Source organism: Marinicella pacifica (assembly GCF_014636635.1).
GTDB lineage: Bacteria > Pseudomonadota > Gammaproteobacteria > Xanthomonadales > Marinicellaceae > Marinicella > Marinicella pacifica.
The window spans coordinates 1-57,671 of the sequence record NZ_BMEO01000001.1 but is presented as its reverse complement, the minus strand read 5'-3'; the positions used below and the strand labels follow the sequence as shown (position 1 = coordinate 57,671).

Below are 57,671 nucleotides of genomic sequence, written 5' to 3'. Positions count from 1 at the left end.
CATACACAGAGCACCGTGGACAAACACTTCAAGTTCCATCTCCGGTACCTTAAAACGGATTTCTTCAATTTCATTAAGTGATAATTCGCGTGACAGAATCACCCGTTCAATGCCTTGTTGCTGCCAGAATTTAACCGTGGCCCAATTAACTGCATTGGCTTGCACTGATAAATGAATCGCCATATCGGGGAAATGTTCACGCACCAGCATGATTAAGCCCGGGTCAGACATAATGAGGGCATCGGGTTGCATGGCAATCACCGGTTCAATATCTCGCAGATAGGTTTTGAGTTTGCTGTTATGCGGTGCGATGTTACTGACCACATAAAACTGCTTATTCGCTGCATGGGCTTCATTGATGCCGATGCGCAGATTATCCAAATTAAATTCATTGTTGCGAACCCGCAAGCTGTAGCGCGGTTGTCCGGCGTAAACGGCATCAGCGCCGTAGGCAAAGGCATAGCGCATGTTCTTGAGGCTGCCGGCCGGTGACAATAATTCAGGCTGTGACATGACAAATACCCAATAAAATCGCACATTTTACAGATTTAAAGACATTCAGTGCTTGACACATATCAAGCCCTTTGTATTAAGGTGTGTTCTTGGGACTTACGCTTCCACTCCCAGCTCACGCAGCACACCTCCATCCATGGAGGCGTCATTCACTTTTGTTCCCGACAAAAGTGAAAGCGGCCACAGCGAACACTTCGTATAACTTCGCGCTCTTCGCCTCTGATTCGCTACGCTCACCAACCGGCTCGGCGGGTCGTGCTGCTCAGCAGCACTCCAAAGAAGATGATGGAATGGTGTTTCAGTTCAAGCCTCAAACATAAGTGAGATTTGTTATAATTATTAGGCTTATGAAAACACAAACCATTAATAATACATTAAATGCCTGGTTAGCATCGGCAGATGTGCAAATCGGTGGTGACCGGCCCTGGGATCTTCAGGTGCATGATAATCGATTTTATGCTCGGGTATTGGCGCAAGGTTCGTTGGGACTCGGGGAATCCTATATGGCGGGCTGGTGGGATTGTGCGCATCTGGATCAGTTTTTTAACCGTATTCTGCGGGTAAAATTGCACGAGAAGGTCAGTGGGCTCGGTGATATCTGGTCGGTGATTAAATCCAAAATAATTAACCTGCAAAAACCCTCACGGGCGTTTACCATTGGACGAAAGCATTATGACATCGGTAACACTTTGTTTCAAAAAATGCTGGATAAGCGCATGATATACAGCTGTGGGTATTGGCGATTTGCCGATAACATCAATCAGGCGCAGGAACATAAACTTGATCTGGTGTGCCGTAAACTGGGACTGGAACCGGGCATGCGGGTTCTGGATATCGGTTGTGGTTGGGGTGGGACGGCACGTTTTGCCGCTGAACGTTATGGTGTTGAGGTGGTCGGACTCACGGTTTCTAAAAAGCAAAAACAGCTGGCTGATGAATTCTGCCGGGATTGGCCGATTGATATTCGGCTTCAGGATTACCGGGATCTGAATGAAACCTTTGACCGAATATTTTCCATCGGCATGTTTGAGCATGTGGGTTATAAAAACTACGCTGACTATTTTCAGGTGGTAAAAAAAAATCTGCGTGACGATGGTTTGTTTTTATTGCATTGTATTGGTGGTAACCATTCTGTCACCCAAACCGATCCTTGGATAGCCAAATATATTTTCCCCAACTCAATGATTCCCTCTGTGCAACAGATTGCAGAAAACACGGAAGGGCTTCTGGTGCTGGAAGACTGGCATAATTTTGGTGTGGATTACGACACCACCTTGATGGCCTGGTATGAAAATTTCAATAATAGCTGGGATGAAATCAAACAGGATTATGATGACCTGTTCTACCGTCAATGGTGCTATTACTTGCTATCCTGTGCCGGTTCCTTTCGGGCCAGAAGTAATCAGCTGTGGCAGTGTGTATTTTCAAAAGATGGATTACCGGGCGGTTATCAATCCATTCGGTAACAACAGATATCACAGCCAGCCTTGTTGCCATTTGTCAGGGTTTTTAAGGTCATGCCAATCAATTAAAAATAAGCGCTTGCTGTGAATGGATTGCATTTGACAATGATTCACCCGACCATTTTTCTCAAATTCAATTTTAGTGATCAGGCAATGTTTTTCCTTATTGACAGGTTGAACAGCAGTCCATTTGCTGTTGAGTAATTTATTCGGTGAAATGGTCATCAGTGTGTATCAATTGGGTGTTGATGCTTTTTGTAAACAGCCCGACTTTTATTGCTTATGTTTATATATGCATTGCCCATTCACCCAGGTTTCCAACACTTGGGTTTTCCAGATATCTTTCGGATCGATGGTAAAAATATTTTGGTCGATAATAATAAAGTCGGCGTATTTCCCGGGTTCTAAGGAGCCGTTGTTGTGTTCATCATGGGCGGCGTAGGCAGCACCGATGGAAAAGGCTTTAAAAGCATCTTCAATGCTTAAGGCTTCTTCACTGTACCAGCCGCCTTGCGGTTGATTGTTACGGTCCTGACGGGTGACGGCCGCATGTAATCCATAAAAAGGATTGAACAGTTCCACCGGAAAATCAGAGCCAAAGGCTAAGTGAACATTGTTATCAAGCGCTGTTTGCCAGGCATAGGCACCGTCCATACGATCAGGGCCAATGCGGTCTTCAGCCATATTTTTATCACTGGTGGCGTGGGTGGGTTGCATTGAGGCAATGATGTCATTATTTGCCATTCGCGCAATATCACTCGGACGCATAATTTGCGCATGTTCAATGCGATGCCGTAATTGCCCAGAAAAGGCCATCGGCTGAGCCAATAAATTCAGTACTTCGGTGTTGCCGCGGTCGCCAATGGCGTGTATAGCGGCCTGAAAACCGGCGGCCACGGTGGGTTTAAGTTTGGTTTTTAACGTGTTTAAATTCTGGACATAGGCGCCATGGGTTTCCGGTTTATCACTGTAGGGTTCGTGCAACAGGGCGCCGTAACTGCCTAAAGCACCGTCCACCATCATTTTGATTGCACGTAATTGATAGCGGTTGGCGATATTAACCAGGCCTTTTTTCAAGGTGGCCTCAAAAGCCGGATCCTGAGAGGCCAGCATGGCATAAATACGAATCGGCATTTGGCCGGTTTCAGCTAATTTTTTATACATGGCATGATTGTCCGCACTGATACCGGCATCATGAACATAGGTTAAGCCAACTGCGGCTAAATCCTGAAAAGCTTTATGGAGTGCTTCTCGCTGACTGTCTGGACCGGTGGCAGGAATGTGTCTGGTGATTAATTCCATGGCATTGTCAATTAATACGCCAGTGGGTTCACCGTTAGCATCCTTGAGGATTAAATCATTGTTTTGAGCCACTTCCCGGTTTATGCCGGCGGCTTTTAAAGCCGCGGAGTTACCCCAGCCGGCATGACCGTCGATGCGCGTTAACCATATGGGTGGTTGATTGATGGACAGTTCATCCAGGTCCTGTTTGCTGGGAAAATCTTTTTCCGGCCACAGTGCCTGATTCCAGCCGCGTCCCAGTAACCAATCATCTCCCCGGTGCGTTTTCAACCCCTGTTGAATGGTCTCAAGTACCTGCTCAAAATCATCTAAACCCTGTAACTGAACCTGAACCTGAGACAAACCATAATTCAGCACATGGCCATGGGCATCGTGTAAACCTGAAATAAGAATTTGATTGTTGCCGTCGATAACGCGATCAACTTTTTGTACCTTGGTGGCATCTAAAATTCGGCCGCTGTTGCTGTCAAAAGTCAGTGACTTAAAATTTATCAATTGTTTACCGTTATGAGTGTAGCCTTGGACGTTATCAATGCGTGTGATTTCACTGAAGCTCAGGCCAGGAATGACAGTCAAAAATACAGCGGCTAAAAAAGAGGTCGAAGATTGAATGCTTTTCATGGCGGTCTTGAGAATAAAAAAGTTGAGTATAACAGTTTAAGACATAAATTTGGCTTGATTATTTTTAAATGGTACCAATTTAGTCCTATATGAGATAAAATGCCCCCATGATTAAATTGGCGCGCTTAACAGAATACGGTTTTATGCTGATTATGGCGTTGAAAAAAACGTCAGAGCCGGTATCCGCCGATTATTTGGCACAAACCGTCGGACTGGAATTACCGACGGTCAGTAAAATCCTCAAGCAATTGCGCCAGGCCGGTTTATTGGATTCAAAACGGGGTGCCAGAGGCGGTTATTTCTTAATCAAGCGCAAGCGAGACATCAGCTTGCATGAGGTCATCGAAGCCATGGAAGGGCGTTTGGCCTTAACTGAATGTGCCGATGATCAGGGGCACTGTGACTTCATCAGTCATTGTTATATGAGTGCCGGTATGCGGCGGGTGAACCAAGTGATTTCACAAGCGCTGCAGAACGTCACAGTCAGTGAAATTATGGACAACAAACAAAAAATTAATTTACAGATAAAATCATGAGTGAACGCAACGAAGCTGTTATTGACAACAAATTGGTGCGACAACGGGCCAGTGAACGGTATAAAGAAGGTTTTTACACCAACATTGAGTCAATCACCATTCCGCCGGGCTTGGACGAAGACACCATTCGTTTAATCTCAGCCAAGAAAAAAGAACCCGAGTGGTTGCTTGAATACCGGTTAAACGCTTTTCGGGAGTGGCTAAAAATGCCGACCCCTGATTGGGCTAAACTGAATGTACCGGAGATTGATTTTCAGGCCATCAGTTATTATTCATCGCCCAAGACCAAGGCCGAGAATGCCCCCAAATCGCTGGATGAGGTGGATCCGAAAATTCTTGAGACATACGAGAAACTCGGTGTCCCGTTACATGAGCGCGAACGTCTGGCCGGCGTGGCCGTGGATGCGGTGTTTGATTCTGTCTCAGTTGGAACCACGTTCCGTAAAGAACTGGCCGAAGCCGGTGTGATATTTTGTTCGTTCTCTGAAGCCGTTCAGGACCATCCTGAATTGGTACGCGAGTATTTGGGTACTGTGGTACCACCGCGGGATAATTATTTTGCGGCCCTTAATGCCGCGGTTTTCAGTGACGGCTCCTTTGTGTATATTCCCAAAGACACCCGCTGCCCGATGGAATTATCCACCTACTTCAGAATTAATGCCAACCACACGGGTCAGTTTGAACGCACATTGATTATTGCGGAAGATAATTCTTATGTCAGTTATTTAGAAGGTTGTACCGCACCGATGCGTGATGAGAACCAACTCCATGCGGCGGTGGTCGAACTGATTGCCAAAGATGAGGCCAACATCAAATATTCAACTGTTCAAAACTGGTACCCCGGTGATGAAGACGGCAAGGGCGGCATCTATAACTTTGTCACCAAACGTGGACTTTGCGCCGGTATCAAATCAAAGATATCCTGGACACAGGTGGAAACCGGTTCCGCCATCACCTGGAAGTACCCCAGTTGTATTTTGCGCGGTGACCATTCCAGCGGTGAATTCTATTCTGTGGCTTTAACCAATAATTACCAACAGGCCGACACCGGCACCAAAATGATTCATCTGGGCAAAAACACCAAAAGCACCGTGATTTCAAAAGGTATATCCGTGGGTAAAAGTCAAAACAGTTACCGCGGACTGGTGCGGGTCGCAAAGCGCGCCGATTATGCCCGAAATTTCACCCAGTGCGATTCGTTGCTGATCGGTAAAGAATGTGGTGCCCATACCTTTCCCTACACCGAGTCGGGCAACATGACTGCTAAACTGGAGCATGAAGCCACCACCTCAAAAATTTCCGAAGACCAGCTGAATTATTGTCTGCAGCGCGGCATTCCCGAAGAAGAGGCCATTTCATTAATCGTGGACGGCTTTTGCAAACAGGTCTTTAAAGAATTACCCATGGAATTTGCCGTAGAGGCTAAAGCACTGTTAGATGTATCATTAGAAGGAGCCATAGGCTAATGTTAGAAATCAAAAATATACACGCCAAAGCGGGCGACAAGAACATTTTAAAGAACCTCAACTTGTCCGTAAAACCCGGTGAGGTGCATGCCATTATGGGTCCCAACGGATCCGGTAAAAGTACTTTAGGTAATTTGCTGGCGGGGATGCCGCATGTAGAAGCCACGGAAGGATCGGTGCATTTCAAGGGCAAGAATTTACTGGAACTGGAACCTGAAGAGCGGGCCGGTGAAGGGGTTTTTCTGGCTTTTCAGTATCCGGTGGAAATTCCCGGTGTTAACAATATGTACTTTTTACGCACCGCTTATAACGCCCAACGCAAATACAGGGGTGAAGAGGGTATAGATTCGGCCGGGTTTTTGCGTATGGTCAAAGACAAAATTAACAAGTTACACATGAAAGATGATTTGCTCAAACGGCCGGTTAACGTGGGCTTTTCCGGCGGTGAGAAAAAGCGCAATGAAGTGTTTCAGATGGCGGTTTTAGAGCCCAGTTTGGCGATTTTGGATGAAACTGATTCAGGTTTGGATATTGATGCTTTAAAAATTGTTGCCGATGGGGTGAATCAATTGCGTGACAGCAACCGCTCATTTATTATCATCACCCACTACCAGCGCTTACTGGACTATATTGAACCTGATTATGTGCATGTTTTGGCGGATGGTCAAATCGTTAAATCGGGCAGCAAAAAACTGGCACTTGAACTTGAGGAGCAAGGTTATGGCTGGCTTGATGCTTGATTGGTTGGCTGCGTCAAACCCGCAGCCGCAAAAAAATCTCACCTGGCCTGAAGACTTGTCAAAAAAGCAACAGCATGCCGCTGATGTTCTAAAAACTTGGCCGGCACCAGGCCGTAAGTTGGAATTCTGGCGATACAGTGACGCCAGTCGTCTGAAAAAAGACCCGCTCAAGCCACAAACTTCTCCTGTTGATGCCGCCCATACGGCTGACCATCAAGTGGTTGTTGTTGTCAGCGATGAAGGTGTGTCTGTGCCCGATAATTTGCCTGATTGGCTGACTGTTGAACCCATTCAGGCGTCGGAACAACCCCGATGGTCGCCCCTGGATCAAACCCCGGAATTGGTTGTTCAGGCCGCCAACCAGGCGTTATTTAGTCAGGGTGTGGCCATCAAAGTATCCGCCCAGGCTCCTGCTGAAGCCCGGATTCTGTTGCGCTATGCAGTCAAAGAACCCAGCCGCTGGACCTATGTGCGAAACCTTGTGCAGCTGGCAGCCGGTGCTGAGGTGGTGGTTGATGAACTGCTTGTCAGTGGGCGGATCAATGTCAATAATTTTTATCAAATTGGCGAAAAGGCCCATCTTAAACGTCACCAGCAAGTTATTCTGGACGATCAACAGCAGCATATCTCATTGCAACATTTTACCCTTGCCGGTGAAGCCCGGGTGACCACCCAGCATCGTCATCAAGGCGGCGATTTGCAACACCATGTGCATTGGGTCGATTTTAGCGGTGAACAGGCCGAATACCAGTCCGGTTCCATCAATAAAGCCGCCGGTCAAAGCCACATCAGTGACATTGTGGTGGTTAACCATGCACGCAAAAACAACCGTTCTGAAGTCACGCATCGGAGCTTGGCCGATGACTCGGCCAGCGTGTTTAATAATGCCAAAGCCATCGTGGCAAAAGGGGCAGACGGCAGTGAAATAGAGCAAGATTTGAAAAATATCTTGTTGTCCAATGATGCTAAAATTGCCAGTAAACCTGAACTTGAGGTGTATGCCGATGAGGTGGTGGCGGCCCATGGCTCCACCATTGGTACATTGGATGAAGAGGCGGTCTTCTACCTGCAGTCACGGGGGATTCCGCTTGATCTGGCGCGTGAAATGATGATGGTTTCTTTCGAACAAGAGGCGCTGGTATGTTAAGAGAGGCGTTTCCCTGTTTGCATCAACAGGTGAACGGCAAAGACCTGGTGTATTTTGACAATGCCGCCACCGCCATGCGACCGCAGGTGGTGATTGATGCGGTGAACGATTATTACTGCCGGCACAATGCCAACATTCACCGTGGCGTGCATTGTCTCAGCGGTCGTGCCACCGATTTGTATGAACAGGCGCGGGCCTCTTTGGCCCGCTTAATCCATGCCCCTTCACCGGATAATCTGATTTTTGTGCGCGGTTGTACCGAAGCGGTAAATCTGGTGGCACAAACTTTTGTGCGTGAACGATTAAAACCGGGTGATGAAATTCTTATTTCGCATCTGGAACACCATTCTAATATCGTACCCTGGCAGATTCTGTGTCAACAAACCGGTGCCAAACTCAAAGTTATTCCCATGAATGACCGCGGTGAACTGGTTTTAGATGAGTTAGATACACTCATGAATGAGCGGACAAAGTTTATGTCGGTGATTCATGTATCTAATGCTTTGGGCACCATTAATCCGGTCAAAGAACTAATAGCCAAGGCCCATGCTAAAGATATTCCGGTGTTGGTGGACGGTGCCCAGTCAACGCCGCATTTAAAAGTGGATGTGCAAGATTTGGATTGTGATTTTTACACCGTTTCAGGTCATAAAATGTATGGCCCCACCGGTTCTGGTGTGCTTTATGGCAAAGCAACGCATCTTGAGGCCATGCCGCCTTATCACGGGGGCGGTGAAATGATCAGCAAGGTAACCTTTGAAGAGACTGTTTATAACAAGGTGCCGGCTAAATTTGAGGCGGGTACACCCAACATAGCCGGCGGCATCGGTTTGGGTGCAGCGGCTGAATTTATGCTGGACGTGGGGCTTGAGGCGATTGCTCAACGAGAGGATCATTTAAAACAATACACCGAACAAGCCTTAAAAACGATACCGGGTTTGCGTATTCTCGGTGAAGCCAGTCAAAAATCACCGGTTTTTTCGTTTTTAATCGATGGTATTCACCCCCATGACATCGGCACCATCATTGATCATCACGGGGTCGCCATTCGCACCGGTCACCACTGCACCATGCCGATTTTTCAATTTTTTGACGTACCGGGCAGTTGTCGCGCGTCGTTGGCTTTTTATAATACTGAACATGAGGTGGATATTCTGGTAGAATCGCTGAACCAAGCCAAAGCGATGTTTTCATAACTTTAAATGAGCGACCTGAATACACTCTATAAACAACAAGTCCTGGCCCATAACAAAAACCCGCAGAACTACGGAGAGCCGGCGCACTGGACCCATCATGCCGAGGGTTTAAATGCCATTTGTGGCGATCAGGTGCATGTTTATTTAACCATTGAAGAAGATGTCATTAAAGCCGCCCATTTTGCCGGTGACAGTTGTGCCATTTCAATGGCATCAGCCTCTATGATGACAGAATTGGTGACCGGTCAAAGTATTTTTGAAGCCTTACATTTATTTGCCGCCTTTAAACAAATGATGAGTGATGAAGGCCTGGCTGAGGCGAAAGAGGTATTGGGTCCGGTGGCTTGTCTTGTTTCAGTGAAAAAATTTCCGGCACGGATTAAATCCGCTTTGTTATGCTGGTATACCCTGAATGCCGCCATCAACGGCCAACCCACCGCCACCACCGAATAATGTCCATGACTTCATACCAACAACCCCAACCCAAACAACCTATCAGCTGGTCTACAGGTAAACAATGGCTTAATCAAGGTATTAAACTGTTCCAGCAGATGCAAAAACATTGGTATGCCACTTTACTGATTTTGGGTTTGGCCGTGATGTTATTGTCCATGTTGTCGGTGCAGGTGGCTTTAATGGTTTTAATGTTGGTGATGCCGGTGATGACTGCCTGGTACTATCTGTTGTGTCGCCAGGTGCAAACCAATCCCCAACAGGCACAGGTGCCCGGCCAATTGTGGTCACATTGTCGAAGCCTGTTATTGAGCCGTTTAAATGCCCTGTTAATACTCGGGGTGTTGGCGGTAGCGCTAAACTATGCCATGCATGCCGTGCAGTTAATGCTGTTAGAAACCATGCAACTACCGGTGTTAACCCCGGAAACAGCCGCTGAAATTACATTTTCTGAAGCGTTGACTCGTTTGCTGGTAAGTGTTTTAACCGGTTTGCCGGTGGCATTATTAATGGCTTTTTCACCGGCTTTGGTGGTATTTAATGAGGATTCGCCGATTCAAGCCATGATCCGCAGCGTGAAAACCGTGTTTTTCGCCTGGCAAGCCATTCTCAGTTTAACCTTATGGTTAATGATGTTATCCATGGCCGCAGCGTTTATCTTGAGTTTGGTGGTGGGTTTATTGGCCGGTGCTTTTGGTATGGGCATTGCCAATGTCTTGATACTGCTGTTTATGGGGGTAATGATGGGGGTGGTGTTTTCAGCCAACTATGTGACTTATGATGCCTTGTATCCGCCTAAAAATGGCCATCAGGACGGTATGGATTCAATGCAATCTCAGGAATCAATTTACAAAGAAATATAATAAAAAACATTATGAGCAATTCTTACCAATCTGAAGACATTGAAGTCCTGTCCGGCTTAGAACCGGTCAAACGGCGACCGGGCATGTACACCGACACCGACCGGCCCAATCATTTGATTCAGGAAGTGGTGGATAATTCAGTGGATGAAGCACTGGCCGGTTTTGCCAAAAAAATAACTGTGCGCTTATTTAAAGACGGCCTTATTGAAGTCACCGATGATGGCCGCGGAATGCCGATTGATGTGCACAAGGAACATGGGGTCAGTGGTGTCGAATTGATTTTGGCCAAACTTCATGCCGGCGGTAAATTTTCCAATAAAAATTACACCTTCTCGGGTGGTTTACATGGCGTGGGTGTGTCAGTGGTTAACGCCTTATCCTCACGGTTGGATGTGTGGATTAAGCGTGAGGGTCAGGAACACCACATTGCTTTTGAGCACGGTGAAAAAGTCAGCGAACTCAAAGCGGTGGGTGAAGTGGGTCGGCGCAACACCGGCACCCGCATTCAATTTACCCCGGCTGAACAGTATTTTGACACCTTAAAAATTGACGTCAAACGTCTGCACCGGTTGCTCAAGGCCAAGGCGGTTTTATCACCCGGATTGACGGTGGTGTTTCAGGATGATGTTCAGGGCACAGAAGACATGTGGTGTTATGAAAATGGTTTGAGTGAGTATTTTAATGATGCCACCCAGGCCTCTGAAACCCTTCCGATGACAGGTTTTGACGGATCCCATCAGGACGATGAATTTACCGTGGACTGGATTTTGGCCTGGGTGCCGGAAGGAGAACTGATCACCGAAAGTTATGTCAATCTAATTCCGACACCCTTAGGTGGTACCCATGTGAACGGTTTGCGCAGCGGTTTAACCGAAGCCTTGCGAGATTTTGCCGACAGCCACCAGTTATTGCCCCGGGGTGTGAAACTGGCGCCGGATGATGTGTGGGATCGGGTCAGTTATGTGTTGAGCTGTAAAATGAAAGAACCGCAGTTTTCCGGTCAAACCAAAGAACGTTTGTCATCCAGGGCCATCGCCCCTTATGTGACCGGCACGATTAAGGATGCTTTGACATTGTGGTTAAATCAGCATGTGGAAGAAGCTGAAGCAATTGCCACACTGGTTATACAGGCAGCCCAAAACCGCTTGCGCAAAGCCAAAAAAGTGGTGCGCAAAAAAATTACCCAGGGACCTGCGCTGCCGGGTAAACTGGCCGATTGTTCCAGTGACGATCCCAATGTCAGTGAATTGTTTCTGGTGGAAGGGGATTCCGCCGGCGGATCCGCTAAGCAGGCCAGAGATCGGGAATTTCAGGCCATTATGCCGCTGCGCGGAAAAATTCTTAATTCATGGGAGGTGGACCCGAATCAGGTGATGGCTTCACAGGAAGTCCATGATCTGGCAGTGGCCATAGGAGTTGATCCCGGCACCACTGATTTGGCGGGTTTGCGTTACGGCAAAGTGATTATTCTGGCCGATGCAGATTCAGATGGTCTGCACATCGCCACTTTATTGTGTGCCTTGTTTTTACGTCATTTTGAACCCGTGGTGCGTGCCGGACATGTGTTTGTGGCGATGCCGCCTTTGTATCGGATTGACGTGGGCAAGGAAAAACACTACGCGGTGGATGACAGTGAGAAGCAACACATCCTGGAAACCTTGGAAAAAAACAATAACAAGAGAAAGGTCAGTGTCACCCGCTTTAAAGGGCTGGGTGAAATGAATCCCTTGCAATTACGGGAAAGCACCATTTCACCGGACACCCGCCGTTTGGTACAGTTAAAGGTTCAGGCCGGTGACAAAACCCACGAAATATTGGATATGTTGTTGGCCAAAAAACGCGCCGCCGACCGCAAAACCTGGTTGCAGGAAAAAGGTGATCTGGCGGTTATTTAAATATTTTTGAGCCGATATTGGGATGTCATTGTGTTTTAATACATAATCGTGCTAATCTGAGAATTAAAAAAATGAGACAATGGGAGTTGCCAAAATAAAAAAAATTGTTGATAAATCGTATTACATTGCCTGGGGTGTGGCGATTGTATTGGCTTTGGCGGTCACTTTGATTGCGCATCAAATAAGTCAATCACAAAACAATACGCTGAATCAGATTCTCACAGGTCAAAAAGACCGTACCCGTTCACTTATTATCACCAATGCCCAGGAGCTGACCAGTGACTTGGCTTCAATGGTCAACAGATGGGTGGTCAATAACGGCACAAAAGAGCAAAACTGGCGTTCAGATGCCAGAAACTTTATTGAGCGCACATCCGGGGTCAATGAAATCTGGTGGATAAATGACAAACAAAAGGTACAGTGGAGTGAATCATTAGAACCGCTGCACCATATAAATATTGAAGATATTCTTGGGATGCCGGGGATGTCAGAAAAACTGGATGTTGCGCGCCGTGATAATTTGCCTGAATACAGCCGGGTGGTGTCTACAGAAGATGGTCACAACATCATATTTATTTTGATGCCGATTAATTTTGCAAACCATTTTGACGGTTTTTTTGCAATTGAAATTTATATCGAACAATTTATTGATCGCATCATTGATGATCCCTTAAACACCGGTTTTTACACCAAAGCGTATGCCGCTGACAAAGTGGTCTATGCCAACGGCCCGGAATTAACCCAAGGCAGTTATTTAGCGTATTTTGAATTAAATCTGGATGCTGATACCGATGGATGGGTGTTTAAGGTGTATCCCACAGAAACGTTAATCAACAGCATTTTATCGCCATTGCCCTATGTGGTTTTTGCCGGCGGCATCCTTATCGTGATGATGTTACTGATTACTTTATTGTCACGCGTTAAAGCCAAAGAACAATCCCGGCAGTTAGAATTGGAGATTAAACGACGAGAAAAAATCCAGGAAAAGCTCAGTTATCTGGCCAATCACGATGCCTTAACCCATTTACCCAATCGTCATTTCATCACCCAATACATCGAAGATTACGTGTCGAACCCAAGAAAAGCGGCAGTGCCCTTTAGCTTATTGTTTATTGATCTGGATCACTTTAAAGACGTTAACGACACTTTGGGCCATGCCATGGGCGATCGTTTATTGATGAAGCTGCCGGAGCTGTTCGCCAGAATATTCCGAAAAAAAGACATCATTGCGCGCATGGGCGGTGACGAGTTTATTGTTCTGCTGCCGGGAAAAATGGAAGAGAAAAATATCATATCATTGGTGAGCCGTTTTTTAAGTCAACTTAAATACCCGATTGATATTGACGGCCACCAGATTCGTTTAACCGGTAGTGTCGGTGTTGCAAAATATCCGCGAGACGGTTCCACAGTTAATGAACTGCTGTCCAATGCGGATGCTGCGTTGTATCGTGCCAAAGACAAAGGCCGCAACACCTATGCCATATACGACTCGGTGATAGAACATAAAGCGCAGGCGCGTCTGAAACTGGTGAATCAATTACACGAAGCCCAGGAACAAGGTCGCTTTGAGATGTTTTATCAGCCGCGTTACGATGCCCAGGGCCATATGGTGGGTGCCGAAGCCCTCATGCGCTGGCAGCAACAGGACGGTGATTACTTAAAGCCCAAAACCTTTATTGAATTATTAGAGGATACGGGTTTGATTGTTTCGGTTTCCTGGCAGTTGTTTAGACACGCCTGTGAACAGTTTAAGTCGTTAATGGAGCGGCACAAAAATATCAGTTTGAGTTTTAACGTATCCGCAAGATTACTGGAGCATCCAGAATTTCTAAGTCGTTTGAAATATATTTTGGACGAATATAAATTTCCCTACGATCGATTGGAACTGGAATTAACGGAACAAACCCTGATACAAGATGTGACCAACAGTCAGTTTATCCTGAATCAACTGACGGCTTGGGGCATTAATGTGTCCATTGACGATTTTGGTACCGGCTATTCTTCTTTGTCCTACCTGAAAAATTTTCCGGTGCATGCCTTAAAAATTGACAAATCCTTTATTCGAGACATGAATGAGGATAAAGATGATTTGGAATTGATTAAAACCATGATTCTGATGGGTCAAAACCTGAATATCACCACCGTGGCAGAAGGTGTTGAAAATCCGGCTCAGTTACAGCAGCTGGTGGCCATGGGCTGTGATCAGTTTCAGGGTTATTTATTCAGTCACCCAATTTCTTTCACTCAATTAGAAACACAAATTGAATCTTTGTTCGACATTGATTTTTCAAAATTTAAAAGCGATCAATAGCCTCAATAAGTGATCGGGTGTCTGATGCCCGGGTTGCAAAAGAAAATACCAGACGAATCACACCCTTTTCACCCGGCCAGCGATGAAATTTAAAATCACGCTGTTCCAGATCGTTAATCAAATCCACTGGTAAGCGGCAAAAAACTTCATTGGCCTCGACCGGATGAAGTAACTGCACGTGCCGATTATTGCGCATCGATTCGGCAAAAAATCGGGCTTGTTGGTTGGCATGCCGGGCCAGATTTAGCCACAAATCATTATCCAGATAAGCCAACAATTGGGCATGCACAAAGCGCATCTTACTGATCAGATGACCGGCGCGTTTACGCAGGCGTTTAATTTGTTTATTATAGGCAGGGTTAAAAACGATGAGGGCTTCTGCCATCATCGCACCGTTTTTAGTCGCACCGAAAGACAATAAATCTACGCCTGACTGCCAGGTGGCTTCTGCGGCATCCACACCCAGAGTGACCAGTGCATTGGCAAAACGGGCACCGTCCATATGTACAGCCAAACCGTATTGTTTGGCTGTTTTTTTAAAAGCTTTTAGTTCTTCAAGAGAATACACCGTGCCGGATTCGGTGCATTGGGTGAGGCTGATGGTTGATGGTAAAGATTCATGCTCACCATGGTGGCCGCTGTTTTCTAAATGACGGTTGAGGACGTCACACTCTATTTTACCCTGCTCACCGGGTACGCTAATCAGTTTCGCGCCACCGCTGAAAAACTCGGGTGCGCCGCATTCATCCACATTAATGTGACTGTTTGGATGGCAATAAACGGCGCCGTAAGCAGGGGTGCTTAAAGCAATGGCGATACCATTGGCCGCGGTACCGGTGGTCAGTGGCAAAACCTCACACCAACAACCGAATAGTTGTTGAAAGCGTTCATTAAGTTGCCGGCTCAAGTGGTCATAACCATAGGATTCATCGAAACCGTGGTTGATATCAACCATGGCCTGCATAATATCGGGATGAACCGGCGCTTCGTTATCACTTCTGAAATTTTTCATGATTCGGAATCAAAAAATCGGTATAAATGGTGGTCTAATTGTTTAAGTTGAGTGTATGAACAGCAATAAATGCCCAAATCCTCCGCCCGCGACAAATTATATTTGGTTAAAGGTTGGTAACTGATCAGCATGGCTTTACCGGAGATGCCGCCTGAAAATGTTTTTAGGGTGTCTAACCGATAAATGGCGCTGTTGGCGGCCGCATTGTCATCATTGCTTTTGGAAAATTTTTGGGTTTTACATTCGATGATATGTAATCGGTTGTGGCTCATGGCGGCCACATCAATTTCATTTTTAACCACCCCCTGATTTCTGACCACCTGCAAACCTTTGGCCACATCGGTGATGTGGGAACGGCTTTTTCGCATGCCATAAATTAAACCAAACACATGGTTCTCCAGCCAGCCGCCATTGCAATAAAAACGGCTTTCTGAATCATTGAATTTTAACTTTCGACCGCGTAAAGTCAATAGACCGGCGGCTTCAAAATGCCCGAGGACAGTTAATAAACCGGTATCTTTAGCCTGACGGTTATCCAATGTGTAACGGTTGTCCCGGCTAGCCATCATGGCCATATAGTTGAGCTGACCAATGGGTTTGTCGTGGTGCTCAATGTGTGCAATAAGCCAGGCCGTCAGCTCACGAGAAGCCAGTGGTTCGGGTGTTTTGCTGCCCTCATTCAAAACATGGGTGTTAAAAGTTTTCAGGTATTCATTGATTTTAATTTGATGGCTGAGGTGGTGGTCTTCGGTGGGCCGATCTGCTTTATTTTGCAACCAGTACAACTCATCGGTGAATTTATCTACCAGGAAAATAGGGTAGCCATAAGCATTAAACTGTTCAAAACCGATTAATACAATTTTTTTGTAACCACTGGAGGCATTGAAGTAAAAATCGTCGGACTGGTGTTGCTCCAGTAAACGGGCAAACTGATCTCTGAGGTGATGGGTCTCAAAATTAACCACAATCGACTGGCATTTTATACCGCGGCTGTTGAGCACTGATTTTAAGCCTTCAATGGTGTCTTGTGAACGGTGTAATAAAATAATTTTATCCGCGCCCAGGTCAAGCGCCGCACTTAAAATGCCGGCGCGGCGCGGGTGATAGATAGCCAGGTGAATTTGCATGGATGTATTATAGCCAAACAAGAATGAAAATATCGCTGAGTGTGTGGTGTTTAGGGTCATTTTAAGTTAAAATCCGCTTTCAATTCGAACCCCGTAAATGGTCGGTCCAATACCGGCTTTTTTTACGCCATGAGACCGGTGGCGGTCTCACCAAACAGAGTTGAGCCCATGTCTAATCTAAAACAATTGTTATTTCCTGAACACCTGCCGCCAGCATTGTTGGCCCTTGCTGACGGTCGTGTTTTTCATGGTTTTTCTTTTGCCGCCGGTGGTCACCGGGTGGGAGAAGTGGTTTTTAACACCGCCATGACAGGCTATCAGGAAATTCTTTCAGACCCGTCCTATGCCGGTCAGCTGGTAACCCTGACCTATCCACACATCGGTAACACCGGTGTAAATGACGTTGACAACGAATCGCCCCGAGTTCAGGCAGCCGGCCTCATCGTGCGTGAATACCATGATAAACCCAGCAGTTGGCGCAATCAAAAAATATTAAGCCAATTCCTCAAGGACAATAACGTGGTGGCCATTACCGGTGTGGATACCCGTGCCCTGACCAATCACTTGCGAGAGCATGGCGCCATGAAAGCCTGCATAATGACCGCAGAATCTGGTCAGACCCCTGATCAACAAGCGGCGATTGCTAAAGCCCGGGCATTTGTCGGTTTGGCCGGCATGGATTTGGCCAAAGAAGTGACCCTGACCAGTCAACAGGAGTGGTCGGAAGGGCGCTATGACCTCTCACAGCAAGCTTTCAGAAAATCAGCATCAACACCGCATCATGTGGTGTGCTACGATTTTGGTATTAAACAGCAAATTATGCGTATTTTGCATGATATGGGTTGTCGGGTGACGCTGGTGCCGGCGCAAACCCCGGCTGCTGAAGTGATGGCAATGCAACCCGACGGTGTGTTTATGTCGAACGGTCCCGGTGATCCGGCAGCTTGTCATTATGCCATCGAGGCCTGTCGGGAATTTTTACAGGCCGATATGCCTTTTTTTGGCATTTGTCTTGGCCACCAAATATTGGCTTTGGCGCTGGGTGGTCGCACTGAAAAAATGAAATACGGTCACCATGGTGCCAATCACCCGGTGATGGACGAAGCCGGCCAACAGGTTATGATAACCAGTCAGAATCACAGTTTTTGTGTGGCTGAAGAAGGCCTGCCCGGTGAGTTAGAAGTCACCCACCGTTCCTTGTTTGACCAATCCATACAAGGGTTTAAACACCGTCAAAAACCGGCCTATGCATTTCAGGGACACCCCGAGGCCAGTCCCGGCCCCCATGATGCCGTATCTGTGTTTAATGGTTTTATAGACGCCATGCGACAACGTAAGCAACAGGAGAAAGCCCATGCCTAAGCGCACGGATATTCAACGAATTTTAGTCTTGGGCGCCGGTCCCATCGTCATTGGCCAAGCCTGTGAATTTGATTATTCGGGTACGCAGGCCTGTAAAGCGCTCAAAGACGAGGGCTTTCATGTGATTCTGGTGAATTCCAACCCGGCCACCATCATGACTGATCCCGACACCGCAGATCAGATTTACATTCAGCCGATTACCTGGCAAACAGTGGCTAAAATCATTGAACGAGAAAAACCCGATGCCATTTTACCCACCATGGGAGGACAAACCGCGCTGAACTGTTCGTTGGATCTTGTCAGTCAGGGCGTACTGGAAAAATATGGCGTTGAAATGATTGGTGCATCGCGCGAAGCCATCGATATGGCCGAGGACCGTGAGCAATTTCGGGTGGCGATGCAGGATATCGGACTGGATGTGGCCCATTCAGCCATTGTGCATGATATGGAAGAGGCCAGAGAAGTGCAAAAAACCATCGGTTATCCGGTGATTATCAGGCCGTCTTTCACCCTCGGTGGTACCGGCGGCGGAATTGCCTATAACCTGGAGGAATTTGAAAACATCACCCGTGAAGGGTTGCGTTTATCACCCACCACCGAAGTACTACTGGAAGAATCTTTGTTGGGCTGGAAAGAGTTTGAAATGGAGGTGGTCAGAGATAAAGCCGATAACTGCATCATTATTTGCGCCATTGAAAATATCGACCCGATGGGTGTTCACACCGGTGATTCAATTACGGTGGCACCGGCACAAACGCTGACCGATAAAGAATATCAGGTGATGCGTGATGCTTCGCTTGCGGTGTTGCGCAAAATCGGCGTTGAAACCGGTGGTTCAAATGTTCAATTTGCGATTAATCCGGACAATGGTCGAATGATAGTGATTGAAATGAATCCACGGGTGTCACGATCATCGGCACTGGCTTCCAAAGCCACCGGTTTTCCGATTGCCAAAGTGGCGGCCAAATTGGCTGTCGGCTACACGTTGGATGAACTCAATAATGAAATTACCGGTGACACCATTCCGGCTTCTTTTGAGCCGACCATTGATTACGTGGTCACCAAGATCCCACGCTTTGCCTTTGAAAAATTTGCCGGCAGTGTCGATCGCTTAAGCACCCAAATGAAATCCGTGGGTGAGGTGATGGCCATTGGTAGAACCTTCAGCGAATCGCTGCAAAAAGCGTTACGCGGGATGGAAATGGGCTATTGTGGTTTGCAGCCTCAAGTAAGCGTTGAACAAATGGAACAAGGGTTCGACTTAAATAAAGAAATCAGAGAAGGTTCATCTAAACGACTGTTCTATGTGGCCGATGGTTTTCGTTATGGTTATGATTTGGCTGAAATTCAGCGTTTATCTAAAATTGATCCCTGGTTTTTACAGGCGATTGAACATCTGGTTAAGGTTGAACAAGCCCTCAGCAAAACTCAGCATGAGACACTGGAAGCGGCTGATTGGTTGGCGATTAAACAACTGGGTTTTTCCGACGAACGACTCAGCCAGCTGTTTGGCTGTACAGAGAAGGCAGTGCGCGAAAGTCGTTTGGCACGGCAAGTGAAGCCGGTGTACAAACGGGTGGACTCCTGTGCCGCTGAATTTGCCGCACCCACTGCATATTTTTACGGGAGTTATGAGCAAGAATGCGAAGCCAGGCCCACCGATCGGCGGAAAATTATGATTCTCGGCGGTGGACCTAACCGCATCGGGCAGGGTATTGAGTTTGATTATTGTTGCGTGCATGCTTCCATTGCTTTAAAGAATGCGGGTTTTGAAACCATCATGGTGAACTGTAACCCGGAAACGGTTTCCACTGATTACGACACTTCAGACCGACTGTATTTTGAATCGCTGACTTTAGAAGATGTGTTAGCCATTGTTGCCGTTGAGCAACCTGAGGGTGTGATTGTGCAATATGGCGGTCAAACCCCGTTGAATCTGGCTGAAGATCTGGCCGCTGCCGGGGTGCCGATTATCGGTTCATCGCCTGAATGTATTGCCCGGGCGGAAGACCGCGAGCAGTTTAAGGCCATGCTTGAAAAGCTCAATTTAAAACAGCCGCCCAATGACACCGTCAGCTCGATTAATGAAGCGCTGGAACGGGCTGATGCCATCGGTTTTCCATTGGTGGTCAGGCCCTCCTTTGTACTCGGTGGTCGGGCCATGGAAGTGGTGCATTCGGTGACTGAACTCAGCCGCTATATGCAGGAAGCGGTGTTGGTGTCGAATGATTCGCCGGTGCTGTTAGACCGATTCCTCGACCATGCCATTGAGGTGGATGTGGATATTGTCTGTGATGGTGAAGAGGTACTGGTGGGCGGTATCATGCAACATATTGAACAGGCCGGTGTACATTCGGGTGACTCCGCGTGTTGTATTCCGCCGTTCAGTTTAAGTCAGGAGGTGCAGCAAGAACTGATACGACAATGTACCTTAATGGCCAAAGAACTGAATGTGGTGGGTTTAATGAACACCCAATTTGCCATTCAAGGGGATGATATTTATATTATTGAAGTCAATCCACGTGCCTCCCGCACGGTCCCGTTTGTGTCCAAAGCCACCGGATTGCCGTTGGCGCAAATCGGCGCGTTGTGTATGGCAGGTATCAGTCTGAAACAACAAAATGTCCGGGCGCGTTTGGACTTAAACCATTATTCCATCAAAGAGCCGGTGTTTCCGTTCACCAAATTTCCCGGCGTTGACCCGATTTTGGGCCCCGAAATGCGCTCCACCGGTGAAGTTATGGGGACCGGTAAGACTTTTGGTGCCGCAGTGGCTGCCGCCCGACTGGGTGCGCATGTTAAAATGCCTCAAGTAGGTAAAGCATTCGTCAGTGTTCGCGACGCCGATAAAGACAAATTGGTGCCTTTGGCCAAACAACTCAGTGCATTGAATTTCGAACTGGTGGCCACACATGGTACCTGTCAGTTATTAAGACAAGCCGGCGTATTTTGTGAAAGTGTGAATAAGGTGATAGAAGGTCGCCCGCACATTGTCGATCGCATTAAAAGCCGTGAAATTGATTTTATTATAAACACCACTGAAGGCGCACAGGCCATCGCTGATTCGGCATCCATCCGAACTGAAGCCTTAAAACAAGGGGTGCATTACAGCACCACGTTAGCCGGTGCGGCGGCCACCATTGCCGCTTTTGAATATGTCAAAAACCCTGAAATTTATGCCCTCAGTGAACTGCATGAAGCATAAGGAGATAAAATGAGAAAACCGATTACGAAAAAAGGTGTCGAACAGCTCAAGGCTGAACTGAAGCGCCTGAAAAACGTTGAACGACCGAAAATTATTGAAGCGGTTGCCGAAGCCCGTGAACACGGAGATCTGAAAGAAAACGCGGAATACCATGCGGCCCGCGAACAACAGTCCTTTAATGAAGGCCGTATTGCTGAACTTGAGGGCATTATCGCTCACAGTGAAGTTATTGACGTGGTGAACCTGAATGTCGGTGATAAAGTGGTGTTTGGTGCCACCGTTGTGCTTGAGGAAGAGGCCAGTGGTGACAATGTCACCTACCAAATTGTCGGCGATGCAGAAGCCAATATCGATGAAGGCAAAATCTCAATCAGTTCCCCCATTGCCCGTGCTTTGGTGGGTAAACGGGTTGATGATGAGGTTCACGTACAGGCTCCGGGCGGTGAGAAAACTTATTTCATCGAAGACATCAAGTATATTTAAACGGTCATTACGCCATGGTTCGGATTATTCGTCGCGATGTCAACAACGAACCATTGGCGGGCGGCGAGCATTTGCCGCCCCTGATTCAGCGCATTTATCAAGCCCGTGGTGTACGGCATGCCGATGACGTTGATTACAGTCTTAAAAAGCTGCGTCACGCCGACGACATACCGGGTATCGATGAAGCGGCCAAATTAATCATTACAGCGGCCGCTGACCAAAGAAAAATCTTTATTGTGGGTGATTTTGACGCCGATGGTGCCACCGCCACCGCATTAATGGTGCGGGTTTTACGCCAAATCGGTGCCGCTGAAGTTGATTATATTGTGCCCAATCGCTTTGATTACGGCTATGGATTAACTGAGCCGCTGGTGGCGGAGTTGGCTGATTTGGCCTGTGAATTAATTATCACCGTGGACAACGGCATCAGTTCAGTCGCCGGCGTGCGTAAGGCGCGGGCACTGGGTATGCAGGTGGTGATTACTGATCATCATTTACCGCCAGATCGCTTGCCGGATGCGAACGCCATTGTGAACCCTAATCTTAGAAACAGCCGCTTTGGCAGTTCATCGCTGGCCGGTGTGGGTGTGGCTTTTTATTTATTAACCCGGGTCATCACGCAGCTTAAAAAAAGTCAAAACCCTGCCCATTTATCCGCACACACGGTGCAACTCAGTCATTATCTGGATCTGGTGGCTTTGGGCACCGTGGCTGATGTGGTGACGCTGGATTACAACAACCGGATATTGGTTGAAGCCGGTTTAAAACGTTTGCGTGGCGGGGCGGTTAAGCCCGGCTTGTTGGCTTTGTGTGAGGTAGCCGGTTGTGACCCACACAGGGCAGATGCACAAATGCTGGCATTTATGCTGGCGCCACGGCTTAATGCAGCCGGTCGGTTGCAAGACATGGGTGTGGGGATTGATTTATTGCTATCAGATGACATCAACAATGCCCGCCAATTGTCTGAACAACTGAACAACATCAATAAAGAGCGCAAAGTTATCCAGTCCAACATGCAAAGCATGGCTGACTCGGTGATTAAATCGCTGCAAAAAGCCGATAAGCTCAGTTCTGCCATATGTCTGTATCATCGGCGCTGGCACCAGGGTGTGGTGGGTTTACTGGCCTCAAAAGTCAAAGAGTACACCCAACGGCCGGTGGTGGCTTTTGCCGATGAAGGCGAAGATTCTGAGTGGGTCAAAGGCTCTGCTCGGAGCATTGAGGGCTTTCATATCCGGGATGCGCTGGTGGCCGTGGATCGTGATTGTCCTGATCTGATTAAAAAATTTGGTGGCCACGCCATGGCGGCCGGTTTAACCCTGAAAAAAGACCACATGGGCGAATTTAAAAAACAGCTATGCCGGGTGGTGGATACCTGGATGGATGATTTGCCCGATGGTCAGCAGGTTCTCAGTGACGGTGCGGTTGCGGTGGAAGACTTATCGCTTTATATGGCACAACAACTGGCCGCAGCCGGACCCTGGGGTGCGGGTTTTGAAGCCCCTTTATTTGATGATTATTTTATTGTTAAAGAAAAAAAAGCGGTTGCTGAAATTCACACCCGACTCCGTTTACAAACCTTGGATTTAAGTAAGCAAATTGAGGCCATTGCCTTTAATCACATTCCCCAGCAATTTCCAGATACTGAAAAAAAAGTCCACGTCTGCTATCAGATGCAGGTGAATGAATTTCGGAACCGCGAACGTTTACAACTGATCATTCGTCACATCGTCTGATGAGCCACGCTATTTTTTTTGGCCGCCTTTCATTATAATGATTGCTGTTTTTATCAGATTCTTCATTCATGCTGCAATATTTAGACGGTAAGAAAGATCCCATGCGAAAAGTCGATACCGCCTGGCTGCGCATGGAGACACCCCATAATCTGATGATGATTACCGGTCTGATGTTTCTGGATGAATGCCCGGATATTGATGTTTTTAAAACTGTTCTGATCAAAAAATTCCTCACATTTCGCCGTTTTCGCCAGTGTGCCAATCAAAATAAGACCGGTTGTTTTTGGCAGGAAGATAAATACTTTGATATGGCGGCACATGTCAGGCGGGTGGCATTACCGGGTAAAGCGGATTACCGCGAATTACAGGATTATGTCAGCAACTTAGCCTCGTCACCCCTGGATAAGAACAAACCGTTGTGGTCTTTTCACATTGTAGAAAATTATTTGAAGGGGCCGGTTGTTGTGGTGCGGATTCACCACAGTTACGCCGATGGCATTGCCCTGATTCAGGTGCTGTTATCCATGACCAGCACCGGCCGTGAAAAAAGTCTGCAACTGGATGCCGAAGAATCCAAGCAAGAACAGCATGAAAAACTGGATTTATTACACCAGGTGATTAACCCGGCGAAAAAACAATTCAATCAGTCACTTAAATTACTCAATGAAATTGCCGGTTTGGGTAAAGAAGTATTGCACAATCCGGGCTTGCTGGAAAAAGGTGTGGGCGAATCCATTAATCTGATGGAAGAACTGGTGTCTGCATTGGCGTTAAGTAATGATCCTGAAAGTGTGTTCAAATCCGAACTTTGTACCCGTAAACGGGTGGCCTGGTCACAATCTTTACCACTGGATGAAGTCAAAGCCGTGGCCAAAGCCACCGGCACCACGGTCAACGATGTATTGATTGCGAATCTGGCCGGTGCTTTGCGGGCATACATGCTGGATAAAGGTGATGATCCCGATGAAAAAATCATCCGTGCCACGGTACCGGTGAATTTACGGCCCCTCAAACATGCCAAAGAACTGGGGAATCATTTTGGTCTGGTGTTTTTAAACTTACCGGTGTTTGAAGCCAACCCATTGGCTCGTCTGGCTTATGTGCATGAGGAAATGAACGCGCTGAAAAAATCCAAACAAGCGTTGGTGACCTTAAGTTTATTAAGTCTGGTGGGCCTGGCACCCACCGCCATTCAGAATTTACTGTTGCATCAGTTTTCCAAAAAAGCCACGGCTGTTCTGACAAACGTACCCGGTCCGCAAGTGCCGTTATACATTGCCGGCTGTGAAATCACCAAATTGATGTTTTGGGTACCACAAAACGGTACCATTGGTATGGGTATCAGTATTTTGTCGTACAATGGTTCGGTTGAGTTTGGTTTGATTGCGGATAAAAACCTGGTGCCGCAACCGCATGAAGTGATTGCCAATTTTCCACGCCAGTTTGCCCAATTCAGTGAATTGATGATGTTACATCCCTGGGATGGCGACATCCATGCCGAGTTGTTCGAATTTATTTAAGCGCTGAGTAAAGCCGCTGTTTTTTCATTCAAATTTAGCCCCACTGCGGTTATAATCAATGGGTTATTTAAGCGGAGAGTTCATGCGAACCATGAGTGTATTGATTATATTAGGTTTGGTGGTGGCGGCCGTTGTCGTCTGGGCAGTGGGTTTATACAACCAATTGGTGAAAAAGAAAAACCATGTGGAAGACGGCTGGAGTGGTATTGATGTGCAGTTGAAGCGGCGCTATGACCTGATTCCCAATCTGGTGAAAGTGGTACAGCAATATGCCCAACATGAAGAACAGACGCTGAAAAAAGTCATCCAGTTACGCAACCAGGCCAAACAGGCGGACAACCCAAGTCAACAAATCCAGCAAGAACAAAAACTCTCCCAGGCTCTGTCCGGACTGATGGTACAGGTGGAAGCCTATCCTGATTTAAAAGCCAACACCAACTTTCTCGATTTGCAGCAACAATTGCAACAAATCGAAACTGACATCCAATACGCCCGACGTTATTACAATGGCGCGGTGCGTGAATACAACACCCTGGTGCAATCTTTCCCGTCAAATATCATTGCCCAAAAATATGATTTCAGAGAAGCTGAATACTTTGAGATAGAAGATCCGGTTCATGCCGAAAACCCTGATATCGCCTTTGACTAATATGTTTTATCGCCTGTTTTTTGTTGTCGCCATTTTATTATCGGCGGCGGCACCGGCTGCAGAAAAAATTGTCTCGTTTCACAGTGACATCACCCTACACGTAGATGGAAAGGTTGAAGTGGTGGAGACCATTCAAGTCAATGTTGAGCACAATAAAATCAGACGCGGTATTTTCAGAGATTTTCCGACCATTTATAAAACAGCCTGGCTGACCAAATCCACCGTCGGTTTTGAAGTCAAAAGAGTATTACGCAACGGACAGCCTGAACCTTACCACACCGACCCCTTGGCCGGTGGGATGCGGGTTTATATTGGTGATAAAAACCGATTGGTACCCCGTGGGCTGCAAACCTATACCATTGCTTACCGTACCAATCGGCAAATGGCCTTTTTAGACACGCATGATCGATTTGCCTGGAATGTCACCGGCAACGGCTGGAACTTTGTCATTGAACAAGCCACCGCGGTTATTCACTTACCTGATGAAGTACCCACCGCAGCGATTATGGATCAGGAGGCCTGGACCGGCTTTGCCGGGGAAACCGGCGCTGATTACCGCACTGAAATTAAGCCACAAACAATTTTAATCACCAGTACACAGGCGTTGCGTCCTTATCAGGGATTGACTGTTCGAATTGAGTTTGTCAAAGGGTTTTTCGTTAACACGCGTTCGGCTTTCATGGATTTTTTGGCAGACAATTTATTTTGGCTGTTAATGGTTATTACCTTTTTTAGTTTAATGGTATTTTACTGGATGGCCTGGGATCGGGTCGGCCGCGATCCGGAACCGGGTGTTATTATGCCACGCTTTTACCCGCCGAATGGGATGTCGCCGGCGGCCATGCGTTATGTATTGGATGAGAAAGCCGATGGTAAGAGTTTTACTGCCGCCATTATTAACTTAGCGGTGAAAGGTTATATAAAACTGGCTAAAAAGTCCTCTGGTTATCAAATTACACGTCTGGACAGTGAACCCAAAGAAGCAGCCTCTAAAGGTGAGCAGTTGGTGCTGCAAAAATTACTTCGCAACCAACAATCCATGGTAATTGACAAAAAATACAACAGCAAAGTCAAAACGGCACAAGCGGGCTTGACGGCCAAAATCAAACAGGAATACAAAGAAAAATGTTTTAAAAACAACTGGGTGTATGCCTTTATCGGCATGGGTATCAGTGTTTTGGTGATGTTGGCCATGTTACTGCATCATAACCCCGGAAATCGCAGTGCCTTTGGTGTCATGGGGCAAATTGTTTTTTTTGCGCTGGTGATGTTCTTTATTTTCAAATCTAAACCTCTGGGCTGGATACCGGCGATTGGTGTGTTTATTGTCATGTCGAACCTGAACTTATCGGTGGAACTGTTTGTTATGCTGGGTTTTTTGATTGTGGTTAATGGGGTGTTTATTTATTTACTGAAAGCCCCCACGCCCTTTGGACGTGAATTAATGGACAAGATTGAAGGTTTTAAATTGTATTTGTCCACCGCAGAACAAAATCGCTTAGAGATTATGCACCCACCGCAAATGACCCCTGAATTGTTTGAAAAATATTTACCTTTTGCGCTGGCGCTCGGTGTTGAAAACCAATGGTCTGAACAGTTTGCCGACTATTTAAAACAAGCTGCCCTGGATCCGCAGGAATACCAGCCCACCTGGTACAGCGGACACCGCTTCGATTTAACCGGATCAGGCAGTCGCAGCTTCGGCGCCATTTCAAGCGGTATGGCCAGTACCTTATCAGCGGCATCAACCCCGCCTTCCTCTTCTTCCGGAGGCGGTGGATTTTCCGGCGGCGGCGGTGGTGGCGGCGGCGGTGGCGGCTGGTAAATATAATTCACTTTTCATACTATTTTAATGCCGGGCATGTTACATTAATTCTTTTAAAATCTATTGTTTAGCATGAGAAAGTTGTTTAAATGGTTGATTGGTTTAATCGTCATTGTGGCCTTACTGTTGGTGCTGGCGGTGTTATTATTGCCGGTATTTTTTGATCCCAACGACCACAAGCCGGAGATTCAGCAAGCGGTACAAAATCAAATCGGCCGAGAAGTCAGTTTAAACGGTCCCATCGGCTGGTCGGTGTTTCCCTGGGTTGCCATAGAACTGAACGATGTGACTGTGGTCAACGAGCAAGGCTTTTCCGGTAACAGTTTAGCGGATATCGGTACGTTATCGGCGCGGGTTAAATTACTGCCTCTGCTAAAAAAGGATATTCAGGTGGATACTGTTGAACTGAAACAACCCAATATTCATTTACAGGTGGCCAAATCCGGTCGAACGAACTGGCAGTCGATACTGGATCATCTGGCTGGTGGTGAAGATAAATCAGAATCTGATAAACTATCCAATATTAACATTAACATTGAAGGCATTATGGTTTCAGACGGTTCACTGAATTACCGGGATTCCGCCGCCGGATCGACACTTCAACTGTCTGATTTAAATTTTTCCAGCACCGCCATTACCGCCAATAAACCCGCTGATATGTCCTTAACAGCACAATTAGAGATGGTGGAAAGTAAACTATCTGCAGATTTATCCACTGATTTTGTGGTGAATCACCTGTTATCAGATCAGGCGATGGTGGTGGACATTGAATCGCTGGCCTTAGCGGGTGAAATGGATGGTATACCGCTTAAAGTCAGAACCCAAAAAGGTGGCCAGTTAGATTTAGGTCAGGACAGATTAAATATCCCTGAAATCAATATCGAGTATGCCAATATAAGCTTAAAGACACCGCTTACAGGGACAAATATAAGCAGTCAGAGAGCACTTTATTCCGGTCAAGTCACCATCAGTTCATTTAATGTCGATGAATTTTTACAACAATTAGGCGGTGGCTTGGATAACAAAGCCGGCAATCAACTCAGCGCTTCAACAGACTGGTCAATGCAAGGACAGGCGTTGACCTTGAATAACATCAAAGCCCAACTGGATGACAGTGCATTGACGGGTCAGGTGAGTATCTCTGATTTAGAACGTCTGACCGGTGATTTTAATTTACACCTTAATCACATTAATCTGGACGATTATTTGCCGCAAACGGAATCTGAGTCAACAGCGCAAGACAGCAACACGGCGGTAGACTTTGGTCATTTGAACGGAGAAATCACCATTGATCGCTTAACAGCCATGGGGACCAGTTTAGATACTATTAAATTACATATGACCACCCGTGGCAGTGAATTATCGTTGCGGCCGCTGACCGCTGTTTTCTATCAAGGTCTGCTCAAAACTGAGTTAACGTTGGCACCGGACAAAGCCACGGATAAACTGGTGATTAAACACCGTATGCAGGACGTTCAGGCCGGCCCCTTAATCACGGATATAATCGGTGAAGAATTTCTCAGTGGTTTGGGTCAATTACAGGCCGATATCCGGATTGACCAACCCTTTGCCGCCGAACCGCTGCGCACCGCTAATGGCCATGTATCCTATCACCTCAGTGATGGTGAAATTCAGGGCATTGATGTGGTGCAAATGGTGCAAAAGGCGCTGAGCTTATTGAATAAAACCGAAGCCGCCGAAGCCAACCAAGCCTTAGAAACTGAATTTGGTTCCATGGCGCTGGAAGCTGATGTGGTGAATGGTGTGCTCAAAACCAGTCAGTTGTCGCTGCAGTCGCCGTATTTTAATCTAATCGGAGATGTAGAAATTAATCTGGTCGAGCAGTCCATTAAAGGCACCATTCAGCCGATGCTAACCAACATTCCTGAAGGTGTTTTAGACAGTCGCTTTGAGCGCTTACTTAATCACCGCATTCCGGTGAGCTTATCTGGCTCAATGCTGTCGCCAAAAATTGGTATCGATGTCAAACAGCTGTTAATCAACACCCAAAAAGAAAAAATCGACGCCAAGAAAGAAGAATTGAAACAGGATTTGTTTGATTCGTTGTTGGGTAATGATAAAAAATCTGAAGAAAAGCCGACTCAATCAGACGAACCGGCAGCGGAAGATGATCGTGATCAAAAAGCTGAAGACTCAGCTGAAAAAGAAACACAAGAGGCGCCCAAAGAAGACAGTAAAGACCGCTTGAAACGGGAATTGCTCGAAGGTTTGTTTAAAAAGTCCAAAAAAGAGCCTGATCCTGAGCCGGACCCGGAACCAGAACCTCAACCGGAACCCACGCCTGATTTGGGTGTAATCTGAATTTGTTAAAACCTGAACGTATTAAAACACGGCTGCTTTAATACGTTCTATCTCATCCCGCATATCCGCGGCTTTTTCAAACTCCAGATCGGCGGCATATTGTTTCATTTGTTTCTCAAGTTTTTGCAGTAACTGACTGACATCCTTGGCTTTGTCGGGATTATAGTGTGGTTTGTTTTCAGCGACTTTTAACAGGTCTTGGGGGTGACTTTGTTCATACACCGCCTGTAAATCATGAATCTTACGTTTCACTGATTGGGGTGTTATGTTGTGTTTTTCGTTGAAGGTAACTTGAATCTCACGCCGTCGCTCGGTTTCATCGATGGCCTGTTGCATGGCTGCAGTCACAGTATCACCGTATAAAATGGCCTTGCCGTTAACATTGCGGCTGGCACGCCCGATGGTTTGGATCAGTGAGCTGGCTGAACGCAGAAAGCCCTGTTTATCGGCGTCTAAAATAGCCACCAAAGACACTTCCGGCATATCCAGCCCTTCGCGTAACAGGTTAATACCCACCAGCACATCAAACACACCCTGACGCAAATCCCGAATAATCTCGACCCGTTCCACGGTGGCAATTTCACTGTGTAAATAACGCACCTTGATACCTTGTTCGGCCAGATACTCAGTCAGATCTTCACTCATGCGCTTGGTAAGTGTTGTGACCAGTACCCGCTCATTGATTTTGACCCGTTGATTGATTTCAGACAACAAGTCATCCACCTGGGTGGCCACCGGTCTGACCTCAATTTGCGGGTCGACCAGTCCGGTGGGTCGTACAATTTGCTCCACAATCTGCGCCTGGTGTTCGGCTTCATATTTGCTTGGAGTGGCAGAGACAAACACCATTCGCGGTGTCCTTTCTTCCCATTCTTTAAATTTTAACGGCCGGTTATCCAGGGCACTGGGTAAGCGAAAGCCAAAATTAACCAGGCTTTCCTTGCGCGAGCGATCGCCTTTGTACATGGCACCAATTTGCGGGATGGTGACGTGAGACTCATCAATCACCAACAAGGCATCGGCCGGTAAGTAATCAAACAGGCAGGGTGGAGGATGACCCGGCGGTAAGCCGGTTAAATGCCGTGAATAATTCTCAATCCCCGAGCAATACCCCAATTCCTGCATCATCTCCAGATCATACAAAGTGCGTTGTTCTAACCGTTGGGCTTCCACCAGTTTATTCTGGTCATACAACACCTTAAGGCGTTCTTTTAATTCAATTTTGATGTTTTCAATCGCATTCAGCACCCGTTCTCGCGGGGTGGCATAGTGAGAGGTCGGGAAAATATTAATCTGTTCTTCACGGCTGATGCTGTGCCCGGTGAGCGGGTCAAAATAATGCAATGAATCGATCTCATCGTCAAATAATTCAATCCGCACCGCTTCACGCTCGGAATCTGCCGGAAACACATCAATCACTTCGCCCCGTACCCGGAACGTGCCGCGTTCTAAGATCAGGTCATTTCGGGTGTATTGCATCTCCGCCAGACGCCGCAATAAGGTGCGCTGATCGATGCGTTCACCCACGGTTAACGACACCAGCATTTGCAGGTAAGACTGCGGATCGCCCAAACCATATATGGCGGACACGGTGGCCACAATAATCACGTCCTTGCGTTCCATTAACGCTTTGGTGGCTGATAAACGCATTTGCTCGATGTATTCATTGATTGAAGCGTCTTTTTCAATGTATAAATCCGAGGCCGGAATATAGGCTTCCGGCTGGTAATAATCGTAGTACGAGACAAAATATTCCACCGCATTATCGGGAAAGAATTCTTTAAATTCCGTGTATAACTGCGCTGCCAGGGTTTTATTGTGCGCCATAATCATGGTGGTTTTCTGCACCTTTTGAATCATATGCGCCACAGTAAAGGTTTTACCTGATCCGGTGACACCCAAAAGTGTCTGGCCTTTTAAACCATCTTCAAAACCTTCGGCCAGTTTTTCAATGGCTTGCGGCTGATCACCTGCCGGTTCGAAGGGGCTGTTAATTTTAAACGGCTTGGCTGATTTTTTGATTTGTAAGTTGACGATGTCCATGGGACTTATGATAGCGGATAATTGATATTGATTGTAGTTTCTATGTATGGGGGTGATGGGTAAAAAAATCACTGCAAACTGAATTTATTTGGGTTAAATTAAAATGGTTTAAAATAATAATGCTTATCCCATGAAAAAATCAGTTTTAATCCTGTGTTTATTTGTCTTTGTTTCCTTACACGCTGAAAAGAATGATGACCAGAATTTTGGCCGCAGCATCGATGTTGAATCCAAAGTTGTTACCGAAAATAAGGTTCGCATTAAAGGCCAGACCGTGCCCTATACCGCCACCACCGGGACCCAGCCTGTGTGGAATGAAGACGGTGAGGTGACCGCCACCTTGTTTTACACCTATTATCAACGCAGTGATATTAAAGACAATGCCAATCGGCCGATTATTGTGTCCTTTAACGGCGGTCCGGGTTCGGCGTCCGTGTGGATGCACATTGCCTATACCGGTCCCCGGGTGCTGAACATCGATGAAGAAGGTTATCCGATACAACCCTATGGCGTCAAAGACAACCCGTATTCGATTTTGGATGTGGCGGACATTGTCTATGTGAATCCGGTAAACACGGGTTATTCCCGCATGGTGAAGAACGAAGAAGGCAAATACCCCGATAAAAAAGATTTTTTTGGGGTGAATGCCGATATTGCTTATTTATCGGATTGGATCACCACCTTTATGTCGCGCCATAATCGTTGGCGCTCACCGAAATACATTATCGGTGAAAGTTATGGCGGTACCCGGGTGATGGGTCTGGCTGCAGCCTTACAAGATAAACAATGGATGTACCTCAACGGTGTGATTATGGTATCTCCGGCTGATTATCAGGCCATGGGCTCTGATTCGGCCATTTCCAGGGCGATTGATTTCCCTTACATGGCGGCCACCGCCTGGCACCATAAAATGCTGTCAGAAGAATTGCAAAGCCGGGATTTGACCGAGATTTTGCCTGAAGTCGAGGCTTTTGCCATCGATGAACTGATGCCGGCGCTGGCCAAAGGTGGTTTTATCAGCGATGCAGAAAGACAACAAGTGGCCGCTAAAATGGCGCGTTATTCCGGTTTAACTCAGGAAGCCATTCTGCAACGCCATTTGGTGGTCACACCACGTTTTTTCTGGAAAGAATTACTGCGTGATAAAACCGGCCAAACCATCGGTCGACTGGATTCCCGTTATTTGGGCATGGATAAATTTATCACCGGCGACAGTCCCGATTACAGCGCTGAATTGACCTCATGGTTACATTCATTCACGCCGGCGATAAATTATTACATCCGTGAAGTGCTGAACTATAAAACTGATGTACCCTACAATATGTTCGGCAATGTCCATCCCTGGGATCGAACCAATAACACCGTGCGTGAACAATTGCGTCAGGCCATGGCGCAAAATCCCTACCTGAATATTCTGGTGCAATCCGGTTACTATGACGGTGCCACCACCTATTCAGCGGCCAAATACACCATGAACCAGATTGACCCCAGTGGTGAGATGCAAGACCGCATGACCTTCAGAGGCTACCGCAGCGGCCACATGATGTACCTGCGCAAAGACGATTTAAAAAAAGCCAATGATGATATCCGTGAATTTATCGAAAAAACCAGCACCAATGGTAAATCGGCAAAGTATGAATAAATCAACAGAATGATATTTTTCCTACACAAACTTATCTCTAACCACATTATTTTTAATGTATTGATAATTGTTTGTGTTAATGGATTAGTTAATGCCCAATCCTTGCCCAATGGCTGGCAGCTTGAATATGTGCATGGACCTTCGCAGGTCGGTATTGTGGAGACCATTGCGGTGGATTTGAACCGGGATGGTTTGTTGGATGTGGTGTCGGCTTCGATTGATGATGGTCAAGTGCGGACCTATATCAATCTAAGTGATTTGCAATTTGAGCAGACCATAATCAGTGAGGACGTTTTGGGGGCTTACCGATTAACGGCAACGGATTTAAATGCCGACGGGCAAACGGACTTTTTGCTGCCTTCGATTGAAAGCCATGAAGTCATCGCATTGATTGCCGATGACCAGGCCCAGCCACACGGGTACCGAAAGCAGATTGTTGCCAGCAATGTTCAGTTGCCCACAGACGCCCAGGCAGGAGATTTTAATGGAGATGGTTTGATGGATGTGGTGAGTATATCCTTTCAAAGCGGTAGGCTAATGTTACATCAACAAAACAGCACAGGTAACTTTACATCAACTGTTTTGTCCTCTTCGCCGCAAAGCCCCAGAAAAATTGTTATTGCTGATTTTAATAATGATCAATTGGCAGATATTTTGGTGGCTTCATCCGGTGATGACAGTGTTCGTTTATTCACTAATAACGGCCATTCGGTATTCAGCGAAATATTGATCAGCGATCAACTAACCGGTGTTCGGTATATTGACGTCTGTCGGACGCCTGGCAGTCTGCTTCCCGGTTTTGTGGCCGGTGTTACCGATGCCAATCAGGTTATGCTGTTTACCAATCATGGAAATAACACCTTCAGCGGCTCCGTGATTGATGCAGATTTACCCGGTGCCGATGTGGTTCACTGTGTCAACATCGATCAGGACCCGGAGTCAGAGCTTATCAGTGTTTCTCGGTTATATGACAGCATTTACATTCAAGAACTCAGCGGCCCGCAAAATAAACGGCTTATTGCTAATCAACGTGATGGTTACATCACGGCCACGGTGGCTGATTTAAAAAATAATGGCAGACCGGTTGTTTTAACACAAGCCTATTTTGAAAATCGGAATCTAATATACACACTGGACACCAACCCGAGGGAGTATGTTATTTGGGCGCAATTTCCCGATGGTGCGGATTATTTAGAAGCCGGTGATATCGATGGTGATGGTGATACAGATCTGGTTTATTCTGCTTTTCGTGATGACAAAGTCTATTGGGCAGAAAAAAAGCACAATGGCTATCAAATCCACACCATTTATGACGCAGTGGACGGTCCCCAAAGTGTTAAATTGGTCGATATTGATGAAGATGGAGACTTAGATGTATTCACTGCCGGCGCCTGGGATGATCGTTTTTATTTTCATCAAAACCAAGGTGGTGGCGAGTTTAAAACTTTTGTGGTGACTGACAGTGCCAACAATCCGGCACGCGTGGCCGTGATGGACGTCAATGGCGACTTAAAACCGGATGTATTAACCACGTCGAGTTTAGATGACAGTCTGCGTTGGTATGATGTCAATGGCGTGCAATTTATCGAACATTTGATCGATGATCAATTGGATGGCGCCCTGGCTTTGCGTGCAGATGACATTAATGGTGATGGATTAAGTGATATTTTAGTGGGCAGTTATTTTGGTGATACCATCAGTGCTTTTTATAACCAAGGGAATGGTCAATTTTCTCGTCAGGAATTGGCAACAAATAAAGTAAAACCCAGAACGGTTATGAGTGAAGATGTGGATAATGATGGTGATACGGACATTGTTTTTAATGCCTCCTATGACAGAAAGATATGGTTGTTGGAAAACAGCAATGGCACTTATCAAGAGCACATGATTCATGAACGCAGCGAGAGTGCCAGTGACTTAACCTTGGTTGATATCAATTCAGACGGATTATTGGATGTGGTTGGAGTCAGCGACCAAAACGGTTTGATTTATATAAGTCAACAGCGATCAGATTCGGGCTTTAATTCTGACGTGTTAACGGAAGTTCCTTTTGGTGTGAGAGCGATTATTTCACTGCCTAAAACCCATACAAACTCACCCCAATTTGCGCTGGCATCCAATAAAAACAACAGCATTATGGTCATGTCACAAAGTGATTTAATATTTAAATCAGGCTTTGAGTGATATTTATAAATAAAACCAGGCCTGACTCATGCCAATATACAAAAAGAGTGAGCATATCACCATCCAGAGCAGCTGGATTTGCTCAATTTTAAAAGACCCCATCGTTCTTGAAAGCTGCCAAAAAGCCATGCCGACAATGTAATATCGCTGTTCAATCAATGGCATGGCAATCACCGATAGCGGTAAAAACACATACAGCCAGTTCCAGATAAGGGATTTGAGCTTAAGGGTGCTCATAGCCAGCACGGTATAGACGGATAAAATGTAAGCAGTGAACTGCAGCCACAGCGAATCGTTGATATGATTAAGCAGCCAATTTCTCAAAAAAATATTGAGCGCTGGGCTGTTAAAGAAGTTAGTCACTGAATAGGTTGCCATATAGACAGGCAATCCGATGACAACCAATAAAATTATCCATTTGTTTTGTCGCAACACAGACAGCACTTGTTGATACCGGCTTAATAATAAGGGCCAAAAAACCAGCCAAAAAACCACCACCATAAAATAAACATTGGTGACATTGATGGACACCTGATGAAACTCTTCAGCACCTTGAGAAATGCCGCCAGCGAGGAAAAAATACAACAAAAAACCAATAATTCCGGCCACATATAGCCATGATTTTTTGATGGCATGAAAAAATTGATGGATACTTATTTTTTTTAGGCTTTTAATCGGTAAGTGTTCAAAAAAACACACACATAAAAATAATCCCAGCCATACCAAACTGGGTTGTCGGATTAAAACAGCCAAACCGGCCAATAAAACGGTCAAACCATGATGTTTTAAACTAAATTGATGGTAGGCGCAGTAGAGTAAAGTCAGCGCTAAAATATCGGTATAAATTAATGGATAATAAGGCAGGGCGATGGGTAAAAAAAACAACTGGCATGCCAACAACCAATTAAACGCACCATTTTCATCTCTACTGACCCCGACTAATACCAAAACCATGAGTCCGGTTATGGCAAAGCTAATTAGACGAAAGTCTAAAATACTGGTTAAGTTAAACACCTGGCCCACTGAGGCATATATCTTATGAAAAGCAAGAAAAGTGGTGATATTCGGTGAACGTTCATTATCACCATTCATCAACGATAATATCTGCCCATGATGAAGACTCTCATCAACCACAAAAGTTGACGCTTGAAACATATACAAAACAATCAGGGTCATTAAACCAAGCGTTAGAAATTTGACGTGGTCTCTGGTCATGCAGGGCCAAGAATTTAATTAACTCAGAATTATAGCGTGAAGATCAGGCTAGTTTAAAGTATTCTCATTCGCACAATACAGAACTGACATCGTGTATATTGATAATTTCACGCAAAACGCAGCTGGCGTAGGCGCCTGGTTGTAATTTAAGATTCAGGTGAAGGGCATCGCCATACCATTGATGGTGAAATGCCATGGGTCGGATGCGCATTGCACGCCGGTCTTGTTTGACCCGGTGATGACCGAAACCGGGCCGGTATTCGGGTAAAGAGTTAGCAATTTGGTTTTCAAGCGCTGCGCACTGTTCGCTGCTTTGTACCTCATCTTCGCCCCAAAGCGCTGCGGTTATGTGAATATCAAAAGCCGCAATGCGTTCATTAAGCTCGGCTTGTGTGGCATCGCCGGCAGGGAACCAGGAATGGCTGCCGTCCAGTTGCACAATATCACCGGGTATCACCTGATCCCAAATTCGCCGGCGAATACGTTCAGCGACAATCAGATTGAAAATATGACTGCGGGCAGTGGAAATTAAAATGCCGCGAAGTTTCTTATTGTTGACCCGGATTTGACCGGCAAACCAATCCTTGACTTGTTGGATATTGTTTAGGCCATGACCAAAGCGCTGTGGGCCAAAGTAATTAGGTACACCGTGTTGTTTAACCAAGCGTATATTATTTTCAATCGCTGTTCGGTCACCGGTGATGTTTCTGACAACCAAATTGAATTCATTAAACTTTAATTGACCGGTTTTGATTTTAGACTGGTGCCAATGGTGTTCGAGAATTGTTACCTGATCGGGTAGTTTAGCTCTAATGAGATTAATATCCGATATCTTCGGTAATTGCACACTGAACCATTGTTGGGTGATGGCATGGCGGTCTTTCATCCCGGCAAAGCCCACTTGGCGCGCAGGCACCTGACAGGCACTGGCCAGTTGCGTGGCAACCCAAGCAGTGTTGCTATCGGTTTTCTCGATGTTAAACCACAAGTGTTCGCCACTTTCGGTGAAGTTCACTTCATGGTGCTCAATAACCTTAAAGTCTGCGGCTGATGCTCTGATATCACCTGCAGCGGTGATACTGTTAAGGGTTGGAAATAGGGTGTCGAAATGTGTTGTCATACTTGCGTGGGCTATAAAATAAAACAAGTGGCTCATTATAAGTCTTTTATAAAGGTCTCATCTTAACAACTTGTCAAAATAAATTTGCCCTTCATTATTCAACTGACGATGAAAATTATCATTATTTTGGTTAGTCGGTTAGCTTGTCCGGTGATCGGGTTTTGATTGGGGCAGTTAGAGATGATGATAATGGCATTGATTCAGGTTCAGCTTATATTTTTAACCAAAATGAATCTGGGGTTAATCTTATTTTTTGTCATGGTTTTGATGTTGTTCCAACAGATCTGATTTTCCGTGATGGATTTGAAGACCGTAATTGTTAAAGAAGTCTGAGATAGAATTGACCAAGTGTTAACGCATTTCATGGGTTATCGGTTATAAATCAAATATCTTTACTGTGTGCCATACGGCAGGCATATTTTTCATTTAATCTTCACGCTATTTATCAGGTTCAATGACGACTCGTTCCACAAAAAACTTTCTAAAATCAGCTTGATTTTTCTTGCATAAAGTATCTATTTTTACGTTGATTCAAACATTGCTCACAGGTACTGCAAATTTCTACGATCTGTATTAATCTAAGATATCTTAATAAAAATGTGTAAAATAGATTAACGATGGTTTTATTACATTTTTTGCTAAGTGGAATTTATGGGTGCTCAAACAACGCTTGAATATCAGTTCTTAAATTTTCATCTATCTCCGCATCAGCAGGCTTTATATTACAAAGGAAAAAAACAAGCCATCAACACCAAAGCCTATCATTTATTATTGGAATTTGTTGAAAACCAGGGTGAAATCTTATCGAAAGACCACTTAATCAATACGGTTTGGCAGGGTCAGGTGGTCACCGATGCCGCCTTAGCCAAGCAAGTCCTGCGATTAAGAAAAATAATAAATGACAATGATTTAGAAAATCCCATTATTGAAACACACAGAGGTGTTGGTTATCGGTTTACAGCCCAGGTAACCAGGACAAACAAACAGCCAAACCATCGACGCTTAAAAACCGGCATGTTGGTATTTACCGGCATATTGGTATTGGCTGTTATCCTATTTTGGCCAAAACATCCAGTCAATAGCATTGAACAGGCTGCGGCATCGGATGATGTTAATGTGGTGTTGATATCAAACAGTGAAAGTCCTTCACCCATAAATATCGGAACATTGAGCTACCTGGTGTCACAACTTGAACATGACACCACAATCAATGCCTTTTTCCCGCAAATTACCTGGCCGACTAAAAATAATCCACAAGAATTGGCGATTGATTTAACCGCTAAAAGCCAGCTTGATTATGCTGTTTTGGTTAACTTTTACGAACGGGGTGATCGCTTTGAAGCAGAGCTCACTTTACGTAATCAAGATTCAGTGTTATCAAAAACCACCCTGGAATCAAATCAACTGTTGAGTTTGACTCAGGATATAAGCCAGTGGATTAACCAAACACTGTCCACGGTAGAAAATGTACTGCCATCAGCAGCCAACATCCACTTGACGAATGATGATTACGCACTGCAAAGTTACATTCAGGGCATCACTGAACAACAGTTAAATCAGGATTTTTATAAAGCGAGAGAATATTTTGAGGCCGCGGTACAGAAAGACCCTCAATTTAAAACAGCCTGGGTGCAACTGGCTTATGTGAAATTAAAACTTAATCAGTTTACCGAAGCCATCAGTATTGCAGATACTTTTTTACCGCAAGCGATTGCTGATAAAGACAAGGGCTTGCAGTTTGATTTGTATTACATCAAAGCAATGGCCTATAACCACTTACAAAAACAACAAAAGGCCAAACAAAATATTGAACGTTCTATCCGGTCCATCGAAAAGAATCCAAACCCCATTCAGAAAATCCATGGGTTAAAGTCCATGGTTTTGTTGGCCTATCTGATCAATGACTGGAACATGGCTTTAACATACCTTGATGAACAATTAATACTCAGTGAAAGTTATTACCCTTTAGACCATCAGCTGGCCTCCATTTATCACAAAAAAGCGGAAGTGTATATTTTCCAAAAGCAATACGCTCAAGCTAAACAAGCCATCAATAAAGCCATTGATTATTATTCCAAAGATTTCAGCCCGGATAATATGCTGACAAGTTATACCTTATTGAACAGCATTAATCTGATTGACTCGGATTATGAACAGGGTATTCAAATTGCCAATCAAGCCGAAGCTCTTTTGGATAAAACAAATCTGCCCCACCAGGAAATGCAGTATTTGATGTACACCAGCTTGATTTTTAATTTAACCGGGCGTTTTGACCGTTCTCAAAAGTACATTGCCCGGATGGCGGAATTGGCTCAAGAGACGAACAACAAAAGGTATTATGTTTTGCTTGAAGTTGTGAAAATGCATGCTTTTTATGTGCAAAATAAATTTGTTGAAGCCTATAACCATGCCAACACCATAAAGACCACCCTTGAAAACAATTATTTACCGGAAGAAATGGCGCTGATTTATAGTTGGGTCACACTGATGTCGAGTCGCGTCTTACCACCCGAACAAGCCTTAACGTTCTACCGGGATATGATCCAGAAATTACCCTTTCTGATGGATAATTATTATTCGGATATGCAGCGCGCCAAGGGACATATTTTGGTCAGGCTTGGGCAAGTGGATGAAGGCCTGGAGATACTAAAAAAAGTGGAACAAAGCTACCGGGAAATCAACGAAAAACATGCCGCTAATTATGTTGGCTTTGAAATATTGGAAATACTTTTACAGCATCCGGAAAAAAAATACCAATCGGTGATCAACCGGCTTGATGCCAACACCGACTATGATTATCTGTTTTTTAAATTAAAAGCTCAACTTAAAGCCAGAGAATCAGACTACTTAGCTGCCGCCATGCTGATGCAAGAAAATAAACTCAAAGCCAATCAACTCTGGACGGCGCAGGATCAGTTGTTGTTGGAAGATTATATGGAAAAGAGTGGGGAGTGAGGTTAAATCTAGTTATGAATTTTTCGCCTTTAGCGTCCAAAAATATCAGTAAGTTTTAGATTAATGGATGGATATATCAGGTAGGTACTGGGTAGGGATTGATTAAATACATCCTGTATTTGCCACTGCGTGCGCCTGCGGCGTCAAAAATATTTCAGGAAAATATTTTCATGTAACCCGAAGGGCCATTCACAGGGAAGTGAATGGTAAAAAAGTTTCAGGAAAACTTTTTCATGTAACCAGTAGGGATATTCATAAGGGAGTGAATAGCAATATTCTTTATTTGAAAAAAACATTAAAAGACTTATAATAAGCACCTTTAATAGGTCTTTTAAAAAATGAGTGAAATTAATCTAATTCTGGCAGATTCTTCTGCAAGCGTATCTGATTTAAAAAAGAACCCGATGGCGGTGGTTAAGGCGGGCGAAGGATTTCCTGTGGCCATTTTGAATAGGAATAAACCTGCTTTTTACTGTGTTCCCTCAGAAGAGTGGGAGCGATTGTTGGATAAATTAGAAGATATTGAGTTGTCTCATCTGGCTAAAGGTAGAATTAATAATAAATCTTTCCGAGTTGATTTAGATGAGTTATGAGCTCAGATTTATTGATAAATCGTATAAAGAGTGGCAAAAATTAGGCGCTACTGTTAAGGAACAATTTAAAAAAAAGCTAAAAAAAAGACTGATATCGCCCAAAGTTGAATCATCCAGAATATCAGGAATAGATAATTGTTATAAAATCAAATTACGACAAGCGGGCTTTAGGTTGGTTTATCAGGTCAAAGATAAGCAACTGATTGTTTTGGTTTTAGCCGTGGGCAAAAGAGAGCGAAATGCGGTTTATAAATCGGTGATGAAGCGGATTTGATGGTTTTAGTTGGACAGGGATTGATGAAATACGTCCTGTATTTCACCCTGCGGGCGCCTTCGGCGTCAAATTTTGTTCCGGACAAAATTTTCGAACCCGGAAGAGGTTTCTCAAATGCTAACGTCTCCGCCATTTATTGAGGCAAGCTCAATAAATGGCGGAGAGACAGGGATTCGAACCCTGGATACGCTATTAACGTATGCCGGTTTTCAAGACCGGTGCATTCAACCGCTCTGCCATCTCTCCGCATTGTGTGATAGTTTAAAGAGTTATCAGCTCTGTATCAACGAAAAGCACCGGTCTTGACAAGACCAGCCCCGAATTCGTATTAAGTCGGTTTTGGCGCAGCCAAAGAAGACTTAATTAAGAATTCGAAAAGGGCGTGCATTCAACCGCTCTGCCATCTCTCCGCATTGTGTGATGTTTTTAATGAGTCATCAGCTCAAGCTTACAACAGCACCGGTCTTGACAAGACCAGCTCAGGTTTCGTGTTATGGCGGTTTTGGCGTAGCCAAAGAAGCCTTAACTAAGAAACCGTATAGAGCGTGCATTCAACCGCTCTGCCATCTCTCCGCATTGTGGTTAACGGTATTGATACCGTTGCTCACTTGGGTTGCGTACTTTAGCTTAATTGATTTGGTTTTTCCAGAATTTTTTAGCGACTTTCCATCATTATTCTCCGTGTGAATAGTGGCGGGCTTTTTATTTTGCTTGAAAACAGCTAAAATACGCGGTTTTCTTGAACATTGAATTTGATTATGTCTTTAGAAGCCGGTGATAAAGCCCCTGATTTTTCGTTGATTGCTGATAATGGTAAGCCTTTTAAATTATCGTCCAAAGCCAAGAGTAAGGTGATGCTGGTGTTTTTTCCGGGTGATGGTATGCCGATTTGTAAAAAGCAATTTTTGGATTATAAAGCCGAAGCCGATGCCTTTAAAAAACAAGGGGTGGAAATCATTGGTATTTCGGGTAATGATATTAAAACCACCAAGACGTTTAAAAAAGATCATGATTTGCCTTTTGTTATGTTGTGTGATGAAAAAGGTGAAGTGGCTGAACAATATAATGCTTTTGGCTGGTTCGGCGTTAAGCGTGCGGTTTATTTGTTGGATAAAAATTTAGAAATTCTTTACCGGCACATTGAGCCTGTTTCGATTTATGCCAGGACATCTGAAGAGCTACATGCTGTCATTGAGCGTAAATCCTAAACCAACTTTACGTTACTCTAAAAAACCGGCCGCAGTGCCGGTTTTTTATTGCTATTAACTTAAATGAGCGAATGATTTATCCAGTTGTCGGTGGATTTCTTTTTCAATAATGGGTTTAAAGGCCATCATCATGAAGTTTAGTTGGGCTGATATTTTTAATTCCTGGTGGTCTAACTGTATCTCACCTTTGATACCGCTGCCTTTTAGCTGGTAATGATTGTCACCGATGCTGTTGTGATGTATCTGGTATTTTTCTTCCAGATCATTCAGCAATTCATCGATCACTTCACGGCTTTGTGCCAGACTACATGGCATTGGGTATGCGATGTTAATTGTTGACATATAACATTATTTCTTCAAGAAACGTTTTACTTTAGCATTATTTTCCGGGTTATGGTTTCATTTTTTCCAGCAGTTGCTTCAAATCTTCAAGACGACCATAAAAACCACGATCAATTAGATTCCGGATCAACTGCTTTTGGGTGGTTTCTTTTGATAAACGGGTGGTGTAAATGTGGGCCACCGGTTCACTGTTCTTAACCAGTAAGTCTTTATCCAACATGACCTGCATCATTTTGAGGGTGGTGGTGTAGGTGGTGGTTTGCCGGCGCTGTTTTAAATGTTCGTGAACGGCACGTACCGTGGTTGGTCCTAATTGCCATAAGACGGATAAGATGAGTAGTTCTTTAGGGGTTGGTAAGGGTGATTGGCTTGATTTCATGATTATTCAAACACGATGTTTTTGAGTACAGTGCGCACAACTTTTTGGTCTTTTTGATAAATGATTTCTTCAATATAGCATTCTTGGGTATTAATCCAAATTGCGGTGCTTTTATCAGAGCGGTTTTGATATTGGCGATGAACTAAGGATCTGTTGTTATCAACAGCGGAAATTTTAAAAAAGTACAGTTTGGCTTGTTGAGCGTTAAGTACCGGCCATTGCATGTTATTTTTCGGATCTTGACAAACTTGTTGAGCCAATTGCCAGGACATGAGTTGGTTGCTGAACAGGGGCTGTTGGCTGTTTAATTGAAACGGTTTTTTATGGTCAATACCTTGGTAGCCGGTCTCACCGGGTTGGTGTTTAAATTCATAGTGGTTACTTTTAAAAGCAACTTTTTGGTGCATGCTATGATAAATGGCTTCAGGTAAATTATTATGGAAAATAAAGTCAGTTTGTTCAATGCGTTTAAAGTTCAATAAAGATGCTAATCCGGCCGTGCCTTCGGTTAAGTCTGTGAGTTGGAATTGGTTTGCACCGGTTTTTTTAAGGCGGCTGGTTAAAATCGCTTTAACGGTGCCATCTTCATAAACATCATACGTCGCTTTATAGGGTTTGGGTTCGGACAGAGCTGTCATAGACAGTCCGATGAGTACGATTAATAATGTTAAAGATTTGACCATACGATGGGTTGGGTAATGAGCTGATTATTATAAAAAAGTTGATTGTCCTGCCAATAAATTTCGCCGCAGGCTATTTTATTTACGGTGGTTGTTAATAGTGTATGTTCTTTCGACAGCAGACGTGCCGCTAAAGTTTCTGCAGTGTCTTGGGCTGTGATGTTGATGTGACTTTGGCTGATGCTGTGGCCCCGGTCTAAATGTTGATCCACATAATGAACGGTGGCGCCGTGTTTGGTTTGGTGGTCATTTAAAGCCCGTTGGTGGGTATTCAGACCCGGATAAAGTGGTAAAAGAGACGGGTGTATATTAATGATTTTAAACGGGAAATTAGCCACAAAACTGGCGGATAATACACGCATAAAACCCGCCAAAACAATTAAATCGGGATTGAGAACTTTGAGTAAAGCAAGTGCTTTCGCTTCAGCCTGGGCGGTATCGCGCCAGGGGATTACGGTGCTCGGTACTGCGTAACTTTTGGCAATCGACAGACCATTGGCCCGTGCGCGGTTGCTGATAACGTGGCAGACGGTGTAATTTTTTTGGTGTTCAAGTAGCGCCTGTAAATTACTGCCACGGCCGGAAATAAAAACAACAACACGCATTAAATCAGGACAACATCTTGACCGGCGTGTTTAATGACTCGGCCAATTGACCAAGCGTTCAGTTGTTGAGACCGGAAATGTGAAAGGGTTTCGTTCACGGCATCTTCAGAGACAATCAGACATAAACCGACACCACTGTTAAAGGTTTTTAGAAGTTCCGATTCTTCGATATTACCGAGTTCCTGAAGATAGCTGAATATCTTCGGTCGCGGCCAACTGCCCGGATTTATTTCAACCGCCAGCCCATCGGGCAATACCCGGTTTATATTTTCCATCAGACCGCCTCCGGTGATATGCGCCATCCCTAAAATCGGCGCTTGTTTATCCAGAAGGCTCAAAACCGGTTTGGGGTATAAAGTGGTGGGTGCTAATAATTTTTGGCCCAATGTGCTGTCTTCAAAATCTGCAGATAAATCCAGGGCGTTATCATCAATTAAGCGCCGAATCAAAGAATAACCATTGCTGTGTGGGCCACTGGATGCGACCCCCACAATCCGATGGCCTGCCCGGATGTTTTTGCCGTCGATGATTTTGGTTTTATCCACCACGCCCACCACAAATCCGGCCAGATCATAGTCTCCGTGTGGGTACATGCCGGGCATTTCAGCGGTTTCACCACCTATTAAGGCGCATCCCGACAAACGACAACCTTCCGCAATGCCTTTTATAACTTCAGCTGCCTGATTATTATTCAACTTTCCGCAAGCATAATAGTCCAGGAAAAACAGTGGTTCGGCACCCATTACAATAATGTCATTAACACACATGGCGACCAAGTCAATACCGATGGTGCTGTGGTCATTCATCAGCCGGGCCAGTTTGAGTTTCGTGCCGACCCCGTCGGTTCCAGATACCAGCACCGGGTTGTCACAATTCACCTGGGATAAATCAAATAATCCGCCAAAACCACCGAGTGATCCCATCACGCCGGGACGGTGGGTGGTTTTAATCATGGGTTTGATGCGTTGCACCAGGGCATTGCCGGCTGCAATATCTACCCCGGCTTGTTGATAAGTGTAAGGCTTTCTATCGGTCATGTGTTTACAGGCTTTAAAGCACATGCGATTGTATTCGATTCGTCCGTGAATGTGTTAAAAAAAGCCGATAGTTTCCATGGTTGAGTGGATGAAAAGTGCCTTGTTCGGTTGGTTTAATTGTTTTATTGTGACGCGCTTCCATTATAATTGTCGCTATGAAACGAATATTTTATTTATTGTGCCTGGTGACTTCGGTTGTCATTGCTCAAACAGACAATTTAAACCATGCGGCAACTTTGGTTGACCGTCAGAATCCTCAGGACAGTGCCCAGGTTATGGCAGCAATCACCGCTGTAATCAGTAAAAAAACCGGCTTAAGTGAACACACCATCCAGGCACAGGGTTGGTTGGATGATTCCTTTAATCGTGTGGTATTACGACATTATTATGAGCAGTTGCCAAGCTTTATAGATCGAGAGGGCTTGTGGTTTCATGTTATTACCGATGGTCGTCAGCTGAATCAGATGTTAATCGATCGCAATGTGCCCTTGTGGCCACCCAACCGGCCACAATTGTTCGTGTGGCTGGTGGAAGAACAGGCTGACGGAACCTTATCCCATGCCATTGAAGGTTCTGCTGGTCTTTACTGGCTGAGTAAGTGGTTAACCAACAAAGGCATTGACCATCAGTTTTATAATCCCATGGATGCCGATTTGCTGCAGTTTAAACCGGAAGATGTCAGTTATCTCAATCCAGATTTGGTGGACCGGGTATTTCAAGATTATCAACCGGACCAGGTGTTGTTAGTCAAACTAAGGGACTACGGCAGCGGTCAGTCTTACCGAGCCGGGTTGTTTGAGTCACCCGACAGTGAAGCCCAAATTGAGAACCGACAGTTTGTGAATATGGCCAATGGATTTGACTTATTGGTCACTTCCATTCAACAGCGTTTGGCAGACGGTCACCGTATTGATGCCGCTGAATTTGGGGCGTTCACACTGGCCATCGTTGTTAATGACATCAATGGACCCGCCTCAATGCTCCAGTTATGGCGGTATTTGCAGAATCAGCCGCTGATAAAAGATTTTCATGCCACCGCATATGGCCAACACAGCGTGCAGTTACAGTTAAATACCCGGGTTGATCGTGATGCCTTCATTAAGGTTTTATCCAAAGACGGTATGTTGCAACATATGCCTTTAGGGATGGCGAATAAAACCGTTTTCCGTTGGCAGCCATGACCTGTTTGCGCCATTTGCCCAACGCCATCACCATTGCCCGGATGCTGTCGTTGATTCCGTTGGCGTGGCTGATGTTACAAAAGCAATACACCGGTGCGTTAATTCTTGCCCTGGTGGCCGGTGTTTCGGACGGTGTGGATGGATTTTTGGCCAAGCGATTTGGTTGGGAAGGGCGCTTAGGCAGTATTTTAGACCCGCTGGCTGACAAATTGATGATGTTGTGTTGTTTCAGTGTGTTCATGTATCAAGGGCATTTCCCGCTATGGCTTTTTTTACTGATCGTGGGGCGGGATGTGGTTATTGTAATGGGTACCACCTACGTTAACTTCTTTGTGGGACGCTTAAAAGCCGCGACACCCACCCTGGTGAGCAAGGTCAACACAGCCCTTCAAATTCTATTAATTTTAACCCTATTGGTGACTTTGAGCGGCGTGTATAATCTGCATCAACTGAATCAATGGTTGATTGTGCTGACAGCCATTTTTACCATGATCAGTGGCCTGCATTATGTTTGGCTGGGATTTAGAATTAAACGTCAATTTCAACATGAGAGGTCTTGATGCAAACACAGCTTATTCGGCAAATTTATTTATTGGTTCTGGTCCTGGTTGTAGGTTACCTGGTGTACTTATTGTCACCCATCCTGGCACCTTTTGTGATTGCGGCTTTATTTGCATATTTATTTGATCCGCTGGCGGACAAACTTGAATCCTGGAAGCTCAGCCGGACAGGCGCGGTGGTTGTGGTGTTTTTGTTAATTACCTTATTAATGGTGACTGTGGCTTTGATTTTAATTCCGGCTTTAGAACGCCAAATCAGTTACCTGATTAAAAACTTACCGGTTTATGTGAATTGGTTGAAAGACAACATCAATCCCTGGTTGCAATCACAGTTTGGTCTTGAAATTGATTTGTTTGACACCGGCCAGCTAAGCGCCTTACTCAAGGAACACTGGGAAAGCGCCGGTGGCATTGCCCAAACGGTGCTGAGTTCAGTGACCAAAAGTGGTATGGTGGTTTTGAACTGGGTGATGAATTTATTGTTGATTCCTGTGGTGTTCTTTTATTTGTTGCGTGACTGGGACATCATCACGCCACGGGTCGGTGAACTGATACCGCGCCGCTACTACAGCACGGTGCACACCATTACCCGTGAATCAAACACGGTACTCAGCGCTTTTTTGCGGGGTCAACTCAGTGTCATGCTTGCTTTGGGCGTGATTTACACCATCGGCTTATGGATTGTGGGCATTGATCTTGCCTTGTTGATTGGCATGGGTGCCGGTCTGGTTTCATTTGTACCTTATTTGGGGGCTATTACCGGCCTGATCGGAGGTGTTATTGCTGCGCTGGTTCAGTTTGGTGATTTGATTCATGTGGTGTATGTACTGATTGTTTTTGGTGTGGGTCAGTTACTGGAGGGTATGGTACTGACCCCCTGGCTGGTGGGCGATAAAATTGGTTTACATCCGGTGGCGGTTATTTTTGCGGTGTTGGCCGGCGGACAGCTGTTTGGGTTTGTTGGCGTGCTGTTGGGGTTACCCCTGGCGGCGGTTGTGATGGTAATGTTACGTCATGCCCATCAAAAATATGTCAACAGCGAACTCTATGGACAGCCTGTCAATGTTAATAAGGTGAAGACATCGGATGATTAAACCGCAACTGCCTTTGCAGCTGAAAACCTCAGAATCAGCCGGTTTTAGTGAATTTATCGGGCATAAGAACGTGGTTAATAACCTGAGAAATTATGCCGATCTACCGGCGTTTTGTTATCTGTGGGGCGCGGCTTGTTCCGGCAAAAGTCATTTGCTGTCCGCTTACAGTCAGAATCGACTGCACAACGGCGATTCAGGTGTTTTATTTTCTGCCGCGGTATTAAAGGAAACAGACCTGAGTGAATTGTTACAACCGCAAGGGTCTTTTGTGGCTTTTGATGATTTGCAATTGCTGGCAGGTCATGCGGTTGGAGAGCGCCATCTTTTCAATGTGTTTAATTTATGCCGGGCTCAACACATTTCCCTGATGGTGGCTTCACGTATTGCACCCCGCCACAGTGATTGGCAATTACCGGATTTACGTTCTCGCCTGCAATCGGGTCTGACCCTGGAATTATCGGTGCTCAAAGGTGAGCAAGCCATGACATTACTTAAGCGACAATTTGAAATTCAGGGGATACCCAGCGATGAGAGTGTGTTTCACTACATTGCTTCTCACCATGCCACTGATTTTGCCTCGCTGAATGAATTACTGCAAAAATTGTCGGCCCTGTCATTGCGCGATAAACGTAAAATAACGGTGCCTTATGTTAAACATGTTATCGCGGAGAAATAAAAAATGACGGTGGACAAGTCCCATAGCAATGTGGATAATACGCCATCGGTGACTCTCGTTTGTCACCCCGCAATGGTCAGCAGCGAACCCGGTCAGGCCCGGAAGGGAGCAGCCGTAGTTGTGATACCATGTGCGGGGATCGGCTGGCGGGAGTCCCATTCATTTAATCTATCATTATGACTTACCAAGTACTTGCCAGAAAGCACCGCCCTCAAAATTTCAAACAAGTTGTGGGCCAGGAACATGTGGTGCAGGCTCTGGTTAACGGATTAGACAATAACCGTTTACACCATGCTTTTTTATTCACCGGAACCCGCGGTGTGGGAAAAACCACTTTAGCGCGTGTGCTGGCAAAATCGCTCAATTGTCTGGAAGGTGTCTCCAGTGAGCCTTGTGGCAAATGTGCCCATTGCCTTGAAATACAACAGGGTGATTTTATTGATTTAATTGAAGTGGATGCCGCCTCCAGAACCGGTGTCGATGACACCCGCAGTTTACTCGACAATGTCAGTTATGCGCCCAATAAAGGTCAGTTTAAAATCTACCTGATTGATGAAGTGCACATGTTTTCAAAAAGCAGTTTTAATGCGCTACTGAAAACCCTGGAAGAACCACCTGAACACGTCAAATTTTTACTGGCCACCACCGAACCTGAAAAACTTCCCATCACTGTTTTATCCCGTTGTCTGCAATTTAATCTTAAACGTCTCACGGAAAAACAAATCAGTGATTATTTAGCGGATATACTTCAAAGAGAAGCACTTGAGTTCGAAGACAAAGCACTTAAGCTGGTTGCCCGTATGGCCGATGGTAGTATGCGAGATGCCTTGAGTTTGCTTGACCAGTCATTGGCTTTTGGCGGTAATAAATTAAATTATGATGAAGTGCGCACTATGTTGGGCACGGTGGAGCAATCACATGTGGTTGAGTTGCTTCAAATGATTATGCATGACAATAAGAGCGCGGTTGTTGAGAAGCTTGATTGGTTTCATGCCATGTCCACCGATTACAGTCAGCTTCTGGATGAGTTAAGCCGCTTATTACATGAAATTTCACTGACACAATCTTTGAACAAGGTCACAGGTGGCGGCGCTTTTGAAGTGGCTGTGTTAAAAAAATTAGCCGACCAGCTTAATCCTGAACAGTTGCAATTGTATTATCAGTTTGTGGTGGTGGGTCTGCAGCAAATGCGATCAGTGCCGGACAAGAAAATATCTTTTGAGATGACCATAATCAGAATGCTTGATTTCGATTTGACATCCGATGACGGTCATTCGACATCCGACAAAAATCAAAATACAGATAACGCAAAATCAACCGCACAAACACAACATGCCGTGTCTGATTCATTTGACACCAGCGCTGAAAATAACCGAAATAAACCCAATCAGATTGAGTCAGAACCTAATCCAACCTCTGCTGTGGTAAATTTATCGGCGTTAACCAACGACAACTGGCCGCAAATTTTTAAAGACCTACCCGTCAAAGGTATGGTCAGAGAGTTGGCCAGAAATTTAATGGTGCTTGAAAATAAAAACAACACCATTATATTTGCCATAGATGCCGCTGTTGAGTCATTTAAAAAGCCAAAATTGTTGGACAAATTAAACCATGCGTTAGCCATTGAACAACAAAGTTATCGGGTTGAATATTGTGTTCGGGATGAGGTTGACTCAGTGGCCAAAAAACAGGCCCAAAAGGACAAACAAACCAAACAACGGCGGCAACAACACAAAGATCCGGTGGTCGAGGCCCTAAAGCAACGGTTCGATGCCACCATCATTAATCAAAAGACAGGTCATTAATTATGAAAGGTACTTTAGGCAATATGATGCAACAAGTGCAAAAAATGCAAGAGCAAATGCAGCAGGCACAAGCAGAACTGGCTGAAAAAGAAGTGATCGGTTCTGCCGGTGCAGATGCGGTCAAAATCACCATGAACGGACAGCAACAAGTTAAAAATATTAACATAGATCAGGCCATGGTGGGTGATGACTTTGAAATGCTGGAGGATTTACTGATTGCTGCTTTTAATGATGTGCTCAATAAAATCAGTGAACTCCAAAAAGAAAACATGGGTGGCTTGACAGAAGGGCTAAATTTGCCGCCGGGTTTTAAGATGCCTTTTTAAATCATGTCCCTGGTATCCCAATTGATGGACGCCTTGCAAATCATGCCGGGTGTCGGACCTAAATCAGCGCAGCGACTAGCATTTTTTTTGTTGCAAAAGGATCGATCCGGAGCGCGTCACTTGGCAAGTATATTGAATCAGGCTCTGGATCAGGTTAAAGAGTGTCAGCAATGCCGCACTCTGACTGAACATAATGTATGTGCGTTATGTAGCAATGATCAAAGAAGCTGGCGCCAATTATGTGTGGTCGAAAGCCCCGCTGACATTATCCAGATTGAACAAGCCACAGATTACAAAGGCCGTTATTTTGTGCTCCACGGCAAACTGTCTCCGTTGGATGGGATGGGGCCAAGTGAATTAAAACTCAATCAGCTCATTGATATTTTGGCCAAACCAGAATGTCAGGAGTTGATTGTGGCCACCGGTTCAACGGTTGAAGGAGAAACCACCGCCCAATATCTGGCCGGTCTGGCAGAAAAAGGTGGCATTAAAGCCAGTCGCCTGGCGCACGGCGTCCCATTGGGTGGTGATTTGGAATACATTGACAACAATACACTGGCCCATGCATTCGCAGGTCGGACCCATTACTAAGCATGACCTTTCAGGAGCAAGCATGAACGAACAAGGTACCATATTTGACCAGATACTGGCCGGCAAAATTCCGGCTGATGTGGTGTATGAAGATGATTTTGTGTTGGCTTTTAAAGACATCAATCCACAAGCCCCGATCCATGTGCTGTTTATTCCCAAAGTGCGCATCAAAACCCACAATGACATTGATGAAGCCAACATGGAATACGTCAATAAAATTCATTTAGCCATTAATCAATACGCCAAACAAATTGGTGAAGATAAAAATGGTTATCGCATTGTCATGAATTGCAATGAAAACGGACAACAAACCGTGAATCACATTCACATGCATTTTTTGGCCGGTCGTCAAATGGAATGGCCGCCGGGTTAACACGCCGGTATGAGTGAGCGCGACCAGATATTTAATCAGGCCTATAAAAAAGTGTCTGCTTTTGCTTTTGATGAGCAGGTGGTGTCGGTATTCCCGGACATGATCAAAAGATCTGTTCCCGGGTATGACACCATTTTAAAAGGCCTGGCCATGTACGCCATGCGTTTTGTCAAACCGAACACACGGGTTTATGATTTGGGTGCTTCTCTGGGCGCAGTCAGCTTAACCGTGGATCAAGCGCTTGGTTCTAACAATATCGACATTCATGCCGTTGATAATTCCGATGCCATGATTAATCGCTTTAAGTCAATATTGGCCAAGCAACAGCTCAACAACCAAATTCATATCCATCATCAGGATTTACGCGACATTGAAATAGCGAAGGCCAGCCTGGTGGTGAGTAATTTCACATTGCAATTTATTCAGCCGGGTGATCGCCACTCAATGTGTGAGCGAATATACAATGGCTTAAATGAACAGGGTGTTTTTATATTGTCTGAAAAGATTAAATCATCCCAAGAAATGATTGATTTTTATCATGGTTATAAAAAAATTAACGGCTACAGTGATATTGAAGTGGCGCAGAAAAGACAGGCTTTAGAAGATACCTTAAAACCCGATAGCCTGGATCAATGGCAGCAGCGGCTTGTGGACGTCGGCTTTCATTCTGTTGAAGTCTGGTTTCGCGCCTTTAACTTTATTTCACTGGTGGCTTTTAAATAACACCGGTTATGTTTAAGGTACAACTCAATAAGCTAAAGGAACAAGTCACTAATACCGAGTTATCAGCCGGTTTTAATCAGCTGAGCACACTTACCCTTGATGTGATAAAAAACATTAACCAGGGTGATTTGCCCCGATGGCAGCAAGCTTATGAAAACCTCCCAAATCTAACAATAGAGCTTATTGATTTAAAAGCCGATGCGATTACAGTCAGTGGTTCGTGTAATGACAATCAAAAGCAACAACTGCTGACCAGTCTCGAAACACTCATACCCTGGCGGAAAGGCCCTTTTTCATTGTTTGATGTGGAAATCGATGCCGAATGGCGCTCGGACATGAAGTGGCAGCGGTTGCTGGACAGCTTGCCAGATTTGACCTATAAAACGGTTTTGGATGTCGGTTGTGGTAATGGTTATTATTTATTGAAAATGGCCGCTTATCAGCCGCAAGTCTTGTTAGGCATTGAGCCGGGTATTTTACAACATGTTCAGTTTTGGGCCGTTCAGAAATATGCCCAAACCATGGCCACCATGCTACCGCTGAAGATACAGCAGATGCCAAAATCATTTCCTTATTTTGATGTGGTGTTTTCCATGGGGGTGTTGTATCACCGAAAATCACCCATAGAACATTTAGAGCATTTGAAATCTCTGTTATCACCGCAAGGTACATTGGTATTGGAAACTTTGATTGTTGATGGTGATGAGCAAACATGCCTGGTACCGGCAGGTCGTTACGCACAAATGCGCAATGTATGGTTCTTGCCCAGTGTTGCAATGCTGAGTGGCTGGTTGGAGAAAGTGGGCTTTAAAAATGTCGAAGTTACAGATGTTTCCATAACTACAACAGAAGAACAGCGCTCAACCGAGTGGATGCGTTTTCACTCGCTCCCGCAATTTTTAACGGAAGACGAAAATCACACTGTTGAAGGTCATCAGCCACCAAAGCGAGCTATTTTTATCTGTCAGGAGTAAGTTAAAAATACTTGAATTTCATCAAAATCGTGTTAAGTCTTGATTGATTGATTGATTGATTGATTTTGTTTACAATTGTTTTATCATTAGGAGAAAAGGAACAATCGATGCAATCCAAAACCATGACCATGATAGCCATATTGGTATTAGCCAATTTTTCTTATGCTCAAACAGATTTAATCTTTAAAACCAGCTTTGAATTTGTTTCAAAACTCAATGACACAGGCATAACATGGTCAGGTGAATATCCATCTGGCGACCTGACTGAGTGTACCAATCCGGCATCAAACCCATCACCACAAGATTGTAATACCGGCCGTGATGTCACTCACAACGATGGTTCTGACGGTCATGCCGGATTCAGTTTCACCAAACTCGATGCGAATGGCGTGCCTTTAGTTGATCAAAGTGTGGATTATGGAACTCAAACCTGGGCTTGCGTGAGAGACAATGTCACCGGTTTGGTTTGGGAGGTTAAGACCACAACAGCAGGCATTCATCACCAAGACAACACCTATCGATGGGGTGGTATCACAGCCATTGGTTTGGGGCATCCGGATGCCGAAGGTACATACTACGATGATTGGGATGTGTTGGTCAATGGTTCAAATAGCGAAACACTTTGTGGCTTTGATAACTGGCGTGTACCAACAATTGATGAGCTGACTGGCTTGGCTAATTATGGCACATTCAACCCGGCAATTGATACAGACTATTTCCCAAACACTGTTTCATCAGGGTTTTGGTCGTCCTTGCCTTTTGCTGGCAATGATTACGCAGCGTCGATTGTCCATTTCGGCGGCGGCAATGGCTACAACGATCCTCGCGGCATTAGCAGTCGTGTCCGTTTAGTTCGTAGTCCCGGACAGTGATTTTCTTTTTTTCACTTTATGCTTTTATGAATAAAAAGCTTCCTATCTATCGAGATACAAATCAGTTGATTATAGATACTGAATTAACCGTTAGGCAGTTTCCCCGCTATCACAAATATACTTGGGGCAGCGAAATACGAATCTCAGCCTATGCTATTTTGGAAAATATATCATTAGCCATAAATCAACCCAAAAGCATGATAAAAGACAAAAAGGACTTGAATCAACAGGACTATGTTAACAACAAGTTAAGAAAATGCAAAATTTCACAAATTTATATATCGATAACCTAAATTCAAAGGATTCATTATGAAAAAGATAATCAACCTTGCTTTAATTTATTTTCTATTATTCTCGCAGATTGTACTCGCACAGCAAACATGTAAAACTTATATCACCGACGAATGGCCTGATTCTCGATATACGGTCACGGACATATCCGGAGATCATGTCGTAACAGATAAGCAAACAGGTTTAATGTGGAAGCAATGCAGTGAAGGCTTATCAGGTTCTGATTGTAGTGTCGGAACATTGGCATCTCTTACCTGGAAAGAAGCATTAGATATTGCTGATGCAGAAGATTTTGCCGGTTTTGCTGATTGGCGTGTACCTAACCAAAAAGAACTGCGCACAATAGTTGCGAGAAACTGTTATAGTCCAAGTATCAATACCAATGTATTTCCAAATACGCCCAATGATTGGTTTTGGGCGTCCTCACCGATTGCTACCAATGATAGCAATGCGTGGATTGTCTATTTCGGCAGCGGCTATGACGGCAGCAGTGGTCGTGGCGGTGACGGTCGTGTCCGTTTAGTTCGTAGTCCCGGACAGTGATTTCCCCTTTTTTTAACTGTCATTAAAGTGTGGCATCAATCACTTTTAAGCCGTACTTTGGAATGATATTGTCAGCGGTCATCAGTTCCAATCCATCGGCTTTGGCTTGCGCTACCAACATTCGGTCAAAAGGATTTCTGAGAATTTTTTGGTAATAACCACACAAGAACAGCGCTCAACCGACTGGATTCGCTTTCATTCCTTGCCACAATTTTTAAAACACATCAACAACAAACTGTTGAAGGCCACCCGCCACCAAAGCCCGTAATCATTAGCTGTTCTCGGTAAGCTTCTAAATTAATCTCATAAAAATGTCACAAAGGGGTTTACAGGTTTTTTTTAGTGACTATAATGCGCGTTCGCCTGTGGGTAGAGCCAGTAGATTTAGTGATTTATGGGTCTGATTAAATTAATTAGATTTAATTGAAAAAAAACACTTGCAAAGGCGAATTTTTAAGCGATAATACGCCTCCCTTGAGTAAGTCGTCTGGCTTGAAGAAGTCGGAGAGATAGAGCGGATTAAAAATAGTTCTAAAAAAGCTTGCAAAAGGAAAAAAATCAGCGATAATATCGCACCTTTCCCGAGCGAAATGCCGGGATTATTTTAAGGTTAGAATCGGTATGATTTTAGCTTTAAAAAGAGTAATTTAAAAACTCAAATAGATAACTTGTGTGGGCACTTGAGTTGATGTTAATAACAGGTACAACGACAAAAAGTGACCATAACTATCACGTAATTTCTTTTTAAGATAATACAGTTAGGTCAAACCGAGAAGTTTACTTCTCACAATGAATAAGGTGCTGATACTTTTTAGTATTGGTATCGCAATTTAATTGAAGAGTTTGATCCTGGCTCAGATTGAACGCTGGCGGTATGCCTAACACATGCAAGTCGAACGGTAACAGAGAGAAGCTTGCTTCTTTGCTGACGAGTGGCGGACGGGTGAGTAACGCGTGGGAATCTACCCAGTAGTTGGGGATAGCCCGGAGAAATCCGGATTAAAACCGAATAATATCTACGGATGAAAGGGTGCCTCTTCTTGAAAGCACTTGCTATTGGATGAGCCCGCGTTAGATTAGTTAGTTGGTGGGGTAAAGGCCTACCAAGACTGCGATCTATAGCTGGTTTGAGAGGATGATCAGCCACATTGGGACTGAGACACGGCCCAGACTCCTACGGGAGGCAGCAGTGGGGAATATTGGACAATGGGCGCAAGCCTGATCCAGCAATACCGCGTGTGTGAAGAAGGCCTTCGGGTTGTAAAGCACTTTTATATGGGAAGAAGTGTTGTGTGTTAATAGCACATGGCATTGACGGTACCATAGGAATAAGCACCGGCTAACTCCGTGCCAGCAGCCGCGGTAATACGGAGGGTGCGAGCGTTAATCGGAATTACTGGGCGTAAAGGGTACGTAGGCGGCTTAATAAGTCAGATGTGAAATCCCCGGGCTTAACCTGGGAACTGCATTTGAAACTGTTGAGCTAGAGTGAGTGAGAGGTAAGTGGAATTCAAGGCGTAGCGGTGAAATGCGTAGAGGTCTTGAGGAACATCAGTGGCGAAGGCGACTTACTGGCACTACACTGACGCTGAGGTACGAAAGCGTGGGGAGCGAACAGGATTAGATACCCTGGTAGTC

The 57,671-nt window shown here is 45.2% G+C and carries 50 protein-coding genes, 1 tRNA gene, 1 rRNA gene and 1 other RNA gene (1 of these 53 running past the window's edge); 39 read left to right on the top strand and 14 right to left on the bottom strand.

The window, feature by feature from the left end:
• Positions 1-513, bottom strand: partial view of a prephenate-dependent tRNA uridine(34) hydroxylase TrhP gene (trhP, locus tag IEV16_RS00270; RefSeq protein WP_188363661.1) — the beginning only. The gene continues 834 nt to the left of window position 1, outside the view; only the first 513 of its 1,347 coding nucleotides appear in the window; its start codon is at positions 511-513; its stop codon lies beyond the left edge, outside the window.
• A 347-nt stretch (positions 514-860) separates the two neighbouring features.
• On the opposite strand from trhP, the gene cfa reads away from it, so the two are divergent.
• Positions 861-1,979 carry a cyclopropane fatty acyl phospholipid synthase gene (gene cfa / locus IEV16_RS00265; protein ID WP_188363660.1) on the top strand — a complete coding sequence of 373 codons (1,119 nt, stop codon included), beginning with the start codon at positions 861-863 and terminating at the stop codon, positions 1,977-1,979.
• Positions 1,980-1,988: 9 nt separating this feature from the next.
• Here the strand turns inward: cfa and IEV16_RS00260 are convergent, their stop codons facing one another.
• Both IEV16_RS00260 and IEV16_RS00255 read right to left on the bottom strand, forming a co-directional pair.
• Positions 1,989-2,201 (bottom strand): TIGR02450 family Trp-rich protein, encoded by a 213-nt coding sequence (locus tag IEV16_RS00260; RefSeq protein WP_229728194.1) that lies wholly within the window; start codon positions 2,199-2,201, stop codon positions 1,989-1,991.
• A 48-nt stretch (positions 2,202-2,249) separates the two neighbouring features.
• Entirely contained in the window at positions 2,250-3,899 is a 1,650-nt protein-coding gene (locus IEV16_RS00255; RefSeq protein ID WP_188363659.1) for an amidohydrolase, read from the bottom strand.
• A gap of 107 nt (positions 3,900-4,006) precedes the next feature.
• On the opposite strand from IEV16_RS00255, the gene IEV16_RS00250 reads away from it, so the two are divergent.
• The 9 genes from IEV16_RS00250 (at position 4,007) to IEV16_RS00210 (ending at position 14,506) form a co-directional block, all read left to right on the top strand.
• Complete coding sequence (locus IEV16_RS00250; RefSeq protein WP_188363658.1) at positions 4,007-4,435, top strand: SUF system Fe-S cluster assembly regulator; 429 nt, start codon at positions 4,007-4,009, stop codon at positions 4,433-4,435.
• Complete coding sequence (gene sufB, locus IEV16_RS00245; RefSeq protein WP_188363657.1) at positions 4,432-5,901, top strand: Fe-S cluster assembly protein SufB; 1,470 nt, start codon at positions 4,432-4,434, stop codon at positions 5,899-5,901. Before IEV16_RS00250 ends, sufB begins: the two co-directional genes overlap by 4 nt.
• Entirely contained in the window at positions 5,901-6,641 is a 741-nt protein-coding gene (gene sufC / locus IEV16_RS00240; protein WP_188363656.1) for a Fe-S cluster assembly ATPase SufC, read from the top strand. Before sufB ends, sufC begins: the two co-directional genes overlap by 1 nt.
• Entirely contained in the window at positions 6,622-7,788 is a 1,167-nt protein-coding gene (locus IEV16_RS00235) for a SufD family Fe-S cluster assembly protein (protein ID WP_188363655.1), read from the top strand. The genes sufC and IEV16_RS00235 overlap by 20 nt, the downstream gene beginning before the upstream one ends.
• Positions 7,782-8,984 carry an aminotransferase class V-fold PLP-dependent enzyme gene (locus IEV16_RS00230; RefSeq protein WP_188363654.1) on the top strand — a complete coding sequence of 401 codons (1,203 nt, stop codon included), beginning with the start codon at positions 7,782-7,784 and terminating at the stop codon, positions 8,982-8,984. The genes IEV16_RS00235 and IEV16_RS00230 overlap by 7 nt, the downstream gene beginning before the upstream one ends.
• A gap of 6 nt (positions 8,985-8,990) precedes the next feature.
• Positions 8,991-9,437, top strand: coding sequence for a Fe-S cluster assembly sulfur transfer protein SufU (sufU, locus tag IEV16_RS00225; protein ID WP_188363653.1), 447 nt, complete (start codon positions 8,991-8,993; stop codon positions 9,435-9,437).
• A gap of 5 nt (positions 9,438-9,442) precedes the next feature.
• Positions 9,443-10,300: a hypothetical protein gene (locus IEV16_RS00220; RefSeq protein WP_188363652.1), complete on the top strand. Its 858-nt coding sequence runs from the start codon at positions 9,443-9,445 to the stop codon at positions 10,298-10,300.
• An 11-nt stretch (positions 10,301-10,311) separates the two neighbouring features.
• Positions 10,312-12,195 carry a DNA topoisomerase IV subunit B gene (gene parE / locus IEV16_RS00215; protein ID WP_188363651.1) on the top strand — a complete coding sequence of 628 codons (1,884 nt, stop codon included), beginning with the start codon at positions 10,312-10,314 and terminating at the stop codon, positions 12,193-12,195.
• A 79-nt stretch (positions 12,196-12,274) separates the two neighbouring features.
• A complete protein-coding gene (locus tag IEV16_RS00210) occupies positions 12,275-14,506 on the top strand; it encodes a putative bifunctional diguanylate cyclase/phosphodiesterase (protein WP_188363650.1) in 2,232 nt (743 codons plus the stop codon).
• Here the strand turns inward: IEV16_RS00210 and IEV16_RS00205 are convergent.
• Positions 14,490-15,518, bottom strand: coding sequence for a threonine aldolase family protein (locus IEV16_RS00205; RefSeq protein ID WP_188363649.1), 1,029 nt, complete (start codon positions 15,516-15,518; stop codon positions 14,490-14,492). The two genes, IEV16_RS00210 and IEV16_RS00205, sit on opposite strands and share 17 nt — an antisense overlap.
• On the bottom strand, positions 15,515-16,645 hold the full coding sequence (locus IEV16_RS00200) for a Card1-like endonuclease domain-containing protein (RefSeq protein WP_188363648.1): 1,131 nt from the start codon (positions 16,643-16,645) through the stop codon (positions 15,515-15,517). Before IEV16_RS00200 ends, IEV16_RS00205 begins: the two co-directional genes overlap by 4 nt.
• A gap of 168 nt (positions 16,646-16,813) precedes the next feature.
• On the opposite strand from IEV16_RS00200, the gene carA reads away from it, so the two are divergent.
• From carA to IEV16_RS00160, 8 genes are all read left to right on the top strand, one after another.
• Positions 16,814-18,007: a glutamine-hydrolyzing carbamoyl-phosphate synthase small subunit gene (gene carA / locus IEV16_RS00195; RefSeq protein WP_188363647.1), complete on the top strand. Its 1,194-nt coding sequence runs from the start codon at positions 16,814-16,816 to the stop codon at positions 18,005-18,007.
• Positions 18,000-21,212: a carbamoyl-phosphate synthase large subunit gene (gene carB, locus IEV16_RS00190; protein ID WP_188363646.1), complete on the top strand. Its 3,213-nt coding sequence runs from the start codon at positions 18,000-18,002 to the stop codon at positions 21,210-21,212. Before carA ends, carB begins: the two co-directional genes overlap by 8 nt.
• 9 nt (positions 21,213-21,221) lie before the next feature.
• Complete coding sequence (gene greA, locus IEV16_RS00185; protein ID WP_188363645.1) at positions 21,222-21,695, top strand: transcription elongation factor GreA; 474 nt, start codon at positions 21,222-21,224, stop codon at positions 21,693-21,695.
• A gap of 14 nt (positions 21,696-21,709) precedes the next feature.
• A complete protein-coding gene (recJ, locus tag IEV16_RS00180; protein ID WP_188363644.1) occupies positions 21,710-23,431 on the top strand; it encodes a single-stranded-DNA-specific exonuclease RecJ in 1,722 nt (573 codons plus the stop codon).
• Positions 23,432-23,499: 68 nt separating this feature from the next.
• Positions 23,500-24,951 (top strand): WS/DGAT/MGAT family O-acyltransferase, encoded by a 1,452-nt coding sequence (locus tag IEV16_RS00175; protein ID WP_188363643.1) that lies wholly within the window; start codon positions 23,500-23,502, stop codon positions 24,949-24,951.
• 82 nt (positions 24,952-25,033) lie between these two features.
• A complete protein-coding gene (locus IEV16_RS00170; protein WP_229728193.1) occupies positions 25,034-25,600 on the top strand; it encodes a LemA family protein in 567 nt (188 codons plus the stop codon).
• Positions 25,569-27,425 carry a DUF2207 domain-containing protein gene (locus tag IEV16_RS00165; protein WP_188363642.1) on the top strand — a complete coding sequence of 619 codons (1,857 nt, stop codon included), beginning with the start codon at positions 25,569-25,571 and terminating at the stop codon, positions 27,423-27,425. Before IEV16_RS00170 ends, IEV16_RS00165 begins: the two co-directional genes overlap by 32 nt.
• 72 nt (positions 27,426-27,497) lie before the next feature.
• Entirely contained in the window at positions 27,498-29,747 is a 2,250-nt protein-coding gene (locus IEV16_RS00160) for an AsmA family protein (RefSeq protein WP_188363641.1), read from the top strand.
• A gap of 21 nt (positions 29,748-29,768) precedes the next feature.
• Here IEV16_RS00160 and uvrB read toward each other — a convergent pair whose 3' ends face one another.
• Positions 29,769-31,790 carry an excinuclease ABC subunit UvrB gene (gene uvrB / locus IEV16_RS00155; protein ID WP_188363640.1) on the bottom strand — a complete coding sequence of 674 codons (2,022 nt, stop codon included), beginning with the start codon at positions 31,788-31,790 and terminating at the stop codon, positions 29,769-29,771.
• A gap of 130 nt (positions 31,791-31,920) precedes the next feature.
• On the opposite strand from uvrB, the gene IEV16_RS00150 reads away from it, so the two are divergent.
• Both IEV16_RS00150 and IEV16_RS00145 read left to right on the top strand, forming a co-directional pair.
• On the top strand, positions 31,921-33,432 hold the full coding sequence (locus tag IEV16_RS00150) for a S10 family peptidase (protein ID WP_188363639.1): 1,512 nt from the start codon (positions 31,921-31,923) through the stop codon (positions 33,430-33,432).
• 9 nt (positions 33,433-33,441) lie between these two features.
• Positions 33,442-35,616 carry an FG-GAP repeat domain-containing protein gene (locus IEV16_RS00145; RefSeq protein WP_188363638.1) on the top strand — a complete coding sequence of 725 codons (2,175 nt, stop codon included), beginning with the start codon at positions 33,442-33,444 and terminating at the stop codon, positions 35,614-35,616.
• Between the two features lie 3 nt (positions 35,617-35,619).
• Here IEV16_RS00145 and IEV16_RS00140 read toward each other — a convergent pair whose 3' ends face one another.
• Both IEV16_RS00140 and truD read right to left on the bottom strand, forming a co-directional pair.
• Positions 35,620-36,831 carry a Dol-P-Glc:Glc(2)Man(9)GlcNAc(2)-PP-Dol alpha-1,2-glucosyltransferase gene (locus IEV16_RS00140; RefSeq protein ID WP_188363637.1) on the bottom strand — a complete coding sequence of 404 codons (1,212 nt, stop codon included), beginning with the start codon at positions 36,829-36,831 and terminating at the stop codon, positions 35,620-35,622.
• Between the two features lie 64 nt (positions 36,832-36,895).
• Positions 36,896-37,951, bottom strand: coding sequence for a tRNA pseudouridine(13) synthase TruD (gene truD, locus IEV16_RS00135; protein WP_188363636.1), 1,056 nt, complete (start codon positions 37,949-37,951; stop codon positions 36,896-36,898).
• A 143-nt stretch (positions 37,952-38,094) separates the two neighbouring features.
• On the opposite strand from truD, the gene IEV16_RS13335 reads away from it, so the two are divergent.
• The 4 genes from IEV16_RS13335 to IEV16_RS00115 all read left to right on the top strand — a co-directional run bounded on the left by IEV16_RS13335 (position 38,095) and on the right by IEV16_RS00115 (position 41,773).
• The gene (locus IEV16_RS13335) at positions 38,095-38,274 is read left to right on the top strand and encodes an FG-GAP repeat protein (protein WP_268234384.1); all 180 of its coding nucleotides are present in this window, start codon (positions 38,095-38,097) and stop codon (positions 38,272-38,274) included.
• A gap of 328 nt (positions 38,275-38,602) precedes the next feature.
• The gene (locus IEV16_RS00125) at positions 38,603-40,906 is read left to right on the top strand and encodes a winged helix-turn-helix domain-containing protein (protein WP_188363635.1); all 2,304 of its coding nucleotides are present in this window, start codon (positions 38,603-38,605) and stop codon (positions 40,904-40,906) included.
• A 338-nt stretch (positions 40,907-41,244) separates the two neighbouring features.
• Complete coding sequence (locus IEV16_RS00120; protein ID WP_188363634.1) at positions 41,245-41,499, top strand: type II toxin-antitoxin system Phd/YefM family antitoxin; 255 nt, start codon at positions 41,245-41,247, stop codon at positions 41,497-41,499.
• A complete protein-coding gene (locus IEV16_RS00115; protein ID WP_188363633.1) occupies positions 41,489-41,773 on the top strand; it encodes a type II toxin-antitoxin system RelE family toxin in 285 nt (94 codons plus the stop codon). Before IEV16_RS00120 ends, IEV16_RS00115 begins: the two co-directional genes overlap by 11 nt.
• Positions 41,774-41,928: 155 nt before the next feature.
• Here IEV16_RS00115 and IEV16_RS00110 read toward each other — a convergent pair.
• Positions 41,929-42,019, bottom strand: a tRNA-Ser gene (locus tag IEV16_RS00110).
• A 512-nt stretch (positions 42,020-42,531) separates the two neighbouring features.
• On the opposite strand from IEV16_RS00110, the gene IEV16_RS00105 reads away from it, so the two are divergent.
• Positions 42,532-42,981: a peroxiredoxin family protein gene (locus tag IEV16_RS00105; protein ID WP_188363632.1), complete on the top strand. Its 450-nt coding sequence runs from the start codon at positions 42,532-42,534 to the stop codon at positions 42,979-42,981.
• Between the two features lie 54 nt (positions 42,982-43,035).
• On the opposite strand, the gene IEV16_RS00100 is transcribed toward IEV16_RS00105, so the two are convergent.
• Genes IEV16_RS00100 through purM form a run of 5 tightly spaced genes read right to left on the bottom strand, consistent with a single transcriptional unit; the run spans position 43,036 to position 46,024 of the window.
• Complete coding sequence (locus IEV16_RS00100) at positions 43,036-43,323, bottom strand: polyhydroxyalkanoic acid system family protein (RefSeq protein WP_188363631.1); 288 nt, start codon at positions 43,321-43,323, stop codon at positions 43,036-43,038.
• Between the two features lie 49 nt (positions 43,324-43,372).
• Complete coding sequence (locus IEV16_RS00095) at positions 43,373-43,702, bottom strand: BlaI/MecI/CopY family transcriptional regulator (RefSeq protein WP_188363630.1); 330 nt, start codon at positions 43,700-43,702, stop codon at positions 43,373-43,375.
• Between the two features lie 2 nt (positions 43,703-43,704).
• Positions 43,705-44,340, bottom strand: coding sequence for a hypothetical protein (locus IEV16_RS00090; RefSeq protein WP_188363629.1), 636 nt, complete (start codon positions 44,338-44,340; stop codon positions 43,705-43,707).
• Positions 44,341-44,369: 29 nt separating this feature from the next.
• Positions 44,370-44,987 (bottom strand): phosphoribosylglycinamide formyltransferase, encoded by a 618-nt coding sequence (gene purN / locus IEV16_RS00085; RefSeq protein WP_188363628.1) that lies wholly within the window; start codon positions 44,985-44,987, stop codon positions 44,370-44,372.
• Positions 44,987-46,024 (bottom strand): phosphoribosylformylglycinamidine cyclo-ligase, encoded by a 1,038-nt coding sequence (purM, locus tag IEV16_RS00080; RefSeq protein WP_188363627.1) that lies wholly within the window; start codon positions 46,022-46,024, stop codon positions 44,987-44,989. Before purM ends, purN begins: the two co-directional genes overlap by 1 nt.
• Before the next feature lie 155 nt (positions 46,025-46,179).
• Here purM and IEV16_RS00075 point away from each other — a divergent pair, with 155 nt between their 5' ends.
• The 14 genes from IEV16_RS00075 to IEV16_RS00005 form a co-directional block, all read left to right on the top strand.
• Positions 46,180-47,205 (top strand): DUF2066 domain-containing protein, encoded by a 1,026-nt coding sequence (locus tag IEV16_RS00075; RefSeq protein ID WP_188363626.1) that lies wholly within the window; start codon positions 46,180-46,182, stop codon positions 47,203-47,205.
• A complete protein-coding gene (locus IEV16_RS00070) occupies positions 47,202-47,765 on the top strand; it encodes a CDP-alcohol phosphatidyltransferase family protein (RefSeq protein ID WP_188363625.1) in 564 nt (187 codons plus the stop codon). Before IEV16_RS00075 ends, IEV16_RS00070 begins: the two co-directional genes overlap by 4 nt.
• Positions 47,765-48,859, top strand: coding sequence for an AI-2E family transporter (locus IEV16_RS00065; protein ID WP_188363624.1), 1,095 nt, complete (start codon positions 47,765-47,767; stop codon positions 48,857-48,859). Before IEV16_RS00070 ends, IEV16_RS00065 begins: the two co-directional genes overlap by 1 nt.
• Positions 48,852-49,535 carry an HdaA/DnaA family protein gene (locus IEV16_RS00060; RefSeq protein WP_188363623.1) on the top strand — a complete coding sequence of 228 codons (684 nt, stop codon included), beginning with the start codon at positions 48,852-48,854 and terminating at the stop codon, positions 49,533-49,535. The genes IEV16_RS00065 and IEV16_RS00060 overlap by 8 nt, the downstream gene beginning before the upstream one ends.
• Before the next feature lie 56 nt (positions 49,536-49,591).
• Positions 49,592-49,687: signal recognition particle sRNA small type (gene ffs / locus IEV16_RS00055), an RNA gene on the top strand.
• A 24-nt stretch (positions 49,688-49,711) separates the two neighbouring features.
• Complete coding sequence (gene dnaX, locus IEV16_RS00050; RefSeq protein WP_188363622.1) at positions 49,712-51,340, top strand: DNA polymerase III subunit gamma/tau; 1,629 nt, start codon at positions 49,712-49,714, stop codon at positions 51,338-51,340.
• A 2-nt stretch (positions 51,341-51,342) separates the two neighbouring features.
• On the top strand, positions 51,343-51,666 hold the full coding sequence (locus IEV16_RS00045) for a YbaB/EbfC family nucleoid-associated protein (RefSeq protein WP_188363621.1): 324 nt from the start codon (positions 51,343-51,345) through the stop codon (positions 51,664-51,666).
• Positions 51,667-51,669: 3 nt separating this feature from the next.
• Positions 51,670-52,257, top strand: a complete 588-nt coding sequence (recR, locus tag IEV16_RS00040) for a recombination mediator RecR (protein ID WP_188363620.1) — start codon at positions 51,670-51,672, stop codon at positions 52,255-52,257.
• A gap of 22 nt (positions 52,258-52,279) precedes the next feature.
• A complete protein-coding gene (locus IEV16_RS00035; RefSeq protein WP_188363619.1) occupies positions 52,280-52,630 on the top strand; it encodes a histidine triad nucleotide-binding protein in 351 nt (116 codons plus the stop codon).
• A 9-nt stretch (positions 52,631-52,639) separates the two neighbouring features.
• On the top strand, positions 52,640-53,353 hold the full coding sequence (gene cmoA, locus IEV16_RS00030) for a carboxy-S-adenosyl-L-methionine synthase CmoA (RefSeq protein WP_188363618.1): 714 nt from the start codon (positions 52,640-52,642) through the stop codon (positions 53,351-53,353).
• An 8-nt stretch (positions 53,354-53,361) separates the two neighbouring features.
• Positions 53,362-54,327, top strand: a complete 966-nt coding sequence (cmoB, locus tag IEV16_RS00025; RefSeq protein WP_188363617.1) for a tRNA 5-methoxyuridine(34)/uridine 5-oxyacetic acid(34) synthase CmoB — start codon at positions 53,362-53,364, stop codon at positions 54,325-54,327.
• A 107-nt stretch (positions 54,328-54,434) separates the two neighbouring features.
• Positions 54,435-55,199 carry an Lcl C-terminal domain-containing protein gene (locus IEV16_RS00020; protein ID WP_188363616.1) on the top strand — a complete coding sequence of 255 codons (765 nt, stop codon included), beginning with the start codon at positions 54,435-54,437 and terminating at the stop codon, positions 55,197-55,199.
• A 309-nt stretch (positions 55,200-55,508) separates the two neighbouring features.
• The gene (locus IEV16_RS00010) at positions 55,509-56,033 is read left to right on the top strand and encodes an Lcl C-terminal domain-containing protein (RefSeq protein ID WP_188363614.1); all 525 of its coding nucleotides are present in this window, start codon (positions 55,509-55,511) and stop codon (positions 56,031-56,033) included.
• An 831-nt stretch (positions 56,034-56,864) separates the two neighbouring features.
• Positions 56,865-57,671 (top strand): 16S ribosomal RNA (locus tag IEV16_RS00005); the annotation flags it as partial.

What these genes read in the sequence shown, in the direction of transcription:
- IEV16_RS00235 (WP_188363655.1), top strand. Translation starts at nt 6,622, where the DNA reads ATGGCTGGCTTGATGCTTGATTGGTTGGCTGCGTCAAACCCGCAGCCG.
- truD (WP_188363636.1), bottom strand. Translation starts at nt 37,951, where the DNA reads ATGACAACACATTTCGACACCCTATTTCCAACCCTTAACAGTATCACC.
- IEV16_RS00035 (WP_188363619.1), top strand. Translation starts at nt 52,280, where the DNA reads ATGAACGAACAAGGTACCATATTTGACCAGATACTGGCCGGCAAAATT.
- sufB (WP_188363657.1), top strand. Translation starts at nt 4,432, where the DNA reads ATGAGTGAACGCAACGAAGCTGTTATTGACAACAAATTGGTGCGACAA.
- cfa (WP_188363660.1), top strand. Translation starts at nt 861, where the DNA reads ATGAAAACACAAACCATTAATAATACATTAAATGCCTGGTTAGCATCG.
- sufU (WP_188363653.1), top strand. Translation starts at nt 8,991, where the DNA reads ATGAGCGACCTGAATACACTCTATAAACAACAAGTCCTGGCCCATAAC.
- IEV16_RS00205 (WP_188363649.1), bottom strand. Translation starts at nt 15,518, where the DNA reads ATGAAAAATTTCAGAAGTGATAACGAAGCGCCGGTTCATCCCGATATT.
- IEV16_RS00065 (WP_188363624.1), top strand. Translation starts at nt 47,765, where the DNA reads ATGCAAACACAGCTTATTCGGCAAATTTATTTATTGGTTCTGGTCCTG.
- IEV16_RS00105 (WP_188363632.1), top strand. Translation starts at nt 42,532, where the DNA reads ATGTCTTTAGAAGCCGGTGATAAAGCCCCTGATTTTTCGTTGATTGCT.
- IEV16_RS00160 (WP_188363641.1), top strand. Translation starts at nt 27,498, where the DNA reads ATGAGAAAGTTGTTTAAATGGTTGATTGGTTTAATCGTCATTGTGGCC.
- sufC (WP_188363656.1), top strand. Translation starts at nt 5,901, where the DNA reads ATGTTAGAAATCAAAAATATACACGCCAAAGCGGGCGACAAGAACATT.
- IEV16_RS00125 (WP_188363635.1), top strand. Translation starts at nt 38,603, where the DNA reads ATGGGTGCTCAAACAACGCTTGAATATCAGTTCTTAAATTTTCATCTA.
- IEV16_RS00200 (WP_188363648.1), bottom strand. Translation starts at nt 16,645, where the DNA reads ATGCAAATTCACCTGGCTATCTATCACCCGCGCCGCGCCGGCATTTTA.
- IEV16_RS00075 (WP_188363626.1), top strand. Translation starts at nt 46,180, where the DNA reads ATGAAACGAATATTTTATTTATTGTGCCTGGTGACTTCGGTTGTCATT.
- IEV16_RS00260 (WP_229728194.1), bottom strand. Translation starts at nt 2,201, where the DNA reads ATGACCATTTCACCGAATAAATTACTCAACAGCAAATGGACTGCTGTT.
- cmoB (WP_188363617.1), top strand. Translation starts at nt 53,362, where the DNA reads ATGTTTAAGGTACAACTCAATAAGCTAAAGGAACAAGTCACTAATACC.
- IEV16_RS00090 (WP_188363629.1), bottom strand. Translation starts at nt 44,340, where the DNA reads ATGACAGCTCTGTCCGAACCCAAACCCTATAAAGCGACGTATGATGTT.
- IEV16_RS00210 (WP_188363650.1), top strand. Translation starts at nt 12,275, where the DNA reads ATGGGAGTTGCCAAAATAAAAAAAATTGTTGATAAATCGTATTACATT.
- IEV16_RS00060 (WP_188363623.1), top strand. Translation starts at nt 48,852, where the DNA reads ATGATTAAACCGCAACTGCCTTTGCAGCTGAAAACCTCAGAATCAGCC.
- IEV16_RS00120 (WP_188363634.1), top strand. Translation starts at nt 41,245, where the DNA reads ATGAGTGAAATTAATCTAATTCTGGCAGATTCTTCTGCAAGCGTATCT.
- cmoA (WP_188363618.1), top strand. Translation starts at nt 52,640, where the DNA reads ATGAGTGAGCGCGACCAGATATTTAATCAGGCCTATAAAAAAGTGTCT.
- IEV16_RS00255 (WP_188363659.1), bottom strand. Translation starts at nt 3,899, where the DNA reads ATGAAAAGCATTCAATCTTCGACCTCTTTTTTAGCCGCTGTATTTTTG.
- IEV16_RS00010 (WP_188363614.1), top strand. Translation starts at nt 55,509, where the DNA reads ATGAAAAAGATAATCAACCTTGCTTTAATTTATTTTCTATTATTCTCG.
- IEV16_RS00145 (WP_188363638.1), top strand. Translation starts at nt 33,442, where the DNA reads ATGATATTTTTCCTACACAAACTTATCTCTAACCACATTATTTTTAAT.
- IEV16_RS00165 (WP_188363642.1), top strand. Translation starts at nt 25,569, where the DNA reads ATGCCGAAAACCCTGATATCGCCTTTGACTAATATGTTTTATCGCCTG.
- IEV16_RS00095 (WP_188363630.1), bottom strand. Translation starts at nt 43,702, where the DNA reads ATGAAATCAAGCCAATCACCCTTACCAACCCCTAAAGAACTACTCATC.
- IEV16_RS00140 (WP_188363637.1), bottom strand. Translation starts at nt 36,831, where the DNA reads ATGACCAGAGACCACGTCAAATTTCTAACGCTTGGTTTAATGACCCTG.
- greA (WP_188363645.1), top strand. Translation starts at nt 21,222, where the DNA reads ATGAGAAAACCGATTACGAAAAAAGGTGTCGAACAGCTCAAGGCTGAA.
- IEV16_RS00250 (WP_188363658.1), top strand. Translation starts at nt 4,007, where the DNA reads ATGATTAAATTGGCGCGCTTAACAGAATACGGTTTTATGCTGATTATG.
- IEV16_RS00020 (WP_188363616.1), top strand. Translation starts at nt 54,435, where the DNA reads ATGCAATCCAAAACCATGACCATGATAGCCATATTGGTATTAGCCAAT.
- IEV16_RS00150 (WP_188363639.1), top strand. Translation starts at nt 31,921, where the DNA reads ATGAAAAAATCAGTTTTAATCCTGTGTTTATTTGTCTTTGTTTCCTTA.
- IEV16_RS00175 (WP_188363643.1), top strand. Translation starts at nt 23,500, where the DNA reads ATGCTGCAATATTTAGACGGTAAGAAAGATCCCATGCGAAAAGTCGAT.
- IEV16_RS00070 (WP_188363625.1), top strand. Translation starts at nt 47,202, where the DNA reads ATGACCTGTTTGCGCCATTTGCCCAACGCCATCACCATTGCCCGGATG.
- IEV16_RS00115 (WP_188363633.1), top strand. Translation starts at nt 41,489, where the DNA reads ATGAGTTATGAGCTCAGATTTATTGATAAATCGTATAAAGAGTGGCAA.
- IEV16_RS00100 (WP_188363631.1), bottom strand. Translation starts at nt 43,323, where the DNA reads ATGTCAACAATTAACATCGCATACCCAATGCCATGTAGTCTGGCACAA.
- IEV16_RS00170 (WP_229728193.1), top strand. Translation starts at nt 25,034, where the DNA reads ATGCGAACCATGAGTGTATTGATTATATTAGGTTTGGTGGTGGCGGCC.
- uvrB (WP_188363640.1), bottom strand. Translation starts at nt 31,790, where the DNA reads ATGGACATCGTCAACTTACAAATCAAAAAATCAGCCAAGCCGTTTAAA.
- IEV16_RS00220 (WP_188363652.1), top strand. Translation starts at nt 9,443, where the DNA reads ATGACTTCATACCAACAACCCCAACCCAAACAACCTATCAGCTGGTCT.
- recR (WP_188363620.1), top strand. Translation starts at nt 51,670, where the DNA reads ATGTCCCTGGTATCCCAATTGATGGACGCCTTGCAAATCATGCCGGGT.
- carB (WP_188363646.1), top strand. Translation starts at nt 18,000, where the DNA reads ATGCCTAAGCGCACGGATATTCAACGAATTTTAGTCTTGGGCGCCGGT.
- IEV16_RS00045 (WP_188363621.1), top strand. Translation starts at nt 51,343, where the DNA reads ATGAAAGGTACTTTAGGCAATATGATGCAACAAGTGCAAAAAATGCAA.
- dnaX (WP_188363622.1), top strand. Translation starts at nt 49,712, where the DNA reads ATGACTTACCAAGTACTTGCCAGAAAGCACCGCCCTCAAAATTTCAAA.
- parE (WP_188363651.1), top strand. Translation starts at nt 10,312, where the DNA reads ATGAGCAATTCTTACCAATCTGAAGACATTGAAGTCCTGTCCGGCTTA.
- recJ (WP_188363644.1), top strand. Translation starts at nt 21,710, where the DNA reads ATGGTTCGGATTATTCGTCGCGATGTCAACAACGAACCATTGGCGGGC.
- purM (WP_188363627.1), bottom strand. Translation starts at nt 46,024, where the DNA reads ATGACCGATAGAAAGCCTTACACTTATCAACAAGCCGGGGTAGATATT.
- IEV16_RS00230 (WP_188363654.1), top strand. Translation starts at nt 7,782, where the DNA reads ATGTTAAGAGAGGCGTTTCCCTGTTTGCATCAACAGGTGAACGGCAAA.
- carA (WP_188363647.1), top strand. Translation starts at nt 16,814, where the DNA reads ATGTCTAATCTAAAACAATTGTTATTTCCTGAACACCTGCCGCCAGCA.
- purN (WP_188363628.1), bottom strand. Translation starts at nt 44,987, where the DNA reads ATGCGTGTTGTTGTTTTTATTTCCGGCCGTGGCAGTAATTTACAGGCG.